The sequence below is a fragment of the Bartonella sp. TT110JLCBS genome, assembly GCF_042193405.1.
Classification (GTDB): Bacteria; Pseudomonadota; Alphaproteobacteria; order Rhizobiales; family Rhizobiaceae; genus Bartonella.
This window is the reverse complement of record NZ_JBHILT010000003.1, coordinates 74,237-131,907: the sequence shown is the minus strand read 5'-3', so window position 1 is coordinate 131,907 and position 57,671 is coordinate 74,237. Positions and strand designations below refer to the sequence as shown.

Below are 57,671 nucleotides of genomic sequence, written 5' to 3'. Positions count from 1 at the left end.
AGCCTGTTCAAATAGGCTTTCCTCATGACGGATTTTATTGTTGATATATTTAACGCGTTTTATTGCTGTTTTCTTTAAAATATCAATCATCTTGTTGAGATAATTTTTTTACGTTGTTCATTCTCATTATGGCTCGTTTTTGAGTATTTTCTCTTTGATTGTGGCGTTAGCTCTGTATTTTCTGATGTTAGAAAATTTCTGATCCAGATAATAAACTTTATCTATGGAAACTTTGAATGACATCCCCCTCTTTGAGAGGGAATAAAACCAAGTACAGAAATATTGTTGAGTACAATTTGCTACAAATAAGCCACAAGAAAACAGCATATATTGATATATTTGATAGGAATCTGTTAAGCCGTACAAATTATGGTCATTAAAAGGTAAAGCGATGAAATCGTTATCCATAACGCGTGTTGTAACATTTATAACTCTTTTTTCTGTATTTGTATTGGTGGGATGTACGCGCGTGGATAGTCTAGAACAGTACGATAGACTTTACGAAAAATATATCAGTGAAAATTACGGCGCTTTTGAACATTTTCAAAAGCATGAACAAGCAAAAAAATTTGTATACAGCCATGGCTATCAGAATATCGTACCAAAGTTTGACATTATACGGCATCGTCACATACTGATTGTTTTATGTGGACGTTTTGTTAATTTATTACGCGGTGATTATAATGAGGAGATGTCATGGGCAATGCTACCCAATGTCATAAGCAGTTTGCGTAATGACTATAATTGGAGAGAAAGCGATTTTATTTGGGCTTATAATATGTCTATGAATGCTACCGACCCCATGATTGATTATGCGAAAAAATTTCTTAATTCTTCAAGTGAAAATGGCATGAGTTTCAAAACACAAATTATTGACCTTGTGTCTAGTATGAGAGCTGGTCATGATGACAATACTAAACAAATAGCGCGTTTTTGTATAGAGCTAAACACGATATATGACATGATGAAACCAAGAAGAATTTACAAATGACATTGAATGGGTAGTGAGAAAAATTCTCTCGAAGGATATTCAATGGCTATAATAGTCTTAATAATCGCGGCATTTTCTTATCCATGTTGCATGTTTGTTCATTATGGCTTCAAAAGATGGATATATTTTCCAGCTTTTACAACAGGCATAGGTTCACTTACAATGATGCTTTTCATCTTAATAAGAAAATTGCACTTAAAGGAGGAAATTTGCACTTGGATTGAAAAAACTACTTATCACAAATTAGATTGCGCTATTATATATAATAATAAGGACTTTTTTTATCTTTCTGTTGCAATGATCATTCTCTGTTTAATCTTATCAATTCTCTTTTTATGTGATGAATTGAATAAACGAGATAAAGAGCGTGATGAATTAAAGTTGTACAGTGATCAAGATTATTATTCAATTGAAGTTATTACACAATTTTGTAAATAAAAATGTTTCTGCTTTTGAAGGAGCATGCCGACACAATCATTCACTTTTCTCGCCCCTAATGTTGCGGACAGCCCTTGGCTTTTAAGACGGTTCATAAGAGGCATTTTTTTAGTCTTTTCTTTGATGTTTTGCCCCACACGGCTTTTCCCGCTTGTGACGTGCAAGCAAGTGATTTTGATTGATTTAACATACACAGATTTGAAATGAGAGAATCTTATGATATTCAGGGTTCTTATTCAAGTTGAACAACCACGAATTATCATTATAAATCAATGTGTTATATCTTTCTTGCTAAGAAAAGAGAGATTGGTAATAATACTGCTTTGGTCTTTCGTTCTATTGAAATTGATGACTTTATTTATCCTGTTATGCTATAACATACTGTCATTTGAGGGGTGGCGAAGGTAGCCTGTTTGATACATTAAGTATTTTAAGAAGTGCATGGTGAATATTCTTAAGTCTGTTTATCGCGTCTTTAGTTTAAGTGAATCGCATGCGTGGAAAGCGAGAGAAACCTATTCGGTAAGAAACTAGACTGTTTACAGAGTAGATTAGGTTAAAAGACTTTGTTCTTTGAGGGTGGTATAAAAATCAAAATAGCCATTATGTTCATTTTTTTCTGATATTTTAATACGAGCTTCAAAAAAATGATGCTTAAACTAAACAACGAGCACTTTTGTAAAAGTGTTTTTAGAGAGCAAGCAATACACGAGTGAATTTACAGAATGTAACCATATTTGATCTTTTACAACAAGATAGCGTGGAAAGGCATAAAAATTACGACTCTCTACTGAGGGCATCGTACTTCTTTTATTGTTTTTTTCGGGTTTATAAAATGCCTTGTTTGATACTTATTCTGTTTATTTTTTGCCTTATCGTTAGAAGATTAAAGACATAAAGGAGAAAACGAGTTTTCCTCTTTCCGGTTGTTTTTTATTCGGCTTTAAAGCACCCACCACCCACTGTAATATCTTTTAAAACATGGTGATTACGCATTGTTTCACATTTTGTTTCTTTCAGTCTTTAATGGAAGGCATTTTTTATGCAAAATAGGATACCAAAAATGCATTTGTGTTATAAATTCACGCGGCTTGTTTTAATGAAATTCCTTTTAAGATTTGTCGCACCCATTTCATGATAAGGACTATAATGGAGATTAATGGTAACGTTTCTTTGAAAAGTCTATTATGCATTCAATAAATATGATGGTGTACACTATGTACAATAGGGCGGATGAAGTTTAATTTTGGCGTATTGCACTAAAGTGTGCTGCTTGTTGGAGGGGGAGTGCTTTAGCGCCAAAAGGATGTAAGAATGCTTCTGCTTTACTGATGAGTGTATCTCGCTTTTTTTGGGTTTCTTTAATGCCGTAAAGATGAACAAAAGTGGCTTTTTGTGCCGTTTCATCTTTCCCAGCCGTTTTTCCTAGGGTTTGCGTGTTGGCGGTGACATCAAGAAGGTCATCGGTTAATTGAAAGGCTAAACCAAGATAGGTACCAAAATCAGTAAGCTTTTCAGTTAATTCTTTAGATGCATTGCCAATGATGGCACCTGCTTGGCAAGCAAAGCTTATCAGGGCTGCTGTTTTCATGTGTTGTAGAGTGATGATGTCAGTACTTTCTTGCGGTCTTTTTTCAGCTTCAAGGTCCAGCATTTGTCCACCTAACATACCGCCAAGCCCTGCCGATTGTGCAAGAGACGTGATCAGCTTGATTCTAATATCTGTAGATAAAATACTAGCTTTATGAGCAATAATTTCAAAGGCAAATGTTAAGAGGGCATTGCCTGCTAGAATTGCTGTTGCTTCATCAAATGCTACATGGACAGTGGGTTTTCCACGCCGGAGTATATCGTTATCCATAGTGGGAAGATCATCATGAATGAGCGAATAACAATGGATACATTCTAAGGCACATGCAACATCAAGAGAATGTTCTACAGGGACATCAAAAAGTGCAGCACTTTGAATTACAAGAAAAGGACGCAAGCGTTTTCCACCGTTCAGCACACCATAGCGCATGGCTTTGATTAAGTTTTTAGGGCGTGAAATTTCACCATTTTGGATTTGATCACTTAACAGGGTATCAAGCCGCTTTTCAACGGTGTCTCTATGTTTTGCAAGAAGGGTGGTAAATTCGTGCATTCTTGCTTCCTTTAGTTTTTACAAAAATGAAATTATGAAGTTTAAAGAGAAAGGTTGTCGCTTTTTCTTGTTTTCATAAATTGGCGTCGTTTTTTATTAAAAATCAACTTCTCTTTTTATCCGTATCTCTACTGTATGCGCAAATCCCTTTTTAAACCAAATAAAAATTGAATGAAGGTCTTATAAAAAAGCTTTCATTGGTGTATAAAATTCTCAAATTTTGCAGTGTTTTTGATATTCATTTGATTATTGTGACACCATTTTTGATAACAAGAAGGTCATTTTTAGTAAGAGGAGGATCATTTTGACATTGCCTCTTCTTTTTTATCAGTGTATAATATCTTAAAATTTTATGGTGTTTTTAAATGAAGCATTGTCATTTTTGACATTGCTTTTTCTGTTTTAATGGATTTGGAGTGTCTTTTTATGGCTGTACCTAAACGAAAAACCTCTCCAGCGAAGAGGGGCATGCGCCGTTCGGCTGATGCTCTGAAGGCGCCGACTTATATCGAAGATAAAAATTCTGGTGAATTACGTCGTCCTCATCACATTGATTTGAAAACGGGAATGTATCGTGGGCGTTCCGTTTTAGTGGTTAAAGACTGAGCGTTTTCTTTCTTTTCCAGAGGTCAACTTCTTTTATTTCATCGATCAATGCACGCTTGGGGCGTGCATTTTCGCTTTAAGATGAATGTTGAGGTTCCCTTGCATCGTCTTCTATCGATGTGGAACAGGGAATGTATCGTGGACGTTCTGTTTTAGTGGTTAAAACTTTAGCGTTTTCTTTCTTTTCCAGAGGTCAACTTCTTTTATTTCATCGATCAATGCACGCTTGGGGCGTGCATTTTCGCTTTAAGATGAATGTTGAGGTTCCCTTGCATCGTCTTCTATCGATGTGGAACAGGGAATGTATCGTGGACGTTCTGTTTTAGTGGTTAAAACTTTAGCGTTTTCTTTCTTTTCCAGAGATCAACTTCTTTTATTTCATTAGTGAATGCATTGGGTAAGATGCGTTTTTCACTTTTTCTTGAGAACATGTGTGGGATAAAGTTTTGCTGTAAAGAAATGATTCTATTGTGGGAGATGATTTTCTTGTTTTCTTGAGAGGCTATAAAGGGCTACTTGTATCAGTGTCTTTTATGATGACTTCGTTAAGAGCTTGGGTATTGATATAAGTTAGCTTAGTAATAGAATCATTTTGTATCGCACTTAATCTTTATTGACTGTAGAGAGAATCCTATTAGACCGTAAAATATTATCGTTTAAGGCGGTTGATCCATGTAAGGCTTTAAGCATATCGGTGTTTTTTATGAGAATATTTAAGGCAATGGTTTGTCTATAGGCTTATATTGTGACATGTGATTCTCCTTAAAAAAATAGAGATCGACATCACATTGATTTATAAAGATCATTTGTTGTTTTGCGCCTTGAATGGAAGGTCTATCGTAGGATTTTCTCATTTCAAATTTCTCTCATGTTGAATCAATGACAATCACTTGCTTTTCGGTCACACGTGGGGATGGTATGTGAGTAAAAACTCTATAAAAAAGGAAAAAATGTCTATAATGAATACTTTCAAATGTAAGAATTGCTGTAACATTGGGGTTAAGTGTATGCTGATGCCAGCGTGCTTTCTTATGAGCAGAAAAGAGAAAACCGTTACAAGACAGAAGGTGTACACATTCAATGATCTTTAGTGCTTTTTATGATAAAGGTGCATGAGACTTTTCTATGAATATCACGCTGTCTTTTCATGTTTTTGAACTAAGAATTGTCTATATATTTTTCTTATTTTTGTGAATATAAGGGATTTGTTGCGAACAGCTTGTAACAATAAGTAAACTTAAAACCAAATATGTTATGTGTGGGAGTGAGCAAAGTATTTTATCAAAGCCGGTACGACTCTCCAGTTCATAGCTGGTTTATGAATGATTTTATGGTGGTGCTTACCTAAGTTTATGATTTTTTTTGTTATCTGTTCATTACTAGACAACACATTGATTTATATATAATTCACTGTTTTCATATTGAATTAGAACCCCGAATAACGTAGGATTCTCTCATTTCAAATCTCTCTATCTAAAATTAATCAACACCACTCGTTTGCACGTCACAAGTGGGATGAGTGTGTGGATAAAATTTGTATAAGAAAGAACTAAAAATGGTTCTTATGAATTGTCTCAAGAGCCAAGGGTTGTCGCAACATTGGGGGCTAGCAAATATAACGATGGTGCCGGCTTGCTTCTTCATCAGCGTAAAAATGGGGGTGCTTAATGGACTTAACGTTATACCATTCCGGGGGCTGCGAAATGGGCTTGGGTGCCTTGAGAGATGTTTCTTTAAAACAAACCCCGTGAATTGGCAACTGGGTGGTGGGCTGTTTTACGTGAGGGGCGTGACCCCATTAAAGAACGTGAGAAACAAAAGCGTGAGGCAATGCGCAATCTCCATTATTTAAAAAATATTGCTTTAGATGCTTTTGAAAGCCGTAAAGCTGAATTAAAAAGAGATGGTAAAGCTTGTGATTGGTTTTCACCCTTACGCCTTTATATTCTCCCTAAATTAGGCTGTCTGCCTGTTTCAGAGATTACGCAAATTGAGATACGCAATACCCGTGCTCCCATTTGGCATGCAAAAGCTGCAACAGCTCAGACAGCACTGAAGCGTCTTAATCTTTGTCTCAAACATATGGCTGCATTAGGATTAGATGTTGATTTACAAGCAACGATAAAAGCATGCGCGCTCTTAAGGTAAGCAACGTCATAAAACCACTCATAGACCAGCTATGGATTGGAAAGATGTCCCTGCTTTTTATCAGTTACTCTGTAAAACACAAAACATAACACAACTGGCTTTGCGTTTGCTTATCCTGACAGGCGTTCGTACTAATCCTTTGCGTCATATTCGTGAAGATCAGATTGAAGATGATATATGGACAATTCCTGCTGAGAATATTCAATCTTTAGCGGTTTGTTTGAAACAGAGATTGAGACTTTTAAGAGTTCTATGAATCATTCTAGATTTTATGTGTCCGATTAGAGTAAGAATATTGCGTATATCTCGTAATCTCTGAAATGAGAAATCTCATTTGGGAAAAATATGAAATTGAAAGGGCAATGCTAACGTTCATTTTTATTGTTATTTTTTAAGTTAGCTTTACTGCTTTCAAAAGTATTTGGCATGCCTTTTACAGAATGGAGATGATGGTTTTAGTTCATGCTTTTTTTATCGCGTTCTTTAATGGGGGAATGCTTCTCATGCAAAATAGAGCGCCCACGACAAAATATGCTTATGTTGTACCGTCACGCGTTTTTTTAAAAGGAATATTTTTCAATATTTGTGGCATCCATTTTATGACGGTATTTTTGAATGTTACGATGGTTTTGTAGAAGGGTAAATGGTAAAGTCTCGGGTGTAGTGTATAAACGGCACTATGATCTTTACGCTTAATGAAAAAGCAAGCCAGCAGCCTTACACATTTTGCCAGATTCCAATGTTGGTATATCCTTTGGTGCTTGAGATGGTTCTACTAGCTCTTTTTGTACAGTTTTTACCCACAGATCAGCTCCGCTTGTGATTGACAAACAAGTAATTTGATTAATTTCAACATGAGAGCAATTTGAAATGAGAAATCTTACCATATTCAAGATTCTAATTTAATATGAATATGCTAGATTATGATGATTAATCAGTTTGTTATTTATGAAGAAAGAAAATGAGGAGGAGGAATTTGTCGAAAAGTTAGATTGTTTATAGATTGGCGTTGGTTAAGAAATTTTGTCCTTAAGGGCAGAGAGGATGTTAAAAAATAAAACCAGCAAAAAGCTGGTTTTACCGAAATATTATTATGATGATGAAAGAGTGTATTATGCAGCGTAGACAGCTTTGCTGTTTTCATCTGTTTCTTCTCTCTCAGTTTTAAACTCGCGTTCCGGCTTGTTGGAGAGATGCATCTCTATGAGATTGATAGCTTCTGTTTCAGAAAGACTATTAATAACTGCAATTTCGCGGGCCATTCTTTCAAGAGCAGCTGTATAAAGTTGGCGCTCAGAGTAAGATTGTTCAGGTTGTAGATTAGAGCGGAAAAGATCACGGACCACTTCGGCGATACAAATAAGATCTCCTGAGTTGATTTTAGCATCATATTCTTGTGCACGACGTGACCACATGGTCCGTTTAACGCGTGCTTTTCCGCGTAAAACTTTTAAGGCACGTTCGACAGAGTCACTAGCAGATAATTTACGCATTCCAACGGAAAGGGCTTTTGCAATGGGGACTTTGACATCCATCTTATCTTTTGCGAAATGAATGACAAAAAGTTTTAATTTATGTCCTGCAACCTCTTGATCTTCAATCGCTATAATTTGTCCTACTCCATGCGTAGGGTAGACGATATATTCAGAGGTTGCGAATTCTTTGGTCTTGGAAGACGTTCCATGTTGGGATGCCATATTTTAGTTTACTCCCTTATGATCAACAAATGTATCGGAAAACAGGTTATAAACCTGAGGGTTGAGTTTTCTTTAACCAAGTATATTGTACCAATTAAGTGAGCATAAAAGTCGAGTACTTTTAAATCCAAAAAAAAATACATCGCTTTACTATAACAAGCAAAGAAAAATACTTAGAAAGATGATCATGTTAAAATAACACTAACATCAAACTTCCAAAGAATCAATCATTTCGCTTAAGGATTTTTTATTTTTACAAGAGAAGTCTTTCAATCGTTGAAGGAGGAGGGTGGGCACTGTATCATTACTCTTCGCCACTTCCTGGATTTTCTGAAAAATACTTTTCTAATTTATTTGGAATGCCATCCATTTCTTCTGCTTGAGGAAGAGGATCTTTTCGAGTGGTTAGATTAGGCCATTTGTTTGCATAATGAAGATTAAGTTCTAACCACTTTTCTAATCCTGGTTCTGTATCAGGTAAAATCGCCTCTGCTGGGCATTCTGGCACACAAACACCACAATCGATGCATTCATCGGGGTGAATAACAAGCATATTTTCCCCTTCATAAAAACAATCAACTGGGCAGACTTCAACGCAATCCGTATATTTGCAGTGAATGCAGTTGTCGGTTACTACGTGGGTCAAGATCAAACTCCATTTGTTACTTTAATTCTCTTTAGAGGAAAGTGGGTGCGTGTTTTTATGATTGGTGAGTTGATCGCGTAGTACAGCTAGTTTCGCAAAAGGTGAATCAGGATTAAGGCGCTTTTCTTTTTGAAAAGGCTTATGATTTGCATGTTTTCCTTGGGATTTGTGGAACTTATGAGAGCGTTTTGCTTGTGATAGTGCTTCTTGAGGGGAATTTTCATTTGTGTGTTCCGCTTTTTTTACAGCGTTCTTCGATTTATTTTGCCACTTATTTCCTAATTTATCACGTTTTTTTTGTGCTTGGTGGTGAAATTGGTGCCTATAATGCCATAATAAAATAACTTTATCTTCTTCTGTAGAGCGAGGGGATTTGGCAAAATTCCCAACAGGTTCAGCTGCTGGTAAACGATTGGTTTTATGGAGATGTTTTTCAATACCAGAGGATAAAGTGTTTGGGTATGAGGTAGTTTTTTCTTCTCGTGTTGTTTCTAAATCGCTTATTGTTTGCCATTGACTTCCAACGCATTCTGCTGCAGGAACATCTTGCATTGCCCCATTGACAGGGGAAGAGGCTTGGTGTGCAAAGAGATTTTGTTCAAAAACACTATTGCTTATGCTGTACGATTGATAACCAAGTCCTTTGAGGATTTCTTCCATATCGTTTCCATTGGCCCCAAGAATGGACATCATGGCTGGTGTAACAAAAAAACTTTTGCCATCATAGGCTCCATCGGGTCTGGGATCACTTCCTTGTTTCCAATGAAGTGCGGGGCGGATGAGATTGGCAAGACGTTCTAAAATATCAATCCGTACAGCACGTTGTCCTAAGATTCGGTAGCCGGCTAATTGATAAAATTGGCGGTTATAGGTAGGGTCAACAATCAAAGAGGTTCGACCAGCAGATAATGCTGAAAAAATTTCACCAAAACCAGTTTGATCTTGTCCCGCATTTTGAAGAGTCCACAGGAGAGTAATGGCTTGAACTGGAGCTGGTTTAAGCATTCCGGCAACATAGATGTGAAAAGCGCCAAAACGCACACCTAGACGCCGAAGCACGGCACGCGATTCTTGCGCAAGACCTTTGACAATGTCTAAGACTTCGCGGCGGGGTAAAATCCCTAAAGAGTTAAAAAGTTGTAAAGCAAGACTGTTTGTTGAATCCGTTAAATTATCAGCATTGCGCAAATCAAACAGGGGTTTTAAAGTCGTTTCAAAATGAAAGGCGACAAAGCGTTCTAATCGCTTCACAACGTTATTGCGGGATTCTCCCGTGAGTTGTTCATCTGCTAAAACAATCAGTTTGGGTTTGAAAAAATCTTCTGTTGCTACAAGTTGTCCTACAGGTTGACCAATCCAGCGCACAATTCCATCAGAACTGAGGGTAAAATCTCCATTTGCACAAGAACAAAAACGGGTCGCGCGTTTGGAAAAAGCAAGAATCAAATTCTCATTATCTGTTGAAATTTGCTTCTCAGCTATTTGATCGGTACTGTTTTTGTTGGCATAAAAACGAAAACCTTCAAATTTACCCCTTCCGTGTTTTTCAATGAGAATATCATCTTGAAGAATCTCATTCTGTTGAACAATCTTGCTATCCATGATCATTTTCTTTCTCAGTGTGACACTGGTCAAAAGCTTTTTGCGACAATTTCATAATGGTGCTCTTTCTTTAACACGTTTGTTACATTTGCTTCAATCACTCTTGTCATTTTTTGCTGTTTCTTTGCGCCTTAAAAACTTGAATGATTCTTTTTTTATTCAGTTTTCATTCAGTTTGGATGCTTTATATTTGCAAGTTACACTTATTAGTTGTATTGTAAAGCTGAAAGCATAAATAAATTCTTCAATTTAAAAGGAAACGGAACCGGTTATCAAAAAACAGCATTTGTTTTGCATGATCACTTTTTTTTGCTGTTTTGTCATGAAAAGTGAAGAGAAAGTTTTTTCAAATATTTCATAGGCTAAAAGGCATAGTGTAAAGGCATTTTACAGGTGAAATTGTGTCTTGTGACAAGAAGTTTTACCATGACAGTAAAAAAAACAATTGCGATTATAAATTTACACGTTAAAGTAGTGGATACAGAAGTTAACAACTTTTGCGTTCTTTTTAAGCGAAGAACAATGATGTCGTTGCCAAATCAATTTTGATAATTTTAATCGCAAGGGGTTATTATGGGTAATCTTTCAAATGCTGTTTATAAAAGCAGCAAAAATTATAGCGATGCAGACAAAAGCTTAGGACGTAATATGATGCGTTCTGCTATGCAAGCACCTTATCTTGAACGACAAAAAGAGCATGATTTGGCTCTGCGGTGGAAAGACAAACGTGATGATGATGCCATGCATCAAATTGCAGCGGCTCATATGCGTTTAGTGATTGCTATTGCTAATCGCTTTAAACGTTTCAAAATGCCATTGGGGGATTTGGTACAAGAAGGGTATGTGGGACTATTGGAAGCTGCTGCACGTTTTGAACCTGATCGGGAAGTGCGTTTCTCAACGTATGCAACGTGGTGGATACGCGCTTCTATTCAAGATTATATTTTGCGAAATTGGTCAATTGTTCGAGGGGGAACCAGTTCTTCGCAAAAAGCACTTTTCTTTAATCTGCGGCGTTTGCGAGCAAAACTAGTGCAAGATGATAGTGCTTTGTCAAAACAGGATATTTTTCGCACAATTGCTGAAAAACTCGGTGTTTCTGTGCGTGATGTTGAAACAATGGATTTTCGTTTTTCCAGTTCTGATAATTCCTTGAGCGTTTCTGTTTCTGAAAACAGCGATAATCCCATTGCTAAAATGGATGTGTTGGTGGATGATAGTCCTCTTCCTGATGCTTTAATTGAGCAAGTGATTGATGGTCAACGGCGTACACAATGGCTTTACGATGCGTTGCAAATTCTCAACGAACGGGAATTGGAAATTATTCGCTTTCGTCGCCTCAATGAAGAGGGGGCTACTCTAGAAGTGCTCGGTGAAAAGTTAGGAATTTCGAAAGAGCGCGTGCGTCAAATTGAAGCTAGGGCTTTGCAAAAATTGCGTTCTGCTCTCCTTACGGTTCATTCAGAAGATGCTTACGATATATAAGCAGTGAAATGCTTTGGGGGGGGAGGAAAGAGAATGTATTAAGTGGGGGCATATGAGAATATGATAAAGTCAGTTTTAGGGGGTATTCATATTTGTTTAGGAATATGCCTCCTTGGGGGCGCTACTGATAAACAGAGGAAGATAGGGGGCAGAGTTAGTTGGAGGAAATATGTATCACACGGAGGCCTATAAAGGCATGATGAAGTTGGATTTTAAAGTGTTCCTCTTTATTTTCGAATATGCTTTAAGGGGGAGGGCGTGATACAGATAGAAAAGAATTAAAACTGTAATAGATGGGAAGAAAGGCTTATTCTGTAATAATTTTCACTTTTGCACCTGCGGGTAAAGTTTGCGTTGGTGAGAGGGCGTTGAGAATGCGGAAGAGTTTTTCTTTATATGGTGTGTATTGCATTTTATCTGCAAGATTTGCAACGGTTTCTCCTTGTTTAACACGGACAACACGGATTTTTAAGGGCTGCAATTTTTTTAACTGTGAAGATGAAAGAGAATGAAAGCTTTGTAGCGTTTTTTGGGCAACCTCTGCAAAATTTCGAGAATTATGTGGGGCGGCCGTCAAAAAACGAAAGATGTGGTTGTTGAATGGAATGACAACTACATCAAATTGCCATTGATCATTGGTAGCATGGGCCCGTGCTCCAAGTAAACTTTGGCTTTGGGATTCTTGGCGCATAAATTCTTGATTGGGGAGCCCTTGAATTGTGATGGGGCGGATAGATGATTGGTCTAGCCCGATAATCCAGCCGCTTTTCAAATAATCACTCGCAGATATTTCAGAAGAATGTGGAATAGCGTCAAAACGAATCGCAATTTTATCTGGTCCACTGGCCCAAACAGTGTGTGCTGAATGTTCTATTGTAAAATTGTTTGGAACAGAAAAAGCTATGCGCAATTGTGGGTGAATAAATTGGTTGCCTCGGACAAAACCTGTATAAAAGCCTCCTCCAAAAATTATGCCATCAATGCTTTTGAGAAAAGAATCATGATCGGATATTTTACTATTCTCTTTACTGATTTTACGCGCTTTTTCTATCGCAAGCCGAATGCGTTGAGGGGTGGTTGGGTGAGAGGCTAAAAAATCTAGAGAGGCATTGGTGCCAGAGATATTACGAAAAGCACTATAGGCTTCCATTGTTTGAAGAAAGCGTGGTGAAGCAAATGGATCATATCCTGATTGTTGGAGCATTTCGAGTGCAAGAGAATCAGCTTCCAGCTCTTGATTTCGGGAAAATTGCGCGAGTTGTTGCTTGTTTTGCATAGGGTTATGAAGTTTTTTGCCAATAGAAGAAAGAAGACGTGAAGACATGTGATTGGTCATCTTTAATTGGGCTTCTTTTTGCAGGCGTAAAATGCCATGATTGGCTCTGATATGTGCTATCTCATGGGCTAAAATGGCTGCAACTTCTGAAGAATCATTGGCTAATGCCAGCATACCACGAGTGATGTAGATCGAGCCGTTGGGGAGAGCAAATGCGTTAACAGTTTCTGAGTTTAAAATTGTGACAGAATAGCTTTGATGAGAACTATGTGATGCAACTGCCAGTTTACGGACAATCTTTGCTAAAAGGTGTTCAAGTTTTGCATCATGATAAGCGCCACCATACATTTGCAAAATACGTGGGTGTTGCAGAGCGCTTAATGTGACATAGATATTGTGGTTGTTGGTACGTTTGATCGTTTTAGAAGAAGTGGAAGAAAGCCTTTCATTTTGAGAAAAGGGTGTATGACAAGCGGAAAGGAGAAACGTTAAACTTATGAAAGTTGCTTTATACAAGCACGAGCGAAAAAGAAAATTGCGGTGAAAAATAGGGTGTATTGGATCACGATGCACGTTGTTTCTGCAGTGTAATTTGGCAAATTTCATTTGTATCTTTGTATCGTGTGTTTGTTGTAAGATAAGCTTTAGGGATAAAGATATATCACGGTTATTGTTTATAAAAAAAGGCTCTTATTTATAAAAAGGGTGCTTTAGAGAAGAAATTTTGTGAAAGGCAAAGTATGGCATGACAACATTTACGATATTGTTAAATGGCGATGTTTGTATCACTGATCGTTTGCTTAATCAAATTCAAAACAGTCGGGTGATTGCTGCGGATGGTGGTATGCGTCATGCGGCAACGCTTAATGTAACGCCTGAGTTGTGGTTAGGAGATTTTGATTCATCAGATGAGAATTTAATCCGCCAATATAGTCATGTTCCGCGTGAAGTTTTTCCCTCTGATAAAGATATGACAGATAGTGCTCTGGCATGTGAAAGAGCGCTGCAAAAGGGTGCTAAAAAGCTTATTTTATGCGGTGCTTTGGGAGGGGAGCGAAGTGATCATAGCCTTTCTCATATGACGCAAGCGTTGATGATGGCTGAAAGGGGTATTTCAGTGTTGTTGACAAGCGGTTTGGAAGAAGGTTGGCCGGTTTTGTCAAAACCTTGTTCATATGATTTGCCTAAAGGGTGTTTGTTTAGTCTTATCGGTTTTTCTGATTTAAAAGGTTTAACGCTTAAGGGAGTAAAATGGCCAATTTGTGACAAAAATGTGTCATTTGGCTCTTCTTTAACACTTTCTAACCGTATTTGTGGAACCTTTTCTTGCCATTTAGGTTCTGGAAAAGCTATATTGCTAGTGTCTGTACCTATTCCATAAAGCTCTTCCAATATATTTTGAATAAGGCAGGGGGGGGCCTAGTGATGAAGTGCCGACATAAACGATATATGTATTGATCTTGAGAAGGAAAGGTTTTGATATGTTAAAATCAATTTTTAAAGTGGCCGTTGTTGCAGCCATTGGTTTCAGTTCAGTCGCTTGTACTACAAATGATGAACGCGTTGCACGTTACGGCGTAGGAGGAGCAGCAATCGGTGCTTTGGCTGGAACTGCTATTGCTGGAAGTACGCCTGGAGCAGCACTTACCGGTGCAGCATTTGGTGCTTTGGCTGGAACAGTAACAGGTGCAGCTGCAAATCAAAGAAAACAACAAAGACAGGCATCACAATTGTGCACGTATCGTGGTCGTAGAGGGCATGTTTACCAAGCACCTTGTAGACAAAGAGTTCCAGTACGGCAATTGTGTGCTTACCGTGATGCAAGAGGGGTGATGTATCAAGCACCTTGTCCGCGCCGCGTTCGTTAATGGCGGTGCCGCTTCTGCGGCTTGACCGCATTTTCTTAAATTTTGGAAAAACGCCTTTGCTCAATCAAGCTTCTTTATCGGTTGAGCAGGGGGCGCGTATTGCGTTGGTTGGCCGTAATGGTTGTGGAAAATCAACCTTATTAAAAATTGCCGCAGGAATATTAGAGCCTCATGGTGGCGAAATTTTTCGCCACCCGCGAGTAACAATCCGTTATGTCTCACAAAATCCGGATTGTTCAGGATTTGAAGATATTAACGCTTATATGGAAGCAGGGCTGGACGATACATCTGATGTCCAGTGGATCAATACGCTTCGCACAAATTTAGGGTTTTCTGGGGCGGAAAAATTGGAAACGCTTTCGGGAGGCGAAAAGCGGCGTGTTTCACTGTTACGGGCCATTGCTGCAAAACCCGATATTTTGTTCTTAGATGAACCAACCAATCATCTTGATTTACCAACCATTGAATGGCTGGAAGCTGTTTTGGCTTCTTTGCGTTCAGCGATTGTGGTGATTTCCCATGATCGGCGATTTTTAGAAAATGTTACGCGGTCAACGGTATGGCTTGATCGTGGCACAACCAAAAGACTGGAAAAGCGTTTTTCTGAGTTTGAAAATTGGCGTGATAAAGCACTGGAAGAAGAAGCCATCGAACAGCATAAATTGGGGCGCCAAATTGCTCGTGAAGAGCAATGGTTGCGTTATGGCGTGAGCGCACGGCGTAAGCGTAATGTACGGCGCTTAGGCGAATTAAAAGACTTAAGACAGCGTCATCAAACCTATAAAGGGCAGCCGGGAAATGCACTTTTGACAGCAGCGAAAAGTCATGATTCTGGGCAATTGGTGCTTGAAGCAAAGAAAATTTCAAAATCCTATGGTGATCGCATTATCGTGAAAGATTTCTCTTTGCGCATTCAGCGGGGTGATCGAATCGGGTTGGTAGGACCCAATGGTATCGGAAAGACAACGCTCCTTTCTGCATTAATTGGGCAAGAAGCCGTGGATAGTGGAACGGTGAGGCATGGCTATAACCTCTCCATGGCATTGCTTGATCAGCAACGTATTTTAAATGAAGAAGAAACTTTAGCGCATTATTTAACGGGAGGAAGAGGTGATACTCTTGTGATCAATGGGCTGGAGCGGCATGTGGTTTCTTATATGAAAGACTTTTTATTTTCACCGGAACAAGCACGCACTCCCCTTAAAGAATTTTCTGGGGGAGAAAGAGCACGCCTCATGCTTGCACGTCTTCTTTCTCGTCCTGCAAACTTTTTGATTCTTGATGAACCGACCAATGATTTGGATATGGAAACTTTGGATTTGTTGCAAGAATTTATTGCTGATTTTGCGGGGACAGTATTGTTGGTCAGCCATGACAGAGACTTTTTAGATCGTACTGTAACGCATATGTTGGCACCTCAAGGTGATGGTCATTGGGTTTTGTATGCGGGCGGCTATAGTGATATGATGGCGCAAAACCAGCATGCTCTTCGCTTACAACGCAAAAGAACAGAATTATCGCAACGTAAAGCACCTTCAAAATCTCATACGGGAGAGCTTTCAAAGCAGGACACATCAACAGATGATCGCTTGATAGGGCGAGAGAAAAAAACACGAGGTAAATTGTCTTATAAGCAGGTTTATGCATTAGAAAAATTGCCTGAAGAAATTGCTGTTTTGCAGGACGAAATCAAAAAAATTGAGCAAGAACTCTCTGATCCAGCCCTTTATCGCAGTGATAAAGAGCGTTTTGAGCGTTTATCAACAGCGTTGGAAAAAAAGAAAAATACTTGCACACAAAAAGAAGAAGAATGGTTAGAACTTGAAATTTTACGCGAAGAAATGGAAGCGCGTTCACGGTAATGTTTCAGATATTAAGATCTAAGCATTTTAATTCGTATTGCATCATCGCTTTTCTTTGATTTGTTACAAGAGTTTGTGGCTGATTTAGCGCGAACAGTGTTGTTGACGGGTTATGGCAGAGACTTTTTAGATCGCACTGTAACATATAGCACCTCAAGGTGATGGTCATTGGAATTTGTATACGGGGGTAGTGATATGGTAGCGCAAAACAAGCATGCTCTGAGCTTACAAGGCAAAGAAACAAAACTATCTTTGCCGTGAGTTTTTTCAAAATTTCGTATATGGAAATATGCCAGTTCCATTGCATATTTTGCTCGCTCTTAGTGTTGCTATAGCGCCCCTTGGAATTTGAGAGCATTCATAAGAAACATGCCCTTGTCTTTACCTTATGCTTTAAACATACCACCCCCGCTTATGATGGAAAAGCAAATGATCCTCATTGATTCTAACGTAAGAAGTGTTGTGATGAGGAAAGCTTACTGTATTTGATGTTATAATTTAAGTTTAAAAATGATGATTTTCTAGGATAAATCAACGTGTTATTGTAACATTTCTAGGAGGAGGAAATGATGGCAATTAAAACAAAGCGAACAATTTCCACATTGATCGGTTTAGAAGATGCAGCTGAGCTGTCTTCTTATTACCTCCGTAATGCAAATCATCTGCGTCCTTTTGAACCTGTTAGATCTGATGGTTATCACAGCCTAACAGCTTGGGAAACACGAGCCAATGCATTTGCTTGTGAAAGCGTACAAGGACAAGCATACCGATATGCTGTACGATTAAAAAATGAAAATACAATTATCGGTGTTGTTAACTTTACAAATGTGGTTCGGGGTGTTTTTCAAGCCTGTCATCTTGGTTTTTCTCTTGATGAAAAACAACAAGGAAAAGGTCTCATGTTTGAGAGTTTATCGGCTCTAATACGCCATATCTTTCATGTTTATCATCTACATAGAGTGATGGCAAATTATAGACCTGAGAACATAAAAAGCGAACGTTTATTAAAACGCCTTTATTTTGAAAAAGAAGGCTATGCCAAAGACTATTTGATGATTTCTGGAAAATGGAAAGATCACATTCTAACCTCTCGAATCAATGATCTTTATGAGTCCGTTAATAGATTCGAATAAAGTTTTGTTAAGGGTCTTTTTATCAAATGTGTAAATATGCTGAATTTTTCCCTATCCTAAAAGACTAAGATCTTTAACCACCTCTTCTTTTGTAAACAGTTCAGATTCTCGTTTAGCGGATTTCAACTGCTGACTATTTTTATATGTTTCTTTTCGTAGATAAGAAATTGATTTATCATCATAACTCATTTTTTTAATTTGAAGAGAGTCCTCAATATCGGAAGACTTTCTCACTTCAAATTTATTGATGTTTAATCATAAAAACACCTCTCTTGCACATCACAAACTGAGTTGGCATAGATTGGCATACAAGTGAGGGTTTATGTGGATAAACAATGATTGAAGAATAAGAATAAAAATTCTCTGTATAAATCCTTTTAAATGTGAGGGCTGTTGCAATATTGTGTATTCTGTGACCGATAGTCTCGTTACAAGTTACACAAACTGCTTATTATTGGGTAAAATTTTATACATTCATTTGTTTTTTGCCATTTGTTTTTTGCATTTTCTTTTCTTAAAAAAATTTCCAACGTTATCAATGGTTTTAATTCATACCAAGCGCATTTTTATAAAGCTCAATGATTGCTTCTTCTTCCATTCGTTCATGTTCTTCTTTTTTACGCAGCCGTATAATGCTTCGAACAGCTTTACTATCGAAACCAGAGCCTTTAAGTTCAGTGTAAACGTCTTTAATATCATCAGAAATGGTTTTTTTCTCTTCTTCTAGCCGTTCAATACGTTCGATAAAAGAGCGTAATTGGTTTACGGATATAGCGTGTGTTTGATCGGTTACTGTATCGTTCATTGTATTTTTCTCCAGGTTATATATTTTAAGTTGTTTTTCGACGACGAATTTGTGTTAAAAAAGCTTGAAAATAAAAAGTAAATCAAGCTACACAGCTTTTTTACAAATTGACTTTAAATATTTTGTAAAATTTTTAAGATATATGCATTGATAAAAGGGCTATAAAAAGAAAAATATAAAAATATACGTTTTAGATTTGAAAAGCTTTAAAAAAAAGAAATGTGTAATTTGTTTTGAGAATTTGGCATTATAGAGGAAGTTTTGTGATTTTAAAAAAGCGATATTGGGTGTTTCAGAAAGGATTAAAAGTTTTTCTCTTGAGCATTTTGCTCTTGTTTCCCTTTGTTGTTTTTGCAAAAGCTGACTTTAGAGTTTGTAATACAACCCAGCAGTCTGTAGGGGTTGCTCTTGGATATCGTACATTTTCAGGATGGGTGAGCGAAGGCTGGTGGACGGTACCAGTGACGGAGTGTAAAACTTTAATTGAGGGGCCTCTTGCTTCACGGTTTTATTATTTTTATGCGGAAGGGGCACAAAAAAAAGGGAACTGGGCAGGCTCTGTGACCATGTGTGTGCAAGATAGCCAATTTACTATTCAAGGGGTTCATGATTGTTTCCCTCGAGGATATCAAAAGGCTGAATTTAAAGAGATCGATACCGGAAATCAAACCAGTTGGATGGTACAGTTGACGGATGAGTCTTTGTTAAACAATTCAGTTATACCTTCTCTTTCAGGAAATTCTCCACCGTGAAACGTGCACGTAAAGTAAAAATTATTGCGACTCTTGGTCCTTCTTCTTTTTCTCGTTTGATGATTGAGAAGCTTTTTAGGGCAGGAGCAGACGTTTTTCGTCTTAATATGAGCCATACTGATCGTGATATGCTGGGTGATTTGGTCGAGTCTATACGAGAAGTTGAAAAAACAGTTCGACGCCCCATTGGTATTTTGGTGGATCTTCAGGGGCCAAAACTGCGTGTGGGGCGTTTTGCTAAGGGGCAAGAAGATTTGCGTGTTGGGCAAAGCTTTACATTAGATAATCGCGATGTTCTTGGCGATGCGCAGCGTGTTTTTTTCCCTCATGAGGATGTATTTGCGGCTGTTAAACCAGGGGACCGGTTGTTGATTGATGATGGAAGGGTGGAACTGCGCGCGCAAGTATGTGATGATCACTTTGTTCAGTGCCGCGTGGTTTCTGGTACCCGTATTTCTGATCGAAAAGGTGTGAGTTTTCCCGATACAATTTTGCCTTTTGATTCGATGACCTTAAAAGATAAGGAGGATCTTCAGGCTCTGTTACAGCACCCTGTTGATTGGGTTGCGCTTTCTTTTATTCAATGTCCAGAAGATATTATAGCGGTGCGTCAGTTGACGAAAAACAAGGTGTCTTTGATGGCTAAAATCGAAAAGCCTCAAGCCTTGGAGCATATAGAGAAGATTATTGAAATTTCCGATGGGATTATGATTGCACGGGGTGATCTCGGTGTGGAAATGCCTCTGGAAAGGATTCCTGCACTTCAGATGGAGTTGATAAAAGCTTGTCGTTTAGCTGGAAAACCGGTTGTGGTGGCAACACAAATGCTCGAATCAATGATCACATCTCCTGTTCCCACACGCGCAGAAGTCTCAGATGTTGCTACAGCCGTTTATGCAGGAGCGGATTCGGTGATGTTGTCTGCTGAATCTGCTTCTGGTCGTTATCCTGAAGAAGCTGTGCTTATGATGGACCGAATCGCGCGGCAAATTGAGCAAGATCACACTTATGCCGCTCAGGTTGGGGCACAACATCCTGCACCAGAATCAACAGGAACGGATGCGATTTCTCTTGCTGCGCGTCAGATTGCTGAAACACTTGCGCTATCCGCTATCGTTGCCTATACGGCTTCAGGAACAACGGGGGTGCGTGCCTCTCGTGAACGCCCTAATAGACCGATTATTGCTTTATCGCCCATTGTGGAAACAGCACGGCGTTTGGCTTTAGTTTGGGGGCTTCATTGTGTGGTCACGCAAGATGCACGGAGTTTAGAGGATATGGTTGATCGTGCAGCAGCTATTGCATTTCAGGAAGGCTTTTGCAAAGGGGGAGATCGCTTCCTTGTGACAGCTGGTGTTCCCCTTGGAACGCCTGGTGCGACAAATCTCTTGCGTATTGCTTCTGTCTCCCAAGATGGAACGAAGGGGATTTAATCCGCTTAGAGACAACAGGCGCGTGTCTCTCGTGAACGCCCTAATAGACCCATTATTGCTTTATCGCCCATTGTGGAAACAGCACGGCGTTTGGACATCAGGTTTTGGGAGCGGGATGTGGTGATGTTGTTTGTTAAATCTGCTTCTGGTCGTTATCTTGAAGAAGTTGTGTTTATGGTGCGGCGTTTATGGGAGATTTCTATACCTTTTATCTCATTTTTAGGCATATTGTGAATCGCTTTATTGAGGTTTATACGAGCGAGATGTTCATTTTTCTGCCTTTTGAATGAGAGCCTTGAAATTTTTCCCATTTTAAACTTTTGCAAACAGAATTGAATAAAATTAGAATTATGTGCCTAAAAAGTCATGCTGGTATGTTATGAGAAAAAGTGTTAGGTGAATGTGTTTTGAAAATATGCTTTGTCGGATCATTTGCAACATATTGATTTATAATGATAATATAGCATTGTTCAATTTGAATTAGAACCCCAATATCGTAAGATTCTCTCATTTGAAACTTGTTCATGTTGAGTCAATGATAACTCTTCACTTGCACGTCATAAATGGGTGGGCAATAGCGGGTGTGCCTTGCGGGTAAAACTGTACCAATTATGAATCGTTTTAGTGCCAAGGACTGTCGCAACAATGAGGGCTGGTAAAGTGTATGATGGTGCTGGTTTCCACTTTCATAGGTGTGGAGGTTTTGAGGGGGAGGAGAGGGGTAGAGTGTTGTGTTATCAGGATAAAGATGGCGGTCGAGAATGTTTGCAAAAACTATTACTGTTGTTTGTGATGTTTGAAGTTGTATGAGATTAACATAATCTTTTGGTCTGGCTTTTTTCCTACTCTCAAGGATGAAAATTCTAAAACCCACGCTGATTTGTACACAATATGGTTCTTCTTGGGGGCTCGTCTGTTGGATATTTCAGGGCAGAGACTGCATAGTACTTATTATAAAATAGCGGTGTTTTACAGTATAATAGATAAGGTTATATTTTAATATATATTGAATCTGCTTGATATTATCTAGGGGCAAGGATTTTGGGGTATGCATTCATAGGGAACATGAATATAGCTCTTTTTCTTTGAGGATGCTTTATTTGTTTGTTGCTGTTGTCATTTATATGATTTTTTTACAATGATGTTGATTTTGTTATCTTATTGCGCGGTTAAAAGACATCTCATTTGAAATGTGGTGATATAAGGCAGTCTCCTTGATATAGGAAGCGTTTGTGCGGAGGTGAAATATTCAGGGTAGGGCTTTCTTGTTGAGGTTTAAGTTAATCCCATAAGTCGTGAGTAGCTGGAATCCTTCCTATAAAAAACCAGACTGTTTACAGACTGGTGTGGGTTTAAGATTTTTATCCTGTGAGATGTGGCGGACAAGTCAAATCTCTGGTTTATTATGCGCTGATGTACTTTTTAGAAATCTTCCTGTTCCTGTTCCTGTTCTTGTTCTTGAAGGTTTGTGCAGTTTTGATCATCTTTGAGCAATTGGTTGGTGAGATTTTCAATGCGTTGTGTGGTGTCACGCATAATTTTCCCCATGGTGCGGTCTCTTTCGTTGTGGAGTCGTAAAAGAGCATTGTAGTCTTCTTGTAATTTTTTATTTTCTCGTTTTATCTCTTCCATTTCATCGATAATCATTATGCCGGCCATAACCGATAAACGATGGTCGCCAATTTCACCAAAATTGTTCTTTAAATGTGTGATATATTGATCCAATTGAGCAGCAAGCGCAATAAGACGACGTTCTTGTCCTTTGTCACAAGCCATGCGATAAACTTTACCATCAATGGTAACGGAAACAGTTTCCATACATTCAAACCTTTATCTATCAATGACAACACGAATTGTTTCCATTGCTTTAATAAGACGTTTGGAAACTTCTTTGTTTACGGACTCTAAGCGTTCAATTTGGGCTTCAGCTTTGTCAAGCGCTTGGGCAAGATGGCTGCGGTCAGCATTCATTCGTTGGATTTCTTCTTCCCATTCGTTATTTTTATCAATAACGGCATTGCGGTTTATTATGGTGATCTCTAAAGTTCTAAGTGCCTTTTCTAGGTGCTCTAAAGCATCTTGTAGAACTGTAGTCTCTTGGTTCATTGCTTTTATCCTTTGGGTAATTGTATCCTTTATCAATGTGTTATGCAAAAACGAATCACTTTCACTCTTGTGTTGTGTGCATTTTATTTTTAAGTATGTAGGATATTTTAGCAAGCAAAGCAGGGGATAGATATAAATTAAAAGCTGGATTTTTTGCGCGTATTGGCATAAATGACATGGATATACAGAACGCGTGAGGGGAATGTTATTAATATTATTGAAGTGGTGGCAAAAAGTCTCACGCTAATGGTTAGAAAATAGTATTTCTTGAGAATTTTAAGAGAATACGGAAAAAGCAACAGAATAACGTATTTAACGAAATGGTCGATTATTCATGACAAACACCCACCAACAGAATCAGATGGCCAATGCTATCCGTTTTCTTGCTATTGATGCGATTGAAAAAGCAAATTCTGGTCATCCGGGCTTGCCAATGGGAGCAGCCGATATTGCTACGGTTCTTTATACAAGATTCCTTGCTCATGACCCCAAAAAACCTCGCTGGCCTAACCGTGATCGTTTTGTGTTATCAGCAGGACATGGGTCTATGTTGCTTTATGCTCTCTTGTATCTTTCTGGTTATGAAGATATTGGCATTGAAGATCTCAAAAATTTTCGCCAATTAGGAGCAAAGCTTGCTGGGCATCCAGAATATGGGCATGTGGCAGGAATCGAAACAACGACTGGTCCTCTCGGACAAGGATTGGCTAATGCCGTGGGGATGGCTCTTGGAGAGCGTTTGCAAAATGCCCGTTTTGGTGATCTTATCAACCATTACACTTATGCGTTGGTAGGCGATGGATGCCTTATGGAAGGGATATCTCAAGAAGCACTTTCCCTTGCCGGTCATTTGAAACTCAATAAGCTTATTGTGTTGTGGGACGATAATAATATTTCTATCGATGGAGAGATTTCCCTTGCTGACAGTACAGATCAGATTGCGCGTTTTAAGGCATCTGGTTGGGAGACACATAAAGTCAATGGGCATGATCAAGCAGCAATTGCGCGGGCTATTGAGGCGGCACAAAATTCCGATAAACCAACTTTGATCGCTTGTAAAACAACAATTGGTTTTGGAGCACCCAATAAAGCGGGTACCAATAAAGTTCATGGAGCCCCTTTGGGCGCACGAGAAATTGCTGAAACCCGTATCGCTTTAGGGTGGGATGCTGAGCCTTTCGTTATTCCAGCCGATATTCTCGATAATTGGCGCTTGGCTAGTCTCAATGCTGCTAAAAAACGCCAAAAATGGGAAGAAAAATTTGCTGATCTTCCTGTCTCAGAGCGTGTGGAGTTTGAAAGATTGATGCGGGGCGATCTCGTGGGCGGATTTGATGGCGCTATTGATACTTATAAACAGAAATTGGTTGAAGAGCGCCCCGTTGTTGCTACGCGTAAAGCTTCGGAAATGGCTCTTGAAGTGATCAATGAAGTCGTTGTTGAGACTATTGGTGGTTCGGCTGATTTAACCGGATCTAATAATACAAAAAGTAGCCAGATGAAAAGTATCTCTGCTGAAGATTTTTCAGGGCGCTATCTGCATTATGGAATTCGCGAACATGCAATGGGAGCTGTGATGAATGGTCTTGCCCTTTATGGCGGCTTTATTCCTTATGGGGGAACCTTTTTATGCTTTTCTGACTATATGCGTCCTGCTATGCGTTTGTCTTCTCTCATGGGGTTGCGGGTGATTTATGTCATGACTCATGATTCTATTGGTCTTGGTGAGGATGGTCCGACCCATCAACCCGTAGAGCATTTGGCTTGCCTGCGTGCAATGCCTAATCATTTTGTGTTCCGCCCTGCAGATGCTATGGAGACAGTCGAGTGTTGGCAATTGGCTTTGAAAGCACGCGGGACGCCTTCTACCTTGGCTTTAAGTCGACAAAATCTACCGCTTTTGCGTCAAGAGTATGAAGAAGAAAATCTCTGTATGCTTGGTGCTTATGAATTCCTAACAGCTAGCGATGATGCACAAGTGACGCTGTTTGCTTCTGGTTCAGAATTGCAAATTGCAGTGGAGGCACATGCGGTGTTAGAAGAAAAAGGCATCCCAACGCGTGTTGTGTCAGTGCCTTGTTTTGAACTTTTTTCTCAACAATCTCTCTCTTATCAGCGTGCTCTTATTGGAGAGGCGCCGATTAAAATTGCCATTGAAGCTGCTGTCGCCCAAGGATGGGATCGTTTTATTGGCTGTGATGGTGTGTTTATTGGTATGGAGGGCTTTGGGGCAAGTGGAACAATTGATGCCCTTTATGCGCATTTTGGTATTACTTGGGAAAATGTCGTTGCCACCGTTGAAAAAGAGTTGGAAAAGATCAAAGAGGAAAAGACAAAGTGACAGCTTGTGTTGTCATGAATGGGGTGATTGTAGGGCATCATATTCTGTGCAGTGCTGTGGATGATCTTGTGCATTATTGTGGATAAGTGAGTGAGTGATCAAGATATTGACATTGTGGGAATTAATGATTTTGGATTGGTGAAATACCCATTTATTGTGTTTTAAATGTTGTGCTTTTAAAAATTGATGAGGAAACATGTGAAATGACAGTTCGTGTTGCAATTAATGGGTTTGGTCGTATTGGTCGCAATATTTTACGTGCGCTTGTGGAAAGTGGACGACAAGATATTGAAGTGGTTGCAATTAATGATTTGGGATCGGTGGAAACAAATGCCCATTTATTACGCTATGATTCAGTTCATGGGCGTTTCCCTGGGATCGTTAAGGTGGTAGGGGATGCTATTGATGTAGGGGGTGGTTTAATAAAGGTATGCGCAGAGCGTGATCCTGCTCAATTGCCTTGGAAAGATTTGGATATCGATATTGCTTTGGAATGTACGGGTATTTTTACGGCACGTGATAAAGCAAGTGCTCATTTAGATGCGGGGGCAAAGCGTGTTCTTATTTCTGCGCCTTCTGAAGGAGCAGATCTTACGGTCGTCTATGGGGTTAATCATCAATCTTTAAGCAGCGAGCATCGCGTTGTTTCAAATGCTTCTTGTACCACCAATTGTTTGGCGCCTGTTGCACAAGTTTTGCATAACACAGTGGGTATTGAAAAAGGCTTTATGACAACAATCCATTCTTATACGGGGGATCAACCTGTGTTGGATACAATGCATCGGGACCTTTATCGTGCACGTGCGGCAGCTCTTTCTATGATTCCTACCTCAACAGGAGCGGCAAAAGCTGTGGGATTGGTCTTGCCAGAATTAAAGGGATTGCTTGATGGTGTATCGATTCGTGTTCCGACCCCTAATGTTTCTGTCGTTGATTTGACATTTATCGCTAAGCGTTCCACAACAATCGAAGAAATTAATACAGCTATTGCTACTGCTGCACAAGGGCATCTGAAGGGCGTTTTGGACACGACAGAAGAAAAGCTCGTGAGTTGTGATTTTAATCATAATCCTCATTCAGCTATTTTCCACAATGATCAAACCAAAGTGATTGATGGTAAGTTCTGTCGCGTTCTGGTTTGGTATGATAATGAGTGGGGCTTTTCTAATCGTATGAGTGATACTGCTGTAGCTTTTGCTCAGACAATATAAGAGGACCTCAGGGTCCTCTTTTTATAGGGAAAAGTCTCATTTTTGTGCAATTTTGAGAAAAACAGTTAGAGGCTGTTGTTCTCATGCGCTAGAGAGAAGAGGCTATTGAAACATTGATGATGTGTTTTGTTTTAATACTGTGTCAATACGTGCTTTTAAAAGATGAATGAAAGAGTAAACTTTTAAAAAGTAAGATCTGAACGAGATACCTTTTGAGAAAACGTTAGAAAACAGGAGATGTAAACTCTTTTTCCTAGAAGTAAAAGGAAGCTTTAATAGAGATCAAGTTGAGCCAATGCATTTGTTTGCCACAATGGAATATGAAGATTAAGAGTGATGGTGGGCTTTTGTACATTTGACGATAAAAGCTTTGGATTTTTATTAAGCAAAGGGTGAGAGATAGGCTGTCGTGGATCTCTTGTAAAAGCAAAAAGGGGGATAAGTGGAAAGAAAAGTAGGCAGGGTTATTGGATGCGTTTTTATTTGAAACAATGGAAAGTGAAGAGGAAGCAGTGATGGGGTTTCGTACACTTGATGATGTTGATGTTTTGGGTAAACGTGTTCTGGTGCGCGTAGATTTTAATGTTCCTATGGCGCAAGGTAAGGTATGCGATGAGACGCGTCTTGTGCGACATAAAGAGACACTCGTTGAGCTACAAAAGTGTGGTGCTAAACTTATTCTGCTTTCTCATTGTGGTCGCCCTAAAGGAAAGGTAGAGCAAGAGTTTTCACTCCGTCCTGTTGTGCAAGTGCTGGAAAAGATCATTAATCAGCCGGTTGCTTTTGCTCCGGACTGTATCGGTTCGGCGGTGCAGGTTGCAGTTGAGTCATTACAAAATGGTGGTGTTTTACTGCTTGAAAATGTTCGTTTTCATGCTGGTGAAGAAAAGAATGATTGTTCTTTTGCTGAGGCTTTAGCCCATCATGGCGATCTTTATGTTAATGATGCTTTTTCAGTTTCTCATCGTGCCCATGCTTCGGTAGAGGGAATAACGCATTTGTTGCCTTCTTATGCAGGACGCTCTTTGCAATATGAGTTGCAGGCATTAGAAAAAGGACTTGGCAATCCAGCACGTCCTGTGGTTGCCCTTGTGGGAGGAGCAAAGGTTTCTAGTAAGCTTTTTGTGCTCAATCATTTGGTGGAAAAAGTTGACTCTTTGATTATTGGTGGGGGGATGGCTAATAGTTTTTTAGCTGCGCAAGGTGTCCATGTAGGAAAGTCTCTGTGTGAACATGCATTGATGGAAACAATAAAAAAAATTATTAAAAAAGCACAAGAGTGTCACTGTACGCTTCTGCTCCCTCAGGATGCTGTCGTGGGATTTCGTTTTGAAAAAGATGCACCGCATCGTCTTTATGACATTGAAGATATTCCACAAGATGGCATGATATTGGATATTGGGACGCGCTCTATTGCGCATATCAATGCTGCGATAGATGAAGCTGCTACTCTTGTGTGGAATGGACCCCTTGGTGTTTTTGAGATGCCTCCCTTTGATAAGGGAACCATTGCCGTTGCACGCCATGCAGCAGAACGTAGTTTGACGGGAAAGTTGGTTTCAATTGCGGGAGGGGGCGATACGGTTTTTGCCCTTAATCATGCCGGTGTTGCCAATGATTTTACTTATCTCTCAACTGCTGGAGGAGCTTTTTTGGAATGGATGGAAGGAAAGACCCTTCCTGGTATTCTTGCCCTCATGCAGGCTTAAAGGGCTTCTTTGAAGGGGAAGGTTAAAGAAAAACTATACGGTCGTGTAGAGTGTTTTGATAGTGTTGCGCATTTTTAGAAATTAAGACAAAGTAAAGAGGAATTTTTTATGAATGAACGGCTTGAAGATATTGCACTTGCTTTGGTGCATGCGGGTAAAGGTATTTTGGCGGCAGATGAAAGTACGGCGACCATTGGAAAGCGTTTTGAAAGCATTGGTGTTGAATCCAATGAAGATAAGCGCCGTGCTTATCGTGAAATGCTTTTTAGTACAAAAGAAGCGATGGAAAACGCCATCTCTGGGGTTATTTTATTTGATGAAACCATTCGGCAAAAAGCATCAACTGGGAAAATGTTGACGGATCTTATTCGGGATTCAGGCGCTTTGCCAGGGATTAAAGTTGATACCGGTGCAAAACCCTTGGCTGCTTTTCCCCAAGAAACAATTACCGAAGGGTTGGATGGTCTTCGTGAGCGGCTAAAAGATTATTATGCTTTGGGAGCACGTTTTGCTAAATGGCGGGCGGTAATTGCTATTGATGAACACACTTTGCCAACAAGAGGCGCCATAAGACAAAATGCACAAGCTCTTGCACGCTATGCTGCCTTATGTCAGGAGTTCGATATTGTGCCCATTGTTGAGCCGGAAGTGTTGATGGATGGACCATCGTGTGGGCATTCAATTACACGCTGCTTTGAGGTGACACGCACTGTTTTGCAGGCTGTCTTTAAAGAATTGTTTGAAGCTCGTGTTCTTTTGGAGGGGATGATTTTAAAGCCCAATATGGTGATTGATGGAAAGGATGCACGCAAGGCTTCTGTTGAAGAAGTTGCTGAAAAGACTGTCCAAGTGCTTAAACAGACTGTTCCTGCTGCTGTTCCTGGAATTGCTTTTCTTTCTGGAGGACAGTCTGATCAGGAAGCAACGGCGCATTTATCTGCTATGAATTCTTTGGGCGCATTGCCTTGGAAATTGACCTTTTCCTATGGACGCGCATTGCAAGCAGCTGCCTTAAAAGCATGGGCTGGAAAAGATGAGAATATTGCTGTTGCACAGAAGGCATTTAGTCATCGGGCTCGGATGAATCATCTTGCGGCTTTGGGACAATGGACAAAAGAACAAGAAAAAGCGTGCGATTGAAGCACAAGCTCTGTTCTTAAATGCGGAGAGATTTTTCATATTTCTGCGTGATTTTTTGAGTGCCCTCATCATGATAAAAATGGCGGGGGCGTTTTAGGCTTGAAAGCTTTCTCAGAGAGTTTTTTCCTTGGACCTTTTAAAAGTCTTTAATGGGTGCTATCGAGAGATAAGATTGCGGGAGAGGTGCAATTTCGAGAAGGGGAGATAATGCTAGGAAATTTGTGAATGCACAGCACTTTAGTATGGTGTTGTTCATGGGTAGGCACTTGCTTTTTGCGTGAAAATCATAAAGCTCATACTGTATTGAAGAGTTTGATATTGTGATATTTTTTCTTTTTCATGTTATCATTACTTGTCATCGGCAGAATTCATTTGATTGCAGTTTCAAAGGTGGATTAAGCGGGTAGATTAGAGAGTTGCGATTTCTGAGCGGATTGGAATACAGCTTATGAAGCTTTTCTGCATCAGGGTAGCTTCCTCTTCAATGGGGGTAGTTTTTCTATTAACGAGCGAATTGAATAACTCTTGCGAAAGAAAATAGATTTGCCCCTCAATAAAACACCTATTTTTTCGTTAAAATGGATAAATTTTTCTTGTATTTTTTGATGATATAATTAAAAGTAATTAACTTCATAGCATCTTGGCTTAAAACGGGGGGAGTTGTGGACGGTATATCTTCTAAAAATAACAGTATATCTTCTAAGAATACAAGCATCAAAAGAAAAAATCGATACGCAGAACAGAGCTTTTCTGCAATTATGATGCGAAAATTGTGCAATATGGTGCGTGGGGTATTCGAAGGGATCTTTACAGTATTTACTTTCACAATTTTTCTTATCCTGTTCAGCATACGTGGACCGGTTCATGCCGTACTAAGCTTCTTTGCAGGTGCGAGTGGAATAACGTGCTTTTTCTTTTTTGTCGGATACTACTTACAACGCCGTGACGCAACAGCAGATGAAGCCGGTATATCGTTCGCATTACTCATGGCAATTGGTGAAGGCGTTTTTTCTATTTGCTCCCTGTATGCTGCGTGGGGTTACGATGCTCTCTTATTCCGTTTAGCACCTCCTGGGTATGTTCTTATTCTCCCTGAATAAATAGGGTGCAATTCGTTTGCATACAAATCAAAATGAGAGGCTGTCTGCCTCTCAAATTCTTAATAATTGCTCTCCAAAATCATAACATCAAACCCGCGTTTAATGAAGGGACTAACAAGCTTTGGGTCCTTAAGCCTCAAGGCAACCCTTTACAAGTTGCGCCTAACGGCATCCTTGACCTTAAGACAGAAAAACGGCTTATTTTGTTTTTCTCATGCGGCTTCTGAAATCATGATATAAGGGGCAAGCTTCTCATCGTGCCTAAATGGTAACTTATCGTGTGTTAAATGGAAAAATGAGAAAAAGCATCTTTATGCAATATAATCCAATTATAATTTTTTGATTTGAAGATAAAGGGTTTAAAGCCTTCTACAAGACTGATACGATAAAGGGGGGAGGTTGCCTATATTGAGCAACTAGGGCGTATTTTAGGTGCGATTGATATAGCTATCTCACCAAATGGTTTTGAAGACTTATCCTTTTCGCTCTATTTATTAAAAGGTTATTTTGAGGGGGCTTGGTTAATGAATGTAAAGGAAAATTAGCACGTAATATTTCGCTTTGCTGGTATAGATGCTGAATGAGTTAATTATCGAGAGGATCACTGAAGAGGGAGCGCTAAAAAATGGTGAAAATCCTCCGTACTTCGGTGAATTCGTGGTTGAAGATATAATCGTAAAACTTGGCTTATCTGTTCCTGAAACAGCTGAATGGTTTGAAATGGTTAGGGTGTCAGTTCTGCATATGCTTGGCTCGCTATACAAAAAAATTATGATTTCGTGCAAGCTTTTAAACATAAATACCCTAAAGATATATCCTCTTTGTACATGTTCTTATCATTGTTAAAATGCCTTCTTAAAGCACGACAGGGGGTGCTATAAAATTGAGAGCTGTAAAATATATGGGGCTTGGAGGGGGGGAGAAGATGGTGTTCAATCGAAGTACTCTATCCTTATTTTTATGGGCTATGCCTGAAAGAGAGAGCTGGAGAGACAATTTATGAGCAAAGAGAACGGTGTTTTGAGGTTGCGGTGTCTGCAAGAGCAGAACAGTGGTCGTGGTGATATTTAAAAACAATAAATTTGATAAAATTTTACAATTTTGCCAAAAGCCGGTTTATTATAAAAGCTGTTGCTCATGTGCTCTCACAAAGTTATAAGAAGCCCAAAAGTGCTAAAAAAGTCTTTGCTCTTTTTCAATAATATGAATCTGCAAACAATATTCAAAAAGTGTTCGTGTTTTTGAAAGAGAATAAAAGGATATTCTTGCAATAGAGAAGCGTATTTGTGAATTACAATTTGTCATGATTTTCAGTAAATACTATTGTTTAGAGCGGTGAGAGAGGGCATGAAAAAATTTTCATATTCAGTTTTTTAAAGAGTGTGGTCAGTCTTTAGGATAGAGCTTGTGTCCCTAGAGCCTATCAAGTGAGCCCGCATAAGGGTTTCGCAAGCGAGCACCATTATACTCTTTGCTAGCGTATACTCTTTTGTCAGCGCCCCAATGTTTTGACAGCCCTTAGAACGTAAAGGGGCAAGGGAGGTATTTCATTCCTTTTTTGTACCGTTTTACTCCACACGCCAACTCTGCTTGTGATGTGCAAGCCAAGAGATTTTGTTTGACTCACTATGAGGGTTTGACATGAGAAAATCCTATGGTATTCATGATCTTTCATGAAAAACAATGAATTATCCTTATAAATCAACGTGACAGTGCTGTTATGAAGAGAACTCCTTGCACATCTTAATAGCCCATAGCGATTTAACTGGGTATTATTTTATATTCTGTACACAGAAGCGTTTTTATAAAAATGCTCCATCTTGCGCAGAAAAAAGAACAACCCGTTAAGACTTCAAAAGAAAAAAACTCAATTTTTTTCCCTCTTTTTTCCATGAGCCCTTAAATTAATAATTCTCTACCTGTAAAGCGCGGTATTCACGCCCAAGTACTGCTCTTGTATCAAGATCACTCACTCAGGTGAAAATTGCAATTTTGCAAGGTAAGCATAAACGCCATTTTTTGCCACAAGTTCGGCATGAGTTCCTTCTTCCACAAGGGCGCCTTTATCCATCACAAGAATGCGATCTGCTTTTAAAATTGTTGCCAAACGATGTGCAATGACCAAGGTTGTGCGGTTTTGCATCAACCCTTCTAAGGCGTCTTGCACCAACTTTTCACTGTTTGCATCTAAAGCAGATGTTGCTTCATCAAGCAGCAACAGGGGTGCATTTCTTAAAATTGCCCGCGCAATACCAATGCGTTGTTTTTGTCCCCCAGAAAGCATGGTACCGCGTTCTCCTACTTGCGTATCCAAGCCATCTGGTAAAGCTTGAATAAATTCAAATGCATTAGCCGCTTTAGCAGCAGCAAGGATTTCCTCTTCATGGGTAGTTTCAGTTCCAAAAATAATATTATCACGCAATGTTCCATCAAAAATGGCGACATCTTGTGGAACATAGGAAATTGCGCTGCGTAAATCTTGTAAAGAAAGGCGATTAATTTCCATGCCATCTAACCGAATTGTTCCATTTGTCGGATCATAAAAACGAAGGATCAAAGAAAAAATGCTGCTTTTTCCTGCTCCGGAAGCCCCAACAAAAGCAACCGTTTCGCCTGCTTTTACAGAAAATGAAAGCGAGCGTAAAACCTTCTCTTGTGGTCTAGAAGGATAGGTAAAATCAACCTGATCAAAAACAAGTTCACCTCGAACAGGTTGCTCCAATGATAAAGCATTTTTAGGTGCTACAATAGTAGGTTGTTCTTGTAATAATTCGGCAAGCCGTTCAGCAGCGCCTGCTGCTTGGATTAATTCTGCTCCCAGTTCCGATAATTGCGCAAAAGTAGAAGCTCCAAAAACCGCATAAAGGACAAATTGCCCTAATGTCCCTCCTGTCATCGTTCCATTCAAAACATCGCGCGATCCAATCCATAAAACAGCAACTACACTGCTAAAAACCAAAAAAATTGCAAACCCCGTAAAAAAGGAGCGCAATATTACAGAAGCACGTGCTGTTTGAAAAGCACGTTCTATCAATTGTGAAAAACGTATTGTAACGAGTTTTTCAGCGGTAAAAGCTTGCACAGTGCGAATAGCACTTACCTGCTCTGTAGCAACAGCATTGGCATCTGCGAGACGATCTTGCGCCGCGCGGGTACGAGAGCGAACTTTACGTCCAAAGACTACCAAGGGAATGGCCACAACAGGAATAGCTGCTAAAACCAACAAAGACAATTTAGCATTGGTGATCACCATCATCACGACGGCTCCGATCACGATAATCAGCTGACGCAAAGCGGTAGAGGCGGTAGAGCCCACAGCTAATTTTATTTGTGTGGTATCTGTTAGAAGCCTTGAAACAATCTCTCCTGAATGTGACCGATCAAAAAAAGCAGGAGAAAGTTTCATAATATGGACAAACACATCACGCCGTAAATCGGCAACAATCCGTTCTCCCAAGGTGATAACACAGTAATAACGGGCTGCTGAAGCAAATGCGAGAAACAAGGCTAAGATAAACAAAATTCCAAAGTAAAAATTGATATGTCCATGGCTTGAAGTAGAAAACCCATGATCAAACATTTGGCGGATAGCCACAGGCAAAGCTAATGTGACAAGAGCAGCAACAGATAACGCTAGAAAAGCAAAGATAAACAACCAACGATAGCGCAAAAGATAAGGAACAAAAATTGCAAGCGAAGAGAATGAAGATTTCTTAGGGGAAGACTTTGTCGATTTTTCTGAACGAGAACGTAATGTCATAAAATTTTGCTCACTGTATTGGATTTGTAACACTTGATACAATGATGTATCTTGAACACTTGTTTTTTGATGCGTGCTCAGTTATAGGAATAAATACTTTAATCAATGTATCAAAAAGACAAAGGAAGTGCACTTAAAAAAACAAGCAAGTGCTATTTCATTCTATAAACGCAAAAGGTTTGACGCATGAAAGCGAATATTCACCCCAACTATCACAAAATTACCGTTGTTATGACGGATGGAACCCAATATACGACGCGCTCTACTTGGGGAAAAGAAGGCGATACTCTTAATCTAGATATTGATCCAAGGACGCATCCGGCATGGACAGGTGGCTCCCAAACACTCGTAGATCGTGGTGGTCGTCTTTCTAAATTCAAAAATCGTTTTGGTAATATTGGCATGTAAAAGCCTCCTTTTTATGGGGTACAAGGGTTTTAAACAAAACGATTGCAAACGATGAGTTTTTGATCCTATCAAAGAGTGCACTTTAAATATTAATTCAAAAACGCATCCGACATAAACAGATGGGTCTATAAATCATTGTGGTTGCGTTTTTTAAATTCAAAAATCATTTTGAAATATACGCATAAATCCTTTCTTCCCTAGAGTATAAAGACTTGAAATAAAATAATTGCAAACTTTTCTTCTTTTTTGGAACTGAACATACCCATGGAGAGAAAATTTTTGCCGCTTCTAAAGCTGCCAATGTATTTGAATTTATTCAAGCTTTACCAAACGTCTTTGATACGCAAGTAGAAGAACGTGGTACTATGCTTTCTGGGGGCAAAAACAACGCATTGATATTGCACGGGCGATTTTAAGAAATGCACCCCTCTTGTTGCAAGCCGGCACCATCATTATATCTGCCAACTCGTGGATGTTGCTACAGCCCTTCGCATTTGAGATGATTTATTATAGGCATTTTAAGTCCTTTCTTAATAGTTTTTTTATTCACGCGGGCTCTCTCCGCTTGGTACTTGCAAAAGACATGGTTTTGATTGGTTCACCATGGAACAGGTTTGAAATGAGAGAATCTTACGGTATTCGGGATTCTCATTCAACATACAAAACAATGAATTATTATTATAAATCAAACTTTTACTGCTTGATGAAGCAACATTTTCTTTAGATGCAAACAGTGAAAAGTTAGTGCAAGATGCCTTAGAAGGATTGATGCAAATCATACAACCTTGGTCATTGCCCATCGTTTGGCAACAATTTTAAAAGCTGATCGTATTCTCGTGATGGATAAAGGCGCTCTCGTGGAAGAAGGAACACACAACTCATTATAAAAAAATAATGTTTATGCGCATTTGGCTAAACTGCAATTCTCATCTGAGTAAGTGATCTTGATACAAGAGCAGTATTTTTAAGGGCATAAACAGCACTCTTTTCAGACAGGCTTATCAATTTGAAACTCTCATGGAAAAAAGAAAGGCAAGCATTGAGATGTTTTTCTTTTTTAATAGGCTGTTCTTTTTTTTTGCCTGAGATGAAGTATTTTTATAAAGACACTTCTGTGTATAGAATATAAAACGATATCCAGTTAAATCGCTATGGACTATTAAGATGAGCGAGGAGTTCTCTTCATAACAGCACTGTCACGTTGATTTATAATGATAACTCATTGTTTTTCATGAAAGATCTTACATGGAATTTCTCGTTTCAAATTTGATTATGTTGCATTAGTCAAAACCATGTCTCTTGCATATACCAAGCAGGGAAGATTGCGTGAAGTAAAAATACTTAAAGAAAGAATAAGTCTTCTTCATGAAGCGTCTCAAGTTTTAGGGGCTGTAGTAATATTGAGGGGATTAGGAAAGTGTATGATGATGTCGCTTTACTAAAAAAGAGCCGATAAATGAGTAGAAAGACGCTTTTTATCAATTTTATAAAACAAGGTGAGCACGCAGCCATGTTTTGCTGTGTTAGGCTTTTGAGTACTTTGAACCAATATTGTGGGAGTGCATTTTAAGAATTATAAAGCTCTTCTTAAAAGTGCATAAATCATTAGAGCAGTACAATTAAATACAAATTGTTTTATTTTACCAGAAAAAATATCTATATTTTGTGTATTGTTTTTATTAAAATATAATATGTAGTGATTTTCAAATAAGATGTACACATAATGATACAATATCGAGGGATCGATAAAAGAGCTGCGTTAAATATTGGTGGGAATAAAAGAGAGCAAGAATGGAAGAAGACATAAAATTGGCAATAGCTTTCATAATAGCTATAATTAAGGTCATTTGGAAATGGGGGAAAAAATGTGGGAGTGTAAGATGCGGCGTTATGATTTTCTGCATCATATGGATGGGGAAGTCGTGGTATTCGGGATACTCAGTGGATTTTTTGTTCGGTTTGGCAATGATAGTGTGTTGTGGGGGAAGCTTAATGCTTGCATTGGCAATTTATCAGAACAAGCATTTAACTAAACAACTTGAGCAAAAAGAGCAAGAGTGCGCTGGATATCAAGATATTATTGCTCAAGGGGAACAGAAATGTCTTCAATTGACTGAACAACTTGAGAAAAAAAAGCAAGAGTGCGTTGGATATCAAGATATTATTGCACAATGGGAACAGAAGTGTCTTCAATTGACTGACCAACTTGAGCGAAAAGAGCAAGAATGCGCTGGACATAAAGATATTATTGCACAATGGGAACAGAAGTGTCTTCAATTGACTGACCAACTTGAGCGAAAAGAGCAAGAATGCGCTGGACATCAAGATATTATTGCACAAGGGGAACAGAAGTGTCTTCAATTGACTGACCAACTTGAGCAAAAAGAGCAAGATTGCGCTGGACATAAAGATATTATTGCACAAGGGGAACAGAAGTGTCTTCAATTGACTGACCAACTTGAGCGAAAAGAGCAAGAATGCGTTGGATATCAAGATATTATTGCACAAGGGGAACAGAAGTGTCTTCAATTGACTGACCAACTTGAGCGAAAAGAGCAAGAGTGCGCTGGATATCAAGATATTATTGCACAAGGGGAACAAAGGCTTGTTAAAAAAACTCAAAAAGTATCGCAGGAATGGTTGAAACAATGGGATGAGGGAGTAAGGCTATGGGAAAGAGACGTACTGGGGATAAAAAATCCTAGGGAAGATATGAAAGTCGGTGGAGATCGGCTTCCATTTGTAAAGGATATTTGTGTTCGAGGGGAGCACGAAGTGCGTTTATTGTACAAGCAAGCACTTGGAAAAAAACTTACTTATGAACATTACAAAAAAATATGTAGTCTCTTGGATACCTCGTATTTTAGGAAATTTTTTATAAAAGCAGTGCGATTAATGAGAAAGAATGGAATAACTCTGCAAAAGTTTGTAGATCCTCTTACGAAAAAAAAACGGAGTCAACCTACGATGTTATTACTTCATTGGTGGTTATATGTTCTTGATGATATGATTACAGCTGAATGCAAACAGCACCAAAAGGAAAACTTTACAGGGGAGGATGAAAAGAAAAAATTTACAGATACTTTGTGGGACCACATATCTATAAGTATAGAACACAAAGAGATAGAGAAAATGCTAAAGCTTTCGGAATCTTGGTCTGGTGAGTGTACTTTATTATTATATTGTAAAAAGAATGTGTTGTTGTTGTTGTGTGATATTTCCAGTGATTATAAGGAGGCAAGAGAAACTTTCATTTACTATAAGAAGCTTATTAAAACAGTGAAAAAAGGCTATGTTGCCTTTGATAATGGTTGCCATTCTGTCACAGTTAGAGATGTAATCAATACTTGTAAAGAGAATGACACAAATAGAGCAAAAAATCTTTCCATTGTTGAAGGGAATCCAACATTTGAAGAAGCTTACAAATTAGGCGTTAAAGAGTGGATGAAATCATCAAATGAGAAATGCGATAACCGATTGATCTTTTGGGAGAAGCTTGTTGAGGAAAAAAAGTTAAAAGAAAAATTAAAAATTATCTTCGGTAATGAGAAGGTAAAGGCGCTGAAAGAGGTTGTTGAAAAAGATAAAGACCAACTTGCAAGTGAAATGCAGAAAGCAGTTTTGGAAAACAAAGATTTTTGTTACTATAAATCTCGAGAGTATTTCATAGACTATCTGAGATAATGGTTAAATGAAGGGGGGAATGGCTGTATAAATCAATGGATTTGCTAAAATTTCTGTTGTCATGTAGAGGTGAAAACTATGAGAGGCATATGTGATAGCCCTTAGCAGAGAGGGGATATTTTAAATTATAGTCAATCTTTTTTGCTGTGTAGGCGGTGATTTCTTAAGAGAAGTAGGGGAGGATGTTGGCTTCTGATGTCGTTGTTGCTTCTTGGGGCGTTTTGTTGTGATGATATTTTTTTTTTGCGAAATATATCGCTGCTGCCTTCTTTATCAGTGACAAAAACACCGGCTTCGCGAAGCATCAGTATGCTGGTAGTTTTATCAAAAATGTGCAGGTTATCTTCCCAAAAACCATCGGTTTTTTCTGCGGCGACATAAGCTAAATTCGAGAGCAGCAGCACCAAAACGGCGAAGTTTGGCAACTTCCATCATTATATTGCGTAATTCAATAAGATAGGTTCCATGATTTGGACGACCAAAATGAGGCATTTCCCGTGGCAATGACACAATCTTCTAGTCTATGCTGTGCAGAAACGCGACAGCGTCGGTCATTGAAAAAAGCACCACACCCGCGTTCTGCGGTAAAGAGTTCATCATTCACGGGATTGTAAATGACACCACCAACAACTTTCCCTTGGCTTTCTAAGGCAATGGAAACAGCAAAAAAGGAATGCCATGGAGAAAATTTGTGGTGCCATCTCAAAGGGTCAATAATAAAACGGTGTTGTGAATCTTCTCCAATGATTTCTTCAGACTCTTCCATCAGAAAACCAAAACTTGGGGCGCGCTTTGCTTAATTCATTGAAAATAATTTTTTCCGCTTTGCGATCTGCTTGGCTGAGGTCATCTGCTGGATTTTTTTAGGCTTAAATGCCTTTTTTGAGAACTCTTTCTAATTTTAGGCGAATGTGTTCGTTGCCGGCAATGATATTTTTTTTGCGGAATATATCGCTACCACCTTCTTTATCGGTGACAAAACCTCCGGCTTCACGAACCATCAGTATTCCAGCAGCCATATCCCAAATTTGTAGATTGTCTTCCCAAAAGCCATCGGTTCGGCCAGAAGCAACATAAGCTAAATCAAGAGAAGCAGCACCAAAACGGCGCAGTCCAGCAACTTCCATCATCACATTACGCAATTCAATAAGATAGGCTCCATGATCTGGGCGACCAAAATGAGGCATGCCTGTGGCAATGACACAATCTTCTAGTCTGCGCCGTGCAGAAACGCGACAGCGGCGGTCATTGAAAAAAGCACCACACCCACGTTCTGCGGTGAAGAGTTCATCACTCACGGGATTGTAAATGACACCAGCAACGATTTTTCCTTGGCTTTCTAAGGCAATGGAAACAGCAAAAAAAGGAATGCCATGGAGAAAATTTGTAGTACCATCTAAAGGATCAACAATAAAACGGTGTTGTGAATCTTCTCCAATGATTTCTTCAGACTCTTCCATCAGAAAACCAAATTTGGGGCGCGCTTTGCTTAATTCATTGAAAATAATTTTTTCCGCTTTGCGATCTGCTTGGCTGACATAATCTGCTGGTCCTTTTAAAGACACTTGCAAATTTTGCACTTCACCGTAATCACGCACCAACGAGCGTCCTGCTTTCATTGCAGCTTGCACCATGACATTCATGACTGCAGAATGGGCCATTTTTTATTCCTTTATTTATCTTTTTCATTTGCACGACGCAAATAAATCAACTCATTGGTGTCTACAATGATACGTTCACCAGCATTCATAAAGGGGGGAACAAGAATACGAATTCCGTTTTCAAGAATGGCGGGTTTATAAGAGGAGGTAACCGTTTGTCCTTTGATGGCAGGATCGGCTTCCGCAATCGTGACAGCAACTTGATCAGGAAGTGAGATGCCAATAGGCTTTTCTTGATAAAGTTCAACTGTGACAGTCATCCCATCTTGGAGAAACGCAGCACGTTCACCAACAAAATCCTTTTGAAGTTCAAGTTGTTCATAAGATTCTGAATCCATAAAGACCAAAGCATCCCCTTGTTGATAAAGAAATGTGAAATCCTTTTGTTCAAGGCGCACGCGTTCAACTGTCTCAGCAGCGCGAAATCGCTCATTAAGTTTTGTACCATCAATCAAATTTTTCATTTCAACTTGGTTAAATGCACCACCTTTTCCTGGTTTTACAGCGTTGCATTTAACAGCAACCCATAAGCTTCCTTGATGTTCGATCACATTACCAGGGCGAATTTCATTGCCATTAATTTTCATCGTTTCTATCCAATTCTATTCTTGCAAAAAGAACTCTCTTGTTGTCTTTATGGCGCTTTTCTTTGCTGCCTTTAACGGTCAAGCTCTTTTGTTATTTTCGGGCTAAAATCCCTTTGATTAACCTTGCGGCTCTCTCATGGTCCTGTGTGCTCTTTATGGGCTTTCTCCTGCTTTTTGCAAAGAGAAAAGCTTAAGTAAAAAAGGACCTTTATGTATTTTTGCTTTTCAGCTCTTTGCAAGACCATAAAAAGCGCTCAGACGCAAGCTTTTTAAAAATTTGCACAAAAATTTTTTAGAATTTTTGGGGAAATTTATCCCGTTGTGTCGTAAAATATCATCATTGATGGCAATGATATAATTGATGGTAATGATATAAGTTCCATAAAACCATGAGGTGTTTTTAATTAAGAATATGTGAATACGGAGTTTATTATAGTGTCTCATGTGATAGAGCGTGGTGTGTTGTCACAGGGTGTTCGTTTGTATTCTCATCAGAGATCAGCTGTAAAAAGGCTTTTTTATCGAGGTTAGAACTCTAAATCTTTTGAGCAGCAGGTATTTTTCTGTACTTGATGCGATTTCATCATGAGAGTACGGGGGCAGTTGTTTTGTTAAGATATCAGCATAGAAAAAGGAAAGTAGAACATTTGAGATATCGGCCATTTCTTTTAAACGCCCTACGCTGAAACAATTTAAGCCGTTTTCATATTTCTGGATTTGTTGGAAAGTAACACCTAAATGTTGACCTAATGTTTTTTGAGACATCTTCAACATTTTTCGTCTCAAACGAATTTTTTTGCCAATGAATTTGCCACTGAAAATGTCGTTATAAGGATTTTACCAAGACCCTAGAAAATGCTACACGGGATATAGAAAACTGTTCAGCTGCTTCAATCACAGATAGTCCAAGTTTTGCATTTACATCTTCGCGTAACAATTCACTAGGGTGTGGGGCATTTTTCATTATTTTTAGTATTCTTCTTTTCTTAAATCTCAAAGCTATAATTTACACTATTTTGTATTGTCACAATCTATAATAAAATTTATCCACTCTGGCTAAAAATGAGGTTTTTTATTGAGGTGCAAATCTCTTTGCCTTTCGCAAGAGCTTTTAAGTCTTTACGTGTAAAATATAGAGAATGTTTACATTAAATAGCGGGTTCATTTGGGCTGAGTACTTATATGAGCACGTGGTTCTCCGTTCACATTATACTGAAGAAGAGACACTATAACTCTACTATTTAATTGTATTCTATAACTCAAATTCACACCCATGTTTTGCTGCTTTTGAGGTTGATCTGTATAGATCACATTATATCCATTCCGTCGCAACAGATTGATAAATAAAGGAGTAAAGCTGTCTGCTGTATTATTTTTCTTTATAAGAAGTGTGGTTGTAGCTGGTGGTAGAGATCTCTTGATATCGCTAATAAATTTGTTAGCGACTAATTGTGCCTGACGCTTTGTAAGACTTTGATCAACATAATTTGATGAATAACTGCCTACAGATGCGCAACCTGCCACCAACACAACCGGTGACAGCAATAAATATTTTAACATCTTTAATTCCCCTTACTTATTGTTGCTCTTTATTTGCGAAGCTCCTCTTCCAGAAATAAGAGCAACTTTACTTATAGCCATTAACAACATATCGGTATCTAATCAATAGGTTAATTAATCAATGAATAATGGTTTCAGCTGTAAAGGCTGCTTGAAGTGCTTCTGGTGGCGTATATTTTAATAAACTGCTGCTTTTAGTGATATGATAAAAAAGCAATTTTTTGCGTTTGCATGTTAAGAGCATGTCCTCTATCACTATTATAAAATGATGTGTTAAGTGTTATTCCAGATTGATCAAAAAAATTTTCAAGCATTGCTTTTTGAGGGCTATCTTTTTTAAAATACGTATGAATGCTTATTCTGTTTTTTTAAATACTGTCGTTTGAGGTGTGGTGCTATAAGACATAAAACTTTGCACATGTGATGTTTTTATGAGAGTGTGTGGTGAATATTTGAGGGGGAGCTTGTCCGGATAATCTTGTGAAATGAACCACATAAAATGGGAAGCTAAAAGAGTTCTGTTCTGAGAAGACGGATTGTTTCCCAACCGGATAGGGAAGGGGCTTCTGTCCTTTGAGGGGTGGGAGGCAAGTCAAGAATAGAGAGTGTAGCGCCCTATATTATGATGTTAAAAGCTTTCATTTTGATCAGAGATGAGCTGTAAAATGGCTCTTTGTTTTATCGAGGTTAGAACTCTAAATCTTTTGAGCAGCAGGTATTCTTCTGTACTTGATGCGATTTCATCATGAGGGTATGGGGGCTGTTGTTTTGCTGAGGTGTCCGCATAGAAAAAGACAAGTGGAACATTTAAGATATCGGCAATTTCTTTTAAACGCCCTGCGCTGACACGATTTAAGCCGTTTTCATATTTCTGGATTTGTTGGAAAGTAACACCTAAATGTTGACCTAATGTTTTTTGAGACATTTTTAGCATTTTTCGTCTCAAACGAATTTTTTTGCCAATGAAAATGTCGTTATCAAGATTTTTGGCTCGCATTTTAAAGCCCCCGCCGGTTGCGAGCGCCCTCGCGTTGGTATTCCGGGAGTCTAAAAACACTGAACTCAAATCAGCATTTTGCTTTTAGTGCTTAAAGCACCTGGACAGAGCAAAATCTCCCGGAATTTCTATAAATTTTATCTTTTTGATGCAGAGAGGAGTATTTTAAAAAACAGGAAGGAGCTTTATTGCTTCTTTGTGCGCTTTTTCTAGTTGTGCCTTATCCATGCCTTGGAGCATTATTTCAAGATCAGGAGCTTGCATTTTTGCCTCCTTTGCGAGCATATACCATGCCGCTGCCATTATTATATCGCCTTTTGTTCCTGTGCCATCTCGATAAAGCCTTGCAAGGGAAATCTGTGCTGGTGCTACCATGTTGATCGCATTTCTTTGAAGTAAATGAAAAGCACGCTGAAAATCTGTTTCTCCTCCACGCCCCTGTACAAGCCATTGTGCTAAATGAAGTTGAGCTTTTAAGTGGTTGTTTTGAGCCGCTACCTCCATGAGCTTGCGGGCATTGCGATCATCTTTTGGTCGCTTTAACGTGCCTAAGGAAAGAATTTTTGCAGCAGAAAAAGCCGCTTCAGCATCCCCAAGAGCAGCACCTTTTAAGTACCATTTTAAGGCTTGCTCTATTGCTTCATTTTCACGACTTTGGGAAGAAACACCAGGGAGAGCTTGTTTTTCCTGTGAGGCCTTATAAAGAAGCAGTTGTCCATAATAAAAATAGGCTTCCTTGACGCCTGCTTTGACAGCTTTTTGAATGAATTGCGCACCAAGTTCTTGATTTTGTTTTATAAAGTTACCATCAAACAACATAAGTCCATAGCGTAGTTGTGCTTGGGGCTCCCCCTGTTTTGCAGCGCGTTCAAACCATAAAGCAGCACGCGCACCGTCAATAGGAACAGCGCATCCTTCCATATAAATTCGGGCAAGAAGAGTTTGTGCAAAAGGATCATTTTTTTCAGCACGTCGGAGTGCTTCACGAAAAGCTTTTAAATAATAACCTTGGATGTAATAGTCATAGGCTTGGTCATAGTCTCCAGCTTTTAAGGGCTGAAAGGGTTCTTGAGTGTTTGAAGCTTCTTGAATCGTATTGAAAGAGCTTTCAGAATTTGAGATTTCTTCAGTGTTTCCCGCTGAACTTACAGCAGAACTTGCAAGCCCAATCACGCCTAAGATAAGCAGCTTCACGCTTCTCTTGATCATGGTGTTTTCTCCTCATTACCGATCAGAATTTTCACATTTTTTTTTCATCATTACAAGCCGTATAAGAATCTCATTTCTATATTACTTTTTATCTCTCAGTTTTTCGTCTTGGTTCAAGGTAGGGTTGGGTAAGTTAAAAAAGTAGCATAAATGTCGACGAGAGACAGACTGTTTAAAACAGTTCTGTTAAAAATAATACAGTCCTGTTAAAAATAATAATGATGAGGGGTTATCGTATGTAAAGATGCTTATCTTCTATTATATCAATGGCTTATCCCCCTAAAATGAAAAAATGCTTACAATGGAGGTTGCTTTTTAAAATACGTATGAATGCTTATGAATAGCGCACGCTATCCGTGTGATGTTAGCTTGCATTCTCATCAGAGATCAGCTGTAAAAAGGCTTTCTTTTTTACCGTTGTTAGAACTCTAAATCTTTTGAGCAGCAGGTATTCCTCTGTGTTTGATGCGATTTCATCATGGTGGTATGGGGGCTGTTGTTTTGTAATGATATCGGCGTAAAAAAAGGCAATGGGAACATTCAAGATATCAGAAATTTCCATTAAACGCCCTGCGCTGACACGATTTAAGCCTTTTTCATATTTCTGGATTTGTTGGAAACTTACGCCTAAAGCGTGCCCTAAAGTTGTTTGAGACATTTTTAGCATTTTTCGTCTCAAACGAATTTTTTTGCCAATAAAAAGATCAATATTAAGATTTTGAGATTGCATTTTTCCCCGCCGGTTGCGAGCGCCCTCGCATGAGTATTCCGGGAGCTTGAAAATACTGAGTTCTAGTCAGCCTTTTTGCTTTTAGTGCTTAAAGCACCTGGACATAGCAAAAACTCCCGGAATTCCGGGATACCCACAAAGTGGGTTCATCTTTACGCTAGAACTTAGGGTTTTCAAGGCCCCTTTTGGTCGTTGCGTATGCGACCAAAACATCTTTTAATTCATAAAGTAATTTCAGGAAATTTACAATAAAAATAGTTTTTTACTTACAAAATTTGTTTTTTTATGAGAGGCTATCCGCTTCTTAAATCTCTCTGGAATGATTGTCAAAATCATGACATCAGCCCCGCGTTTATTAAAGAGACTAAAATGATCTTCTACGGTAGTGAATTTACACGCGGTATCTTCATTAAAATTTGCACAATCGCTTGCTGTTTGAGGAAGGGTGGGGGATGATCGTTTCTCTGTGCTATAGGATGTGTGTGTCTGTGGAATGTGGTGGGGTGGCATGTGGTTTTGGGTGTGCGCTTTAAAAAATAAACATAAGCATTATTCAAATTTAACGTGATGCATGAATTGTATCTGTATTAAAAGAGAAATCAGCTTCTTGTAAGCGCATAATAAGTTTGGAAAATGTTTCGTTTACGTGTTCTTTAAAAGAAAGGTAGTAAACTCCACCAACATCTGAAAGCATTTCAATGCCTTCTTTTTGTAGAATAGCAATCCTCTCAAGAGGAAGTGTGGCAGCTAACATGCCCATTTCGAAAATAACGTTTTGTCGTGCACGGGGTTGAATTTTTTCTGCACCTTGAGATATAGCATAACCCATGTCATCATGCGTGAGGAGTACAATACCAAAACTTATAGAACTGTCACAAATTTCTTTTTTCAAAGTTTGAATGATGGGTAAACCATTACCACTCGTGTTTTGTAAGATGTATGGTTTGAGACCAAGCTTGAGAAGAATAAGTTCAAGTTGCTCTAGAGCAATATGGTCATGGCCATGAACGATAAAGATTTTTTTATTTGAAGGATTGGAGGCAGTTTTTGAGGAAGGAATCGTTGATGTTTCTTCTAGATGCTTTGCTAAATCTTCTATTAACTTTTGTTTTATGTTTTCTTTGCCTTGAACGTTGATTGTTCCTGTGCTTTCATACCAATTAATAACGCCTCCTTCGGAGGTTTTGATCTGATATCCTTTAGAAGAATTAAGTGATAGAAACTTAGTTTCTATGATTTTATATCCAGCTGTTTTAACTATATCTTTAAGGTCTTCGAAGGTGCCGCTATATTTCACTGTTTATATTCTTTCAATATCGCTGGTTATTAATATAAAATGTTGATTTATTTTTATAACTATTTGAATTTAAATAGCTTTATGATTTCATTTTCTTATACAATGCACAAAAAGAGACGGTCACCTTCCATTCAATTGATTGAAACGTGGGAAAACTTGACTAAATGATGGGAAATTTTACTGCGTGATGAAGCGATCTGATTGAATTGTGAATGAACGAAACGAATTTTTCTCCTATTTGTATATGCCGTTATGTGCCCTATGTAAGAAGCACGAAAGTTAACGCTTTATTTATAAATTCTCCTCCTATATTACAAGGGGGTTTTCTCACATTTTTCTTGCATTGTTTTAAGCAGTATTAAGGGGTTGTCGTTCCCCAAAATGACTTCTTCTACAGCAATGAATTCACATCCAGTCTTTAAGACTTCATCAAAGGTTGAAAAATCGCTTCCTGCTTGGATAATGGCGGGGGTTTGCATAATTTCTGCCCACCATGTTGCTAACTGGAGATTGCGGGGGTGCGCTTGGGGTTTTTTATCAGCACCGAGTTTTCCAAAGAACAGGTAATCAACACCTGTTTCCGCTGCAAGCATAGCACTATGGCGATTGCGTAAATTGCCAAAGCCTATAATTTTTTGTTCCTTTTGCTGATTTTTGAAGCTTTCAAGAGCGTTAAGATCATTTTCTATGTGCAATCCATCAGCCTTTATGCGCCCAGCAATGCGGCTGTCATCAGCAATGAGAAGGGCTGCGTCATGATGTTGAATATCTTCTGCGTAAGTTTGCGCTTGTTGTTGTAAAAAAGAGCTATCATCTTTCAATTTTTCAGAATCATAGAGGATGACGCATGCAAAAGACTTTGTTTGTAAAATTTGCTGCAAAAATGTGTGTGGGGTGTTGCGCCGAACATCAAGTGTTAAAATCAACTGAGGGAAAAGAGGTGGATCAATTGGTTTATTTTTTTGTTGTGTCATGTCAAATCCCTGTTTCTTAGAAAAAATAACGCTTAAAAATTAAAGTTTCATTCTATTATGCTTATTTGCAATGAAAGTGACCACCATTTTCACGTAATTTAAAGGATTTGTGGGTGTGTGGAAGCCTGTTTATGAGAAATGAGAGTGTTTTTAAGCATAATATGTTACCTTTTCGCTGTGATACACGTATGGACGCTTTTCGTTCTTTTGCCTTTAAAAAACTTTTGCTTTTAAAAAAATAAACGCTTAAAATGAAACTTGACTCTTAAAAATTAAAATTTCATCCTGTTCATGCTTGTTGGCAATAAGGGTAAGCACCATTTTTATGGGACTTCAAGGGGGGTGCAACGTGTGGGAGTCCACTGATGAAGTACCAAGGTATTCTTGAGCATAATACTCAACCTTCTCATCGTGATACACGCATTGACGTTTTTCGTTCTTTGGCCTTATTGACGATTTTCATCAACCATATTCCCAGAACGATCTATGAGTCTTTTACTCATAGAAATTTCGGTTTTTCTGATTGTGCAGAAGTGTTTGTTTTGCTTTCAGGGATTGCTCTTGGGTTAAGCTTTCATGGACGGTTACAGCAAAAATCCTTTGCTTTTATTATCCGAAAACTTTGGTACAGAGCTCTGCAGCTCTATGGTGCATATCTTTTTACTACTTTTGTCACGTTAAGTCTTTTTTTTGCTGCCTTTTTATTATGGCGAACAGAAAAACTTTTATCGATGAACAATGTGGGACTCTTTTTTAAAGAGCCTGGTATCGCATTTTTGAGTACCTTAAGCTTTGGGCATCAATTGGGATATAATAATATTCTTCCTCTTTATATCGTTTTGATGTTTTTTGCGCCTTTTATCCTTTATTTGAGTTGTAAGCAGACAAAATGGCTGCTTTTGGGCTCCTTTACACTGTATCTTATCTGCGGATTTTACAAAATTGCTCCTCCTTCTTATCCTTTAAAGGGAAAGTGGTTTTTAAATCCTTTGTCTTGGCAATTCTTATTTGTCATAGGATTGACCAGTACTTTAGCGCTTAAACAAGGAAAAAAAATCGCTTTTCAGTCTTTTTGGATTGTTTGTGCGGCAGCGTATCTCTTGTTGGCGCTGTTATGGGTTCGCTTAAATTGGTGGGGCATTTTGGGGTGGCTTGGCTGGTCTTCCCCATTGTTGAACTTTAATAAAACCTTTTTAAGCTTGCCACGTTTACTCCATGTTCTTGCATTAGCCTTTCTCATTCTTTCTTTGCCGCGCATCAATAAATGGTTTTATGTCTCTCAGAAACATCCTTTAGCAATTTTAGGAAAACATAGTTTACTGGTCTTTGTAACGGGAACCATTTTTGCGATGTTTGGACAAATTATAAAAACAGTGATGACAGAAACGTTTTTTTCCGATACCCTCTTAATAATAACGGGTATTGCTTTGCAATTTGGAGTCGCTTATTATTGTGAAAAACGGCAATCTTGGCAGTGGTCCTTTTCAAGGAAAATGATCCGTTTATAAAAAACATTCCTATAGTGTTTATTGGGCACGTTAACCTTAGTATAAAAAGTGCGTTGCGCAAAAAAATTAAAAGAGGTAGCAGTTTTAAAAAAAAGCGTTCTACACAGCAACAAAAGAAACTTTTTAATACTCTGTTCGTTGAAGAGTGTGATTTTGTGCTGATACTTGGAGTATAAAAGCGTGAGTGTACATAAACGTCCATATGATGAACCTATTATCATGATTGAGCATAATGCTTTTGAAAATGCTTTCAATCGTCTCTATGAAGAAACAATGGCGCTGATTGAAAAAACCGCAGCGTATATTGACTCAGAAGGGAAATTAGTGGCACGTTCCCTTTCGACAGAGGTTTCTGCAGTTTATGCAAAAGAGGCTATGTATTTAAGTACACGACTTATGCAAATCGCTTCTCAACTCCTTCTTCTTCGCGCAGAGCGTGAAGGGGAAATGTCATCAGAACAAATAAAAAAAGAAATTGTAAAAGTGTCACTTCATACACCGACATTGGAACTTGAAACCCCGCATTGGCATGAATTGCCAGAAATTTTTCGCCAATTTGTTTCTCATTCATTGCGTTTAGAAGCGCGGATAACCTATATGCGTGCTGGGTGGGAAACTGCGGCCTCCTGTGCTCTAGAAGATGATAATCCAGTGGGAAAACAAATCGAATTGCTCAAAACAGCCTTTGGGCGTTCTTAGAGGTACTCCCTTGCTTTGTGCGAAGGGGAAATGTCATCAGAACAAATAAAAAAAGAAATTGTAAAAGTGTCACTTCATACACCGACATTGGAACTTGAAACCCCTCATTGGCATGAATTGCCAGAAGTTTTTCGCCAATTTGTTTCTCATTCATTGCGTTTAGAAGCATGCATTTTTTTCATTTAGAGATGCTGCTGTAGTTTAAGCGTTCTGGTAAATAAGGGGCGGCTGTAGTTTAAGCGATGATAATCCAGTGGGAAAACAAATCGAATTACTGAAAACAGCTTTTGGGGGTGTTTTGAGAAGAATAGCGCCTTGCTTCTTTCTTACGATATTTAGAGCAGTATACCCATTTTTTTTTACAACCGAAATTTCACAATTAAAACTAATCTAGAGTGCTTTTTTCTGCCTAATTTCTATTTGGCGTAGAAATATCTTGAGCTTATAGCTTAGAGGGGGTGTATAAGTATTGATTTCGAATATGGCATGGGATGGAGTATGGTTGGTCTTATGGAAATCGACTTTGGTTGATTGCAGCTGGAATACTTTCTGTTGATCTATCGTGTGATTTTGTTTTGGTTATGATAATGATCTGGCTCTAAGATAGAGTAGGGGCTTGTACATCAATTTATTTATGCTCTATAATTTATGCCTATAAGGCTGCTGTAAAGTGTGTGTTATGAGGATGATACACATTGTTACAGTTTTTGGGCTTCTTTTGTTTTGAATGGAAGGTATTTTCCTTCGCGTAAAATAAAATATCCAAAATAAAGTGCCATATAGTGCCATATAATGAATGTCCCATGGGTTCCCTGTGCCCCCATGCAATGTTCCTCTCTATGCAATGTCATTGTGGTGTGATGGGTATATTCAAAAACACCTCTCAGTTCTTATTCACATCCGTTGAGCCTCTCTCATCTTTACGCTTGCAAAGGCAAAAGCCGGCACGATCATCATCTTTGCCAGTTCCCAATGTTGCGGTAGCCTTTGGAACTTGAGACAATTCATTAGAGGCATTTTTAGTCCTTTCTTGTACAGTTTCACTCTATACGGCAATCCCACGTTTCATATGTAAGAGAATGGTTTTGATTGCTTCAATATAAACAGATTTGTAATGAGAAAATCTTAGGATATTCGGGATTCTTATGCAACATACAAAATAATTAATTATCATTATAAATCAACGTGTTGTCTTGTTATGGTAGCGTCATGCTATAATGTAAAAAGTTTTCGTAAAGTGTGTACCATCCATTGCATAGCCTCTTTACACATTATGAATGTGCAATCCAGCACTGATCTATTTGCTCGCTTGCGATGTTTAACCGTTATGGCATTGGAAATGATATAGAAAGGGAATATTTATGCTTTAGAGGGTGCTTGATCGGGTGCTTGATCGGGTGCTTGCTTGTGATGTGTGAATGGTTTTGATTGATTTCAGTTACGCTTCATAAAGTATGCTTCATAAAGATGCTGTTCGTTGCGTGTTATAATTGTATAAATTTGGGGGGATGATTATCTTTTTACTGGTTTTGTCTTGTACTGCTGTTTTCTTTGTGGTCTTGTCTTTATTCACATCTTTATTCACAGGGGGGAAAAGTGTATAGACTGTAGTTTATGGCAGAGACGATTCGTATTATAGGCATTGATCCCGGATTACGGCGTACAGGGTGGGGCGTTATCGATGTTGTGGGTAATCGTCTTCAGTTTATTGCAGCAGGGACGGTTTCTTCTGATGTAAAGTGTGAGCTGGCTTCCAGACTATGTCAGATCCACAAAGGTCTTTCAGAGGTTGTGCATCAATTTATGCCTCATGAAGCTGCTGTAGAACATGTGTTTGTCAACAAAGATGCTACAGCAACTTTAAAACTTGGGCAAGCGCGTGCAATTGCACTGCTGGTTCCTGCGCAAGCCAATCTTCCTGTTTTTGAATATGCGCCCAACAAAGTGAAAAAATCGGTTATTGGGGTTGGACATGGGGCTAAAGAACAAATCCATATGATGGTCAAAGTTCTCCTCCCACGGGCTGAATTTGATAGCAGTGATGCGGCTGATGCTCTTGCTCTTGCTCTTTGTCATAGTATGCACCGTAACAGTATTAACCGATCTTATCAGGCAAGGATAGCGATATGATTGGGGGGGCAACATGATTGGCAAATTAAAGGGCACCCTTGAACATATCTTTGATGATCATATCCTTCTTGATGTGCACGGTGTGGGGTATGTTGTTTTTGTGTCAAATCGGCTGCGTCCTTCTTTGCCCTCTGTTGGGGAGGCGTTAAGCCTTTTTATTGAAACGCATGTTCGGGAAGACGCAATTCGCCTTTTTGGTTTTGCGACAAGAGCGGAACAGGAGTGGTTTTGTCTTCTACAAAATGTTCCTGGAGTAGGGGCAAAGGTTGCTTTGGCAATCTTGGGTACTTTATCGCCAGATGAACTTGCACAGGCTATTGCTTTAAACGATATTGCAATGATTAGTCGAGCGCCGGGCGTTGGTAAAAAAGTCAGTGAAAGAATTGTGGGTGAGTTGAAAAGTAAAACACTCCCCTTTGAACAAGCGCTCAAGACTGTTTCGGTTTCTCAGCGTGAGATGACCAATCAACCTGCGCATGATGCGCTTTCCGCGTTGATGAAGCTAGGGTTTGAACGGGAGCATGCATCCCGTGCTCTTGCTCTTGCGATGAACGCTCTTGAGGGCGAAACTGTTTCTTCTGCCCTGCTGATCCGGCATAGTCTCAAATTGCTTTCTTCTCCTACTTAAAATCAAGGTAACAATGCATAAAGATGAAGATAAACGCCTTCTGGGTTCCGCCCCCCTTCCTAACGATCCAGATCGTTCCTTAAGACCACAAGTTCTCGATGACTTTATTGGTCAAGAAGCGGCACGGGCTAATTTAAAAATATTTATTGAAGCAGCAAAAACGCGGCAAGAAGCGCTGGATCATGTTTTGTTTGTAGGACCACCGGGGCTGGGAAAAACAACGCTTTCACAGATTATGGCAAAAGAATTAGGCGTTAATTTTCGCTCTACTTCAGGGCCGGTCATCGCTAAAGCAGGAGATTTAGCCGCTCTCTTGACCAATCTTGAAGAACGTGATGTCTTGTTTATTGATGAAATTCATCGCTTAAATCCGGCGATTGAGGAAATTCTTTATCCAGCCATGGAAGATTATCAACTTGATTTGATCATTGGGGAGGGGCCGGCCGCACGCTCGGTGAAAATTGATCTGGCTAAATTTACTTTGGTAGCGGCAACCACACGTTTGGGGCTTTTGACCACACCGCTGAGAGACCGTTTTGGCATTCCAATTCGTCTCAATTTTTATACGATAGAAGAATTGGAATATATTGTGCAGCGTAATGCGCGGCTTTTTGCCGTCAAGATCAGTGATGATGGTGCCCATGAAATTGCACGCCGAGCACGGGGGACCCCTCGTATTGCTGGGCGGCTTTTACGGCGCGTTTGTGATTTTGCTTTGGTTAAACAAGCAAAACAAATTGACCAAAAAATTGCCGATGAAGCGCTTTCGCGCCTTGAGGTTGATCATCTTGGGCTTGATCCGCTTGACCGCCGCTACTTGCTCCTGATTGCGGAAACTTTTTTAGGGGGACCGGTGGGGATTGAAACAATTGCTGCTGCTTTATCAGAACCACGCGATGCCATTGAAGATATTGTTGAACCGTATTTGCTCCAACAAGGTTTTATTCAAAGAACCGCTCGTGGACGCATTCTAACTGAAAAGGCTTGGAGCCATTTAGGGCTTTCTGCTCCAGCCTCTACAACGTCTATACAAAGGCGTTCTCAACTTTCTGATGCTCAAGACAATTCATCACTTCAGACGTCTTTATGGGATGGGGAAGATGACTAAGGCATCTCTTTATTAAAGAAACTATTTGAACCTTTTATAGCAAGGTCATAAAATACAAGAGATGTGCTGCCTTTAACATATTCTGGTCGAAAAGGTTTGTCCCTGGTGAGGGGTTGTGCTTTTGCTTTTCACAACTTCAACACAAAAATGTGTTCAATCTTTTGATTGATAAACAATTTGCTATATTAGCTATATTAGATGATTTTATGGGATATGAAGTCGATGACAGAAATAACACCTTTTAAGAGCAATCATACAAACGCTTTTCATAATTTTCAGGTCCGCGTTTATGTTGCGGATACAGATTTTTCCGGTGTGGTTTATCATGCGCGTTATCTTGAGTTTTTTGAACGAGGACGTTCAGAGTTTTTACGGGATACCGGTTTTAATAATAAGATGTTAGCAGCAGGGGGTGAGGGGGAAAAACTATTTTTTGTTGTTCGTCATATGGAAATTAATTTTTCAAGACCAGCTAAAATTGATCATCTTTTAGTTGTTAAAACACGTATTACTCATATCCAAGGGGCCCGCTTTTTTATGGAGCAATCTATTTTGCATGAGGCGATTACGTTGGTAACAGCCAAAGTTGAAATTGCTCTGATTAATGAGGAGGCAAAACCGCGACGTTTACCCAAAGAGCTTTTTGCAAAAATACTTGGTTAAAAGTATTATTCATTGAACCAGCAGTTTTAGGAGAGATCAGCAGATATAAAGTAATCTATAATCTAAGACTATACATTTATTATAGCCTAAATGTTTTCCAATAAGGTTATATGATACAGCAAAAGAAAGCACCTCTGCTACAATAACTACAATAAATTGAAGATGATATCCCACAAAATTAAACACGCTTCATCCATGTTATGATTCAAAATCAATGTCATATCATCCATTTTCTGCTATAAGCTCAAGATATTTTTCTTTCTTTTGAAGAAAGGTTTGTTGGCATCAGAAAACAGCGAAAAGTACAAAATATAAAAAGAAATAAAAATGTATATACCCAGCAACATATTGCAATAAAGTGATAATAAGCTATTAGGTCGAAAATTGTCTCAAAACACCCAAAGGGTGTTTTTAAGCAATTTGATTTGTTTCTTTACTGGATTATCATTTGGCATCATAAGAGCGCGTGTTTCATCCATTTCTATCCATCATGCATGACTTTATGTGCTATAATGCGCGATTTATGTGCGCTTCTAAGCGTAGTGAATGAGTGAGAGATCAATGTATATAAAGCAGAAATGTATTCTTGATTTAAAGTTTCAAAAGCATATTAGTCTATATAATATATTGACTGAGAAAGATAAATTATCACTTCTCACGGGCACAAACCCCAATAGAGGAATAGAATAAAATACTTTCATTTCAAATCTGTTCATGTTGAAACAATTAAAATCATTTGCTTATACATCATAAGAGAGCAATATAAATCATTGAAAAAAATTGAAAAAATGTTCCTTATGGATCATTCTCAATGCAATAATGATCAAATATCGCAAGTGAGAAAGAGAGCGAAGAAGCCGGTTTTCATGAAGTAAAGATATGAAAAGGCTTTTTTCATGTAACAGAAGCTTGTACGTTATACCATAGTGCCAGAGAGATGATAGGCATTGAAAAAGGCAAATTCACAACACAATGAGATTACATGAGACTTACACTAGATTATATAGGACTTATAGGGGGCCTGGGTGAGGTGCATTGTTGTGAGGCGTTTTAGGGTGGTTTAGTGTCGTTTTTTGCCCGATGATGTACCCCGTAGTAATTCGATAGAAAATGAGAGAAACAATAGCCTGAGGCAAAGCGTCATCTTTTATGATGATAACATATTTATTTACAATGATAATTTACGGCGTTGTCACTTTCAGATAATTCTGAAACTTGTAAAATTTTTTCTTTTCAAGCTCTATTGCCGCGAATTAATCAAAAACATTTTCTTACATGTCACAAGTGGGGTTGGTGAGTGGATACAAAAATACTTAAGAAAGGAATAAAATACCTCTTACGAATCTTTTCAAGTGCTAAGACTTATCACTGTATTTTAAGCTGGAAATGCGTATGATGATTTAGCGTTCTTTTCATGAGCGTAAAGATGGTGGTGCATAATAGATTTAATATCATGCATTTTTATATCTTTTATTTTTATAGTATTTATGGAGAAGTTCTTATCGTTATATTTTTCATAAATGCTGTTGTGAAATGAGGAGGGGCCTGCATTGAGGGATGTCTCTCGTCATCACTTTTTAAGGAAATTTAAGAAACAAGTCTTGTTTTAGCGCATGGATTTATGTGAGACTAGAGTTTTTACTTAAATTTAGAAACTATAAAATAATCTGTTTTATAAAATTTAAAAAATGCATCTTTCATTTAGAGGGACAAAAATTATGCCGCATTTAGAACTAACGAATCCGGAAACAATTGGAATGTTGCATTTGTTTATGCAAGCGAGTTGGATCGTGAAAGGTGTTATGATTGGGTTGCTGCTCGCTTCCATCTGGAGTTGGGCAATTATTTTTGATAAAATTTTTACGTATCGGAGAATACGGCGTGAAATAAAGCAGTTTGAACGCACATTTTGGTCTGGCAAAGCGCTAGAAGATCTTTATGCATCATGCAAAAGTCAACGTACCAATAGTATATCCGCAGTTTTTATAGCAGCAATGGTTGAATGGAAAAAATCTCTTGAAAAAGGGACCCATACATCGAAAAGTTTGCAGAGCAGAATTGATAAGGCTATGGATTTGACGCTGGGACGTGAAAGTGAAAAAATAGAATCAAAATTAAGTTTTCTTGCGACACTGGGATCTGCGGGACCTTTTATCGGACTTTTTGGAACAGTTATTGGTATTATGGAGTCTTTCCTTTCTATTTCAGCTTCTCAAAATACGTCACTTGCCATTGTCGCGCCAGGGATTGCAGAAGCGCTTTTGGCAACCGCTATTGGTTTGTTTGCAGCAATTCCAGCCGTTATTGCTTATAACAAGTTGACTCATGAAAGTGCGCGCATCATTGCACAAATAGAAAATTTTGCCGATGAATTTTCAACAATTGTATCGCGGCGTATTGATGAAACACGCACAGCACCTTCCTCTTTATAAAAAGGATCTTATCCATGGGCGTTTCTGTTGCTTCTTCTTCTCGCAAAAATACACGTAGGCGGCATCATTCACGAAGCCAACTGATGAGTGAGATCAATGTCACTCCTTTTGTGGATGTCATGCTGGTCTTGTTGATTATTTTTATGGTCTCTGCCCCTCTTTTAGTAAATGGTGTTCCTTTAGATTTGCCTCGTAGTCAAGCGGGTCCCGTACGAGCTCAAAAAACACCCCTTACGGTTTCACTTGACGCGCAAGGGCGCTTTGCCATTAATCAAGATTATTATGAAACGTCACAGGCCCTGATTGCACACCTGAAAACTCTTCTGGAAGCAGATGCTACACAAAAAGATCAACGAGTTTTTGTGCGGGTTGCTAAAACTGTTGAATATCAGCAAGTATTAAAACTGCTGGCGGATATTCAAAAAGCGGGGTTTTCTCAAGTTGCGTTAGCAAGTCTAGCACAATAAATAATAAGTAATAAAATTTCGCATAACTGATTGTTTTTAAGATGTTTTTTAAATAGCATAGAGTGATTAAAAATGAAAAAATGTAAGGCATAAATAAGGCGTAAAGAATGAACAAAGACTCCTATCATAGCATGAAACGAGGCTTGGCTTTATCCCTTGTGGTCCATGTCATTTTTCTCAGTTGGGGAGCCATTCAGTTTACAAGCTCTGTCTCTTTACCACAACCATTGGAAGCAATTCCTATTACTCTTGCTCCTTTGGTGGACGAGTTTTCTTCTCAACAAGGAGCCGTGAAGGCTCCTATCCGTGCAATCCCTGCCGTTAAACCAACTATGCAACCACAAGAGAAAGAAGATGCACACCATATTGGAGAGGGACAAATAGATAGTCTTGCACCGTTTCAACCAAAGGAAAAGCTGCTCCCCGTTGAGACAACACCGCCGCCACCAAGTGAAAATACGCCGGATACATCTGCACCAGAACTTACAAAACCAGAATTATTAGAAGCAAAAACAGAGGATGCGCCCAAGGTTGCGCCTGAGATGCCTTTGGAGACACTGGAGGATGCGCCCAAGGTTGCGCCTGAGACGCCTTTGGAAGCACTGGAGGATGCGCCCAAGGTTGCGCCTGAGACGCCTTTGGAAGCACTGGAGGATGCGCCCAAGGTTGCGCCTGAG

General features: G+C 38.9%; 49 protein-coding genes and 5 pseudogenes. 31 read left to right on the top strand and 23 right to left on the bottom strand.

All coding sequences use genetic code 11. From position 1 onward, the window contains the following. The first annotated feature begins 391 nt into the window (after positions 1-391). Both ACFILW_RS02710 and ACFILW_RS02705 read left to right on the top strand, forming a co-directional pair. Positions 392-991: a hypothetical protein gene (locus ACFILW_RS02710; protein ID WP_375685129.1), complete on the top strand. Its 600-nt coding sequence runs from the start codon at positions 392-394 to the stop codon at positions 989-991. A gap of 42 nt (positions 992-1,033) precedes the next feature. Continuing rightward, positions 1,034-1,429 (top strand): hypothetical protein, encoded by a 396-nt coding sequence (locus ACFILW_RS02705; RefSeq protein WP_375685127.1) that lies wholly within the window; start codon positions 1,034-1,036, stop codon positions 1,427-1,429. 1,240 nt (positions 1,430-2,669) lie between these two features. Here ACFILW_RS02705 and ACFILW_RS02700 read toward each other — a convergent pair. After that, positions 2,670-3,572, bottom strand: a complete 903-nt coding sequence (locus ACFILW_RS02700; RefSeq protein ID WP_375685125.1) for a polyprenyl synthetase family protein — start codon at positions 3,570-3,572, stop codon at positions 2,670-2,672. A 426-nt stretch (positions 3,573-3,998) separates the two neighbouring features. Between ACFILW_RS02700 and rpmF the strand changes: the two genes are divergently transcribed. After that, complete coding sequence (gene rpmF / locus ACFILW_RS02695) at positions 3,999-4,178, top strand: 50S ribosomal protein L32 (RefSeq protein ID WP_005774555.1); 180 nt, start codon at positions 3,999-4,001, stop codon at positions 4,176-4,178. A 1,555-nt stretch (positions 4,179-5,733) separates the two neighbouring features. Then, positions 5,734-6,531: pseudogene (locus tag ACFILW_RS02690) on the top strand (tyrosine-type recombinase/integrase); the annotation flags it as partial. A 907-nt stretch (positions 6,532-7,438) separates the two neighbouring features. On the opposite strand, the gene ACFILW_RS02685 reads toward ACFILW_RS02690, so the two are convergent. The 3 genes from ACFILW_RS02685 to ACFILW_RS02675 form a co-directional block, all read right to left on the bottom strand. Further along, positions 7,439-8,023 (bottom strand): CarD family transcriptional regulator, encoded by a 585-nt coding sequence (locus tag ACFILW_RS02685; protein ID WP_273790499.1) that lies wholly within the window; start codon positions 8,021-8,023, stop codon positions 7,439-7,441. Positions 8,024-8,327: 304 nt separating this feature from the next. Continuing rightward, positions 8,328-8,669: a ferredoxin FdxA gene (gene fdxA, locus ACFILW_RS02680; protein WP_375622556.1), complete on the bottom strand. Its 342-nt coding sequence runs from the start codon at positions 8,667-8,669 to the stop codon at positions 8,328-8,330. 21 nt (positions 8,670-8,690) lie between these two features. Beyond that, a complete protein-coding gene (locus ACFILW_RS02675; RefSeq protein ID WP_375685123.1) occupies positions 8,691-10,271 on the bottom strand; it encodes a hypothetical protein in 1,581 nt (526 codons plus the stop codon). Between the two features lie 573 nt (positions 10,272-10,844). On the opposite strand from ACFILW_RS02675, the gene ACFILW_RS02670 reads away from it, so the two are divergent. Beyond that, positions 10,845-11,756, top strand: a complete 912-nt coding sequence (locus tag ACFILW_RS02670) for an RNA polymerase factor sigma-32 (RefSeq protein ID WP_375645928.1) — start codon at positions 10,845-10,847, stop codon at positions 11,754-11,756. A 307-nt stretch (positions 11,757-12,063) separates the two neighbouring features. On the opposite strand, the gene ACFILW_RS02665 is transcribed toward ACFILW_RS02670, so the two are convergent. Continuing rightward, positions 12,064-13,638 (bottom strand): M48 family metalloprotease, encoded by a 1,575-nt coding sequence (locus tag ACFILW_RS02665; RefSeq protein ID WP_375645927.1) that lies wholly within the window; start codon positions 13,636-13,638, stop codon positions 12,064-12,066. Between the two features lie 139 nt (positions 13,639-13,777). Here ACFILW_RS02665 and ACFILW_RS02660 point away from each other — a divergent pair, with 139 nt between their 5' ends. From ACFILW_RS02660 to rimJ, 4 genes are all read left to right on the top strand, one after another. Beyond that, entirely contained in the window at positions 13,778-14,413 is a 636-nt protein-coding gene (locus ACFILW_RS02660) for a thiamine diphosphokinase (protein WP_375685121.1), read from the top strand. A gap of 100 nt (positions 14,414-14,513) precedes the next feature. Beyond that, a complete protein-coding gene (locus ACFILW_RS02655; RefSeq protein ID WP_375645924.1) occupies positions 14,514-14,900 on the top strand; it encodes a hypothetical protein in 387 nt (128 codons plus the stop codon). Beyond that, positions 14,900-16,762, top strand: a complete 1,863-nt coding sequence (locus ACFILW_RS02650) for an ABC-F family ATP-binding cassette domain-containing protein (protein ID WP_375685136.1) — start codon at positions 14,900-14,902, stop codon at positions 16,760-16,762. Before ACFILW_RS02655 ends, ACFILW_RS02650 begins: the two co-directional genes overlap by 1 nt. 569 nt (positions 16,763-17,331) lie before the next feature. Further along, positions 17,332-17,895: a ribosomal protein S5-alanine N-acetyltransferase gene (gene rimJ, locus ACFILW_RS02645; RefSeq protein WP_375685119.1), complete on the top strand. Its 564-nt coding sequence runs from the start codon at positions 17,332-17,334 to the stop codon at positions 17,893-17,895. Positions 17,896-18,439: 544 nt separating this feature from the next. On the opposite strand, the gene ACFILW_RS02640 is transcribed toward rimJ, so the two are convergent. Further along, a complete protein-coding gene (locus tag ACFILW_RS02640) occupies positions 18,440-18,700 on the bottom strand; it encodes a DUF2312 domain-containing protein (protein WP_005774567.1) in 261 nt (86 codons plus the stop codon). 263 nt (positions 18,701-18,963) lie between these two features. Between ACFILW_RS02640 and ACFILW_RS02635 the strand changes: the two genes are divergently transcribed. From ACFILW_RS02635 to ACFILW_RS02625, 3 genes are all read left to right on the top strand, one after another. After that, positions 18,964-19,452 (top strand): DUF1036 domain-containing protein, encoded by a 489-nt coding sequence (locus ACFILW_RS02635; RefSeq protein ID WP_375622563.1) that lies wholly within the window; start codon positions 18,964-18,966, stop codon positions 19,450-19,452. Beyond that, entirely contained in the window at positions 19,449-20,885 is a 1,437-nt protein-coding gene (pyk, locus tag ACFILW_RS02630) for a pyruvate kinase (RefSeq protein ID WP_375685117.1), read from the top strand. The genes ACFILW_RS02635 and pyk overlap by 4 nt, the downstream gene beginning before the upstream one ends. A gap of 645 nt (positions 20,886-21,530) precedes the next feature. Further along, the gene (locus tag ACFILW_RS02625; protein WP_375622567.1) at positions 21,531-21,695 is read left to right on the top strand and encodes a hypothetical protein; all 165 of its coding nucleotides are present in this window, start codon (positions 21,531-21,533) and stop codon (positions 21,693-21,695) included. 612 nt (positions 21,696-22,307) lie between these two features. Here ACFILW_RS02625 and ACFILW_RS02620 read toward each other — a convergent pair. Continuing rightward, positions 22,308-22,703 (bottom strand): cell division protein ZapA, encoded by a 396-nt coding sequence (locus tag ACFILW_RS02620; RefSeq protein ID WP_375685115.1) that lies wholly within the window; start codon positions 22,701-22,703, stop codon positions 22,308-22,310. A gap of 12 nt (positions 22,704-22,715) precedes the next feature. Continuing rightward, positions 22,716-22,991 carry a DUF4164 domain-containing protein gene (locus ACFILW_RS02615; RefSeq protein ID WP_005774573.1) on the bottom strand — a complete coding sequence of 92 codons (276 nt, stop codon included), beginning with the start codon at positions 22,989-22,991 and terminating at the stop codon, positions 22,716-22,718. Between the two features lie 334 nt (positions 22,992-23,325). Here ACFILW_RS02615 and tkt point away from each other — a divergent pair, with 334 nt between their 5' ends. The 5 genes from tkt (at position 23,326) to ACFILW_RS02590 (ending at position 30,492) form a co-directional block, all read left to right on the top strand. Continuing rightward, the gene (gene tkt, locus ACFILW_RS02610; protein WP_375685113.1) at positions 23,326-25,332 is read left to right on the top strand and encodes a transketolase; all 2,007 of its coding nucleotides are present in this window, start codon (positions 23,326-23,328) and stop codon (positions 25,330-25,332) included. 203 nt (positions 25,333-25,535) lie between these two features. Further along, positions 25,536-26,543: a type I glyceraldehyde-3-phosphate dehydrogenase gene (gene gap, locus ACFILW_RS02605; protein ID WP_375622574.1), complete on the top strand. Its 1,008-nt coding sequence runs from the start codon at positions 25,536-25,538 to the stop codon at positions 26,541-26,543. 515 nt (positions 26,544-27,058) lie between these two features. Then, positions 27,059-28,252, top strand: coding sequence for a phosphoglycerate kinase (locus ACFILW_RS02600; protein ID WP_375645962.1), 1,194 nt, complete (start codon positions 27,059-27,061; stop codon positions 28,250-28,252). A 108-nt stretch (positions 28,253-28,360) separates the two neighbouring features. Next, complete coding sequence (locus ACFILW_RS02595; protein WP_375685111.1) at positions 28,361-29,392, top strand: class I fructose-bisphosphate aldolase; 1,032 nt, start codon at positions 28,361-28,363, stop codon at positions 29,390-29,392. A 758-nt stretch (positions 29,393-30,150) separates the two neighbouring features. Further along, on the top strand, positions 30,151-30,492 hold the full coding sequence (locus ACFILW_RS02590) for a hypothetical protein (protein ID WP_375685109.1): 342 nt from the start codon (positions 30,151-30,153) through the stop codon (positions 30,490-30,492). A 1,969-nt stretch (positions 30,493-32,461) separates the two neighbouring features. On the opposite strand, the gene ACFILW_RS02585 is transcribed toward ACFILW_RS02590, so the two are convergent. After that, positions 32,462-34,252: an ABC transporter transmembrane domain-containing protein gene (locus ACFILW_RS02585; protein WP_375685107.1), complete on the bottom strand. Its 1,791-nt coding sequence runs from the start codon at positions 34,250-34,252 to the stop codon at positions 32,462-32,464. A 186-nt stretch (positions 34,253-34,438) separates the two neighbouring features. On the opposite strand from ACFILW_RS02585, the gene rpmE reads away from it, so the two are divergent. The 4 genes and pseudogenes from rpmE to ACFILW_RS02565 all read left to right on the top strand — a co-directional run bounded on the left by rpmE (position 34,439) and on the right by ACFILW_RS02565 (position 38,344). Continuing rightward, positions 34,439-34,660: a 50S ribosomal protein L31 gene (gene rpmE, locus ACFILW_RS02580; protein ID WP_005774581.1), complete on the top strand. Its 222-nt coding sequence runs from the start codon at positions 34,439-34,441 to the stop codon at positions 34,658-34,660. A 245-nt stretch (positions 34,661-34,905) separates the two neighbouring features. Next, positions 34,906-35,087, top strand: a pseudogene (locus ACFILW_RS02575) (ATP-binding cassette domain-containing protein); the annotation flags it as partial. Positions 35,088-35,350: 263 nt separating this feature from the next. Continuing rightward, positions 35,351-35,547, top strand: a pseudogene (locus tag ACFILW_RS02570) (ABC transporter); the annotation flags it as partial. A gap of 1,072 nt (positions 35,548-36,619) precedes the next feature. After that, complete coding sequence (locus ACFILW_RS02565) at positions 36,620-38,344, top strand: hypothetical protein (RefSeq protein WP_375685105.1); 1,725 nt, start codon at positions 36,620-36,622, stop codon at positions 38,342-38,344. Positions 38,345-38,475: 131 nt separating this feature from the next. Here ACFILW_RS02565 and ACFILW_RS02560 read toward each other — a convergent pair whose 3' ends face one another. From ACFILW_RS02560 to ACFILW_RS02500, 13 genes and pseudogenes are all read right to left on the bottom strand, one after another. Next, entirely contained in the window at positions 38,476-38,769 is a 294-nt protein-coding gene (locus ACFILW_RS02560; RefSeq protein WP_375685103.1) for a hypothetical protein, read from the bottom strand. Positions 38,770-38,792: 23 nt separating this feature from the next. Continuing rightward, complete coding sequence (locus tag ACFILW_RS02555) at positions 38,793-39,110, bottom strand: inositol monophosphatase family protein (RefSeq protein ID WP_375685101.1); 318 nt, start codon at positions 39,108-39,110, stop codon at positions 38,793-38,795. Between the two features lie 103 nt (positions 39,111-39,213). Then, on the bottom strand, positions 39,214-40,005 hold the full coding sequence (locus ACFILW_RS02550; RefSeq protein ID WP_375685100.1) for an inositol monophosphatase family protein: 792 nt from the start codon (positions 40,003-40,005) through the stop codon (positions 39,214-39,216). A gap of 11 nt (positions 40,006-40,016) precedes the next feature. Further along, entirely contained in the window at positions 40,017-40,592 is a 576-nt protein-coding gene (gene efp / locus ACFILW_RS02545) for an elongation factor P (protein ID WP_015856958.1), read from the bottom strand. Between the two features lie 430 nt (positions 40,593-41,022). Then, positions 41,023-41,414: pseudogene (locus ACFILW_RS02540) on the bottom strand (helix-turn-helix domain-containing protein). A gap of 4 nt (positions 41,415-41,418) precedes the next feature. Then, positions 41,419-41,556 carry a hypothetical protein gene (locus ACFILW_RS02535; RefSeq protein ID WP_375645911.1) on the bottom strand — a complete coding sequence of 46 codons (138 nt, stop codon included), beginning with the start codon at positions 41,554-41,556 and terminating at the stop codon, positions 41,419-41,421. A 197-nt stretch (positions 41,557-41,753) separates the two neighbouring features. Further along, a complete protein-coding gene (locus tag ACFILW_RS02530; protein WP_375645910.1) occupies positions 41,754-42,152 on the bottom strand; it encodes a hypothetical protein in 399 nt (132 codons plus the stop codon). A gap of 118 nt (positions 42,153-42,270) precedes the next feature. Beyond that, positions 42,271-42,396 (bottom strand): hypothetical protein, encoded by a 126-nt coding sequence (locus tag ACFILW_RS02525; RefSeq protein ID WP_375622591.1) that lies wholly within the window; start codon positions 42,394-42,396, stop codon positions 42,271-42,273. Positions 42,397-42,780: 384 nt separating this feature from the next. After that, entirely contained in the window at positions 42,781-43,149 is a 369-nt protein-coding gene (locus tag ACFILW_RS02520; RefSeq protein ID WP_375645909.1) for a helix-turn-helix domain-containing protein, read from the bottom strand. 165 nt (positions 43,150-43,314) lie between these two features. Then, the gene (locus tag ACFILW_RS02515) at positions 43,315-44,358 is read right to left on the bottom strand and encodes a tetratricopeptide repeat protein (protein WP_375611748.1); all 1,044 of its coding nucleotides are present in this window, start codon (positions 44,356-44,358) and stop codon (positions 43,315-43,317) included. A gap of 364 nt (positions 44,359-44,722) precedes the next feature. Continuing rightward, entirely contained in the window at positions 44,723-45,088 is a 366-nt protein-coding gene (locus ACFILW_RS02510; protein WP_375677835.1) for a helix-turn-helix domain-containing protein, read from the bottom strand. Between the two features lie 559 nt (positions 45,089-45,647). Further along, positions 45,648-46,385: a TIR domain-containing protein gene (locus tag ACFILW_RS02505; protein WP_375685098.1), complete on the bottom strand. Its 738-nt coding sequence runs from the start codon at positions 46,383-46,385 to the stop codon at positions 45,648-45,650. 311 nt (positions 46,386-46,696) lie between these two features. Then, positions 46,697-47,359 (bottom strand): thiamine phosphate synthase, encoded by a 663-nt coding sequence (locus tag ACFILW_RS02500; RefSeq protein WP_375613203.1) that lies wholly within the window; start codon positions 47,357-47,359, stop codon positions 46,697-46,699. A gap of 365 nt (positions 47,360-47,724) precedes the next feature. On the opposite strand from ACFILW_RS02500, the gene ACFILW_RS02495 reads away from it, so the two are divergent. From ACFILW_RS02495 to ACFILW_RS02485, 3 genes are all read left to right on the top strand, one after another. Then, entirely contained in the window at positions 47,725-48,867 is a 1,143-nt protein-coding gene (locus tag ACFILW_RS02495; RefSeq protein WP_375685096.1) for an OpgC family protein, read from the top strand. Between the two features lie 180 nt (positions 48,868-49,047). After that, on the top strand, positions 49,048-49,566 hold the full coding sequence (locus ACFILW_RS02490; RefSeq protein WP_375685094.1) for a DUF1465 family protein: 519 nt from the start codon (positions 49,048-49,050) through the stop codon (positions 49,564-49,566). Between the two features lie 30 nt (positions 49,567-49,596). Beyond that, on the top strand, positions 49,597-49,752 hold the full coding sequence (locus ACFILW_RS02485) for a hypothetical protein (protein WP_375659689.1): 156 nt from the start codon (positions 49,597-49,599) through the stop codon (positions 49,750-49,752). 512 nt (positions 49,753-50,264) lie between these two features. Here the strand turns inward: ACFILW_RS02485 and ACFILW_RS02480 are convergent. After that, positions 50,265-50,390, bottom strand: a complete 126-nt coding sequence (locus ACFILW_RS02480) for a hypothetical protein (RefSeq protein WP_375685092.1) — start codon at positions 50,388-50,390, stop codon at positions 50,265-50,267. A 790-nt stretch (positions 50,391-51,180) separates the two neighbouring features. On the opposite strand from ACFILW_RS02480, the gene ruvC reads away from it, so the two are divergent. The 7 genes and pseudogenes from ruvC to ACFILW_RS02445 form a co-directional block, all read left to right on the top strand. Continuing rightward, a complete protein-coding gene (gene ruvC / locus ACFILW_RS02475; protein WP_375685090.1) occupies positions 51,181-51,696 on the top strand; it encodes a crossover junction endodeoxyribonuclease RuvC in 516 nt (171 codons plus the stop codon). A gap of 13 nt (positions 51,697-51,709) precedes the next feature. Beyond that, positions 51,710-52,324, top strand: a complete 615-nt coding sequence (gene ruvA / locus ACFILW_RS02470) for a Holliday junction branch migration protein RuvA (RefSeq protein ID WP_375685088.1) — start codon at positions 51,710-51,712, stop codon at positions 52,322-52,324. Positions 52,325-52,337: 13 nt separating this feature from the next. Then, positions 52,338-53,432, top strand: coding sequence for a Holliday junction branch migration DNA helicase RuvB (gene ruvB, locus ACFILW_RS02465; RefSeq protein ID WP_375613207.1), 1,095 nt, complete (start codon positions 52,338-52,340; stop codon positions 53,430-53,432). Positions 53,433-53,654: 222 nt separating this feature from the next. Next, positions 53,655-54,095, top strand: a complete 441-nt coding sequence (ybgC, locus tag ACFILW_RS02460) for a tol-pal system-associated acyl-CoA thioesterase (protein WP_375685086.1) — start codon at positions 53,655-53,657, stop codon at positions 54,093-54,095. 1,718 nt (positions 54,096-55,813) lie between these two features. After that, a complete protein-coding gene (gene tolQ, locus ACFILW_RS02455; RefSeq protein ID WP_375640353.1) occupies positions 55,814-56,527 on the top strand; it encodes a protein TolQ in 714 nt (237 codons plus the stop codon). Positions 56,528-56,541: 14 nt separating this feature from the next. Further along, positions 56,542-56,994 (top strand): protein TolR, encoded by a 453-nt coding sequence (gene tolR, locus ACFILW_RS02450; protein WP_375627998.1) that lies wholly within the window; start codon positions 56,542-56,544, stop codon positions 56,992-56,994. Positions 56,995-57,101: 107 nt separating this feature from the next. Further along, positions 57,102-57,671: pseudogene (locus ACFILW_RS02445) on the top strand (cell envelope biogenesis protein TolA); the annotation flags it as partial.

What these genes read in the sequence shown, in the direction of transcription:
- ACFILW_RS02710 (WP_375685129.1), top strand. Translation starts at nt 392, where the DNA reads ATGAAATCGTTATCCATAACGCGTGTTGTAACATTTATAACTCTTTTT.
- ACFILW_RS02705 (WP_375685127.1), top strand. Translation starts at nt 1,034, where the DNA reads ATGGCTATAATAGTCTTAATAATCGCGGCATTTTCTTATCCATGTTGC.
- ACFILW_RS02700 (WP_375685125.1), bottom strand. Translation starts at nt 3,572, where the DNA reads ATGCACGAATTTACCACCCTTCTTGCAAAACATAGAGACACCGTTGAA.
- rpmF (WP_005774555.1), top strand. Translation starts at nt 3,999, where the DNA reads ATGGCTGTACCTAAACGAAAAACCTCTCCAGCGAAGAGGGGCATGCGC.
- ACFILW_RS02685 (WP_273790499.1), bottom strand. Translation starts at nt 8,023, where the DNA reads ATGGCATCCCAACATGGAACGTCTTCCAAGACCAAAGAATTCGCAACC.
- ACFILW_RS02675 (WP_375685123.1), bottom strand. Translation starts at nt 10,271, where the DNA reads ATGGATAGCAAGATTGTTCAACAGAATGAGATTCTTCAAGATGATATT.
- ACFILW_RS02670 (WP_375645928.1), top strand. Translation starts at nt 10,845, where the DNA reads ATGGGTAATCTTTCAAATGCTGTTTATAAAAGCAGCAAAAATTATAGC.
- ACFILW_RS02665 (WP_375645927.1), bottom strand. Translation starts at nt 13,638, where the DNA reads ATGAAATTTGCCAAATTACACTGCAGAAACAACGTGCATCGTGATCCA.
- ACFILW_RS02660 (WP_375685121.1), top strand. Translation starts at nt 13,778, where the DNA reads ATGACAACATTTACGATATTGTTAAATGGCGATGTTTGTATCACTGAT.
- ACFILW_RS02655 (WP_375645924.1), top strand. Translation starts at nt 14,514, where the DNA reads ATGTTAAAATCAATTTTTAAAGTGGCCGTTGTTGCAGCCATTGGTTTC.
- ACFILW_RS02650 (WP_375685136.1), top strand. Translation starts at nt 14,900, where the DNA reads ATGGCGGTGCCGCTTCTGCGGCTTGACCGCATTTTCTTAAATTTTGGA.
- rimJ (WP_375685119.1), top strand. Translation starts at nt 17,332, where the DNA reads ATGGCAATTAAAACAAAGCGAACAATTTCCACATTGATCGGTTTAGAA.
- ACFILW_RS02640 (WP_005774567.1), bottom strand. Translation starts at nt 18,700, where the DNA reads ATGAACGATACAGTAACCGATCAAACACACGCTATATCCGTAAACCAA.
- ACFILW_RS02625 (WP_375622567.1), top strand. Translation starts at nt 21,531, where the DNA reads ATGAGGGCTGGTAAAGTGTATGATGGTGCTGGTTTCCACTTTCATAGG.
- ACFILW_RS02620 (WP_375685115.1), bottom strand. Translation starts at nt 22,703, where the DNA reads ATGGAAACTGTTTCCGTTACCATTGATGGTAAAGTTTATCGCATGGCT.
- ACFILW_RS02615 (WP_005774573.1), bottom strand. Translation starts at nt 22,991, where the DNA reads ATGAACCAAGAGACTACAGTTCTACAAGATGCTTTAGAGCACCTAGAA.
- tkt (WP_375685113.1), top strand. Translation starts at nt 23,326, where the DNA reads ATGACAAACACCCACCAACAGAATCAGATGGCCAATGCTATCCGTTTT.
- gap (WP_375622574.1), top strand. Translation starts at nt 25,536, where the DNA reads ATGACAGTTCGTGTTGCAATTAATGGGTTTGGTCGTATTGGTCGCAAT.
- ACFILW_RS02600 (WP_375645962.1), top strand. Translation starts at nt 27,059, where the DNA reads ATGGGGTTTCGTACACTTGATGATGTTGATGTTTTGGGTAAACGTGTT.
- ACFILW_RS02595 (WP_375685111.1), top strand. Translation starts at nt 28,361, where the DNA reads ATGAATGAACGGCTTGAAGATATTGCACTTGCTTTGGTGCATGCGGGT.
- ACFILW_RS02590 (WP_375685109.1), top strand. Translation starts at nt 30,151, where the DNA reads ATGATGCGAAAATTGTGCAATATGGTGCGTGGGGTATTCGAAGGGATC.
- ACFILW_RS02585 (WP_375685107.1), bottom strand. Translation starts at nt 34,252, where the DNA reads ATGACATTACGTTCTCGTTCAGAAAAATCGACAAAGTCTTCCCCTAAG.
- rpmE (WP_005774581.1), top strand. Translation starts at nt 34,439, where the DNA reads ATGAAAGCGAATATTCACCCCAACTATCACAAAATTACCGTTGTTATG.
- ACFILW_RS02555 (WP_375685101.1), bottom strand. Translation starts at nt 39,110, where the DNA reads ATGGAAGAGTCTGAAGAAATCATTGGAGAAGATTCACAACACCGTTTT.
- ACFILW_RS02550 (WP_375685100.1), bottom strand. Translation starts at nt 40,005, where the DNA reads ATGGCCCATTCTGCAGTCATGAATGTCATGGTGCAAGCTGCAATGAAA.
- efp (WP_015856958.1), bottom strand. Translation starts at nt 40,592, where the DNA reads ATGAAAATTAATGGCAATGAAATTCGCCCTGGTAATGTGATCGAACAT.
- ACFILW_RS02535 (WP_375645911.1), bottom strand. Translation starts at nt 41,556, where the DNA reads ATGAAAAATGCCCCACACCCTAGTGAATTGTTACGCGAAGATGTAAAT.
- ACFILW_RS02530 (WP_375645910.1), bottom strand. Translation starts at nt 42,152, where the DNA reads ATGTTAAAATATTTATTGCTGTCACCGGTTGTGTTGGTGGCAGGTTGC.
- ACFILW_RS02525 (WP_375622591.1), bottom strand. Translation starts at nt 42,396, where the DNA reads ATGCTCTTAACATGCAAACGCAAAAAATTGCTTTTTTATCATATCACT.
- ACFILW_RS02520 (WP_375645909.1), bottom strand. Translation starts at nt 43,149, where the DNA reads ATGCGAGCCAAAAATCTTGATAACGACATTTTCATTGGCAAAAAAATT.
- ACFILW_RS02515 (WP_375611748.1), bottom strand. Translation starts at nt 44,358, where the DNA reads ATGATCAAGAGAAGCGTGAAGCTGCTTATCTTAGGCGTGATTGGGCTT.
- ACFILW_RS02510 (WP_375677835.1), bottom strand. Translation starts at nt 45,088, where the DNA reads ATGCAATCTCAAAATCTTAATATTGATCTTTTTATTGGCAAAAAAATT.
- ACFILW_RS02500 (WP_375613203.1), bottom strand. Translation starts at nt 47,359, where the DNA reads ATGACACAACAAAAAAATAAACCAATTGATCCACCTCTTTTCCCTCAG.
- ACFILW_RS02495 (WP_375685096.1), top strand. Translation starts at nt 47,725, where the DNA reads ATGAAGTACCAAGGTATTCTTGAGCATAATACTCAACCTTCTCATCGT.
- ACFILW_RS02485 (WP_375659689.1), top strand. Translation starts at nt 49,597, where the DNA reads ATGTCATCAGAACAAATAAAAAAAGAAATTGTAAAAGTGTCACTTCAT.
- ACFILW_RS02480 (WP_375685092.1), bottom strand. Translation starts at nt 50,390, where the DNA reads ATGGGGGCACAGGGAACCCATGGGACATTCATTATATGGCACTATATG.
- ruvC (WP_375685090.1), top strand. Translation starts at nt 51,181, where the DNA reads ATGGCAGAGACGATTCGTATTATAGGCATTGATCCCGGATTACGGCGT.
- ruvA (WP_375685088.1), top strand. Translation starts at nt 51,710, where the DNA reads ATGATTGGCAAATTAAAGGGCACCCTTGAACATATCTTTGATGATCAT.
- ruvB (WP_375613207.1), top strand. Translation starts at nt 52,338, where the DNA reads ATGCATAAAGATGAAGATAAACGCCTTCTGGGTTCCGCCCCCCTTCCT.
- ybgC (WP_375685086.1), top strand. Translation starts at nt 53,655, where the DNA reads ATGACAGAAATAACACCTTTTAAGAGCAATCATACAAACGCTTTTCAT.
- tolQ (WP_375640353.1), top strand. Translation starts at nt 55,814, where the DNA reads ATGCCGCATTTAGAACTAACGAATCCGGAAACAATTGGAATGTTGCAT.
- tolR (WP_375627998.1), top strand. Translation starts at nt 56,542, where the DNA reads ATGGGCGTTTCTGTTGCTTCTTCTTCTCGCAAAAATACACGTAGGCGG.